Source organism: Candidatus Limnocylindrales bacterium (assembly GCA_035559535.1).
GTDB lineage: Bacteria > Moduliflexota > Moduliflexia > Moduliflexales > JAUQPW01 > JAUQPW01.
The window spans coordinates 230686-288356 of the sequence record DATMBG010000012.1 but is presented as its reverse complement, the minus strand read 5'-3'; the positions used below and the strand labels follow the sequence as shown (position 1 = coordinate 288356).

Annotated in this window: 46 protein-coding genes (2 of these 46 only partly in view); 22 read left to right on the top strand and 24 right to left on the bottom strand. The window is 45.5% G+C overall.

Annotation, left to right across the window (positions count from 1 at the left end):
- On the bottom strand, window positions 1-285 hold the 5' end (the start) of the coding sequence (locus VNM22_04155; GenBank protein HWP46336.1) for a type 1 glutamine amidotransferase. Its footprint begins 408 nt before the window's first position; the window shows 285 of its 693 coding nt (coding positions 1-285); its start codon is at window positions 283-285; the stop codon falls past the left edge of the window.
- 277 nt (window positions 286-562) lie between these two features.
- Here VNM22_04155 and VNM22_04150 point away from each other — a divergent pair, with 277 nt between their 5' ends.
- Complete coding sequence (locus VNM22_04150; protein HWP46335.1) at window positions 563-2722, top strand: radical SAM protein; 2160 nt, start codon at window positions 563-565, stop codon at window positions 2720-2722.
- A 290-nt stretch (window positions 2723-3012) separates the two neighbouring features.
- Here VNM22_04150 and VNM22_04145 read toward each other — a convergent pair whose 3' ends face one another.
- The 5 genes from VNM22_04145 to VNM22_04125 all read right to left on the bottom strand — a co-directional run bounded on the left by VNM22_04145 (window position 3013) and on the right by VNM22_04125 (window position 12563).
- On the bottom strand, window positions 3013-3597 hold the full coding sequence (locus VNM22_04145) for a hypothetical protein (GenBank protein ID HWP46334.1): 585 nt from the start codon (window positions 3595-3597) through the stop codon (window positions 3013-3015).
- Window positions 3598-3985: 388 nt separating this feature from the next.
- Window positions 3986-5509 (bottom strand): hypothetical protein, encoded by a 1524-nt coding sequence (locus VNM22_04140; GenBank protein ID HWP46333.1) that lies wholly within the window; start codon window positions 5507-5509, stop codon window positions 3986-3988.
- Window positions 5499-9194 carry a PA14 domain-containing protein gene (locus VNM22_04135; GenBank protein ID HWP46332.1) on the bottom strand — a complete coding sequence of 1232 codons (3696 nt, stop codon included), beginning with the start codon at window positions 9192-9194 and terminating at the stop codon, window positions 5499-5501. The genes VNM22_04140 and VNM22_04135 overlap by 11 nt, the downstream gene beginning before the upstream one ends.
- A 55-nt stretch (window positions 9195-9249) precedes the next feature.
- Entirely contained in the window at window positions 9250-11847 is a 2598-nt protein-coding gene (locus tag VNM22_04130; GenBank protein HWP46331.1) for a methyltransferase domain-containing protein, read from the bottom strand.
- 311 nt (window positions 11848-12158) lie between these two features.
- On the bottom strand, window positions 12159-12563 hold the full coding sequence (locus VNM22_04125; protein HWP46330.1) for a hypothetical protein: 405 nt from the start codon (window positions 12561-12563) through the stop codon (window positions 12159-12161).
- Between the two features lie 142 nt (window positions 12564-12705).
- Between VNM22_04125 and VNM22_04120 the strand changes: the two genes are divergently transcribed.
- The 3 genes from VNM22_04120 to VNM22_04110 all read left to right on the top strand — a co-directional run bounded on the left by VNM22_04120 (window position 12706) and on the right by VNM22_04110 (window position 15899).
- Window positions 12706-14163 (top strand): RtcB family protein, encoded by a 1458-nt coding sequence (locus VNM22_04120; GenBank protein ID HWP46329.1) that lies wholly within the window; start codon window positions 12706-12708, stop codon window positions 14161-14163.
- Window positions 14164-14276: 113 nt separating this feature from the next.
- Entirely contained in the window at window positions 14277-14708 is a 432-nt protein-coding gene (locus tag VNM22_04115) for an archease (protein HWP46328.1), read from the top strand.
- A gap of 93 nt (window positions 14709-14801) precedes the next feature.
- The gene (locus VNM22_04110; protein HWP46327.1) at window positions 14802-15899 is read left to right on the top strand and encodes a succinylglutamate desuccinylase/aspartoacylase family protein; all 1098 of its coding nucleotides are present in this window, start codon (window positions 14802-14804) and stop codon (window positions 15897-15899) included.
- Between the two features lie 208 nt (window positions 15900-16107).
- Here the strand turns inward: VNM22_04110 and VNM22_04105 are convergent, their stop codons facing one another.
- Entirely contained in the window at window positions 16108-18192 is a 2085-nt protein-coding gene (locus VNM22_04105) for an EAL domain-containing protein (GenBank protein ID HWP46326.1), read from the bottom strand.
- A 222-nt stretch (window positions 18193-18414) separates the two neighbouring features.
- Window positions 18415-20421, bottom strand: a complete 2007-nt coding sequence (locus VNM22_04100; protein ID HWP46325.1) for a YjhG/YagF family D-xylonate dehydratase — start codon at window positions 20419-20421, stop codon at window positions 18415-18417.
- 332 nt (window positions 20422-20753) lie between these two features.
- Here VNM22_04100 and VNM22_04095 point away from each other — a divergent pair, with 332 nt between their 5' ends.
- Both VNM22_04095 and VNM22_04090 read left to right on the top strand, forming a co-directional pair.
- Entirely contained in the window at window positions 20754-21335 is a 582-nt protein-coding gene (locus VNM22_04095) for a NifU family protein (GenBank protein ID HWP46324.1), read from the top strand.
- A 99-nt stretch (window positions 21336-21434) separates the two neighbouring features.
- Window positions 21435-22841, top strand: a complete 1407-nt coding sequence (locus tag VNM22_04090) for a CUAEP/CCAEP-tail radical SAM protein (GenBank protein ID HWP46323.1) — start codon at window positions 21435-21437, stop codon at window positions 22839-22841.
- A gap of 87 nt (window positions 22842-22928) precedes the next feature.
- Here the strand turns inward: VNM22_04090 and VNM22_04085 are convergent, their stop codons facing one another.
- From VNM22_04085 to VNM22_04075, 3 genes are all read right to left on the bottom strand, one after another.
- Window positions 22929-25154: an adenylate/guanylate cyclase domain-containing protein gene (locus tag VNM22_04085; GenBank protein HWP46322.1), complete on the bottom strand. Its 2226-nt coding sequence runs from the start codon at window positions 25152-25154 to the stop codon at window positions 22929-22931.
- A gap of 283 nt (window positions 25155-25437) precedes the next feature.
- The gene (locus VNM22_04080; protein HWP46321.1) at window positions 25438-26700 is read right to left on the bottom strand and encodes an ATP-grasp domain-containing protein; all 1263 of its coding nucleotides are present in this window, start codon (window positions 26698-26700) and stop codon (window positions 25438-25440) included.
- 264 nt (window positions 26701-26964) lie between these two features.
- Complete coding sequence (locus VNM22_04075; protein ID HWP46320.1) at window positions 26965-27270, bottom strand: hypothetical protein; 306 nt, start codon at window positions 27268-27270, stop codon at window positions 26965-26967.
- Between the two features lie 292 nt (window positions 27271-27562).
- Here VNM22_04075 and VNM22_04070 point away from each other — a divergent pair, with 292 nt between their 5' ends.
- From VNM22_04070 to VNM22_04060, 3 genes are read left to right on the top strand one after another with little or no spacing between them, the layout of a single operon-like run.
- Window positions 27563-28855: an AAA family ATPase gene (locus tag VNM22_04070; protein ID HWP46319.1), complete on the top strand. Its 1293-nt coding sequence runs from the start codon at window positions 27563-27565 to the stop codon at window positions 28853-28855.
- 30 nt (window positions 28856-28885) lie between these two features.
- Window positions 28886-29359, top strand: a complete 474-nt coding sequence (locus tag VNM22_04065) for a GNAT family N-acetyltransferase (protein HWP46318.1) — start codon at window positions 28886-28888, stop codon at window positions 29357-29359.
- Window positions 29360-29371: 12 nt separating this feature from the next.
- Complete coding sequence (locus tag VNM22_04060; GenBank protein ID HWP46317.1) at window positions 29372-31819, top strand: tetratricopeptide repeat protein; 2448 nt, start codon at window positions 29372-29374, stop codon at window positions 31817-31819.
- A 31-nt stretch (window positions 31820-31850) separates the two neighbouring features.
- Here VNM22_04060 and VNM22_04055 read toward each other — a convergent pair whose 3' ends face one another.
- The 9 genes from VNM22_04055 to VNM22_04015 all read right to left on the bottom strand — a co-directional run bounded on the left by VNM22_04055 (window position 31851) and on the right by VNM22_04015 (window position 41172).
- Window positions 31851-32357 (bottom strand): cupin domain-containing protein, encoded by a 507-nt coding sequence (locus VNM22_04055; GenBank protein HWP46316.1) that lies wholly within the window; start codon window positions 32355-32357, stop codon window positions 31851-31853.
- 27 nt (window positions 32358-32384) lie between these two features.
- A complete protein-coding gene (locus VNM22_04050) occupies window positions 32385-33200 on the bottom strand; it encodes a hypothetical protein (GenBank protein HWP46315.1) in 816 nt (271 codons plus the stop codon).
- A gap of 353 nt (window positions 33201-33553) precedes the next feature.
- The gene (locus VNM22_04045) at window positions 33554-33973 is read right to left on the bottom strand and encodes a secondary thiamine-phosphate synthase enzyme YjbQ (protein ID HWP46314.1); all 420 of its coding nucleotides are present in this window, start codon (window positions 33971-33973) and stop codon (window positions 33554-33556) included.
- Between the two features lie 194 nt (window positions 33974-34167).
- Window positions 34168-34893 carry a redox-sensing transcriptional repressor Rex gene (locus VNM22_04040; protein ID HWP46313.1) on the bottom strand — a complete coding sequence of 242 codons (726 nt, stop codon included), beginning with the start codon at window positions 34891-34893 and terminating at the stop codon, window positions 34168-34170.
- Between the two features lie 107 nt (window positions 34894-35000).
- A complete protein-coding gene (locus VNM22_04035) occupies window positions 35001-36587 on the bottom strand; it encodes an NADH-quinone oxidoreductase subunit N (GenBank protein HWP46312.1) in 1587 nt (528 codons plus the stop codon).
- A 49-nt stretch (window positions 36588-36636) separates the two neighbouring features.
- Window positions 36637-38190: an NADH-quinone oxidoreductase subunit M gene (locus VNM22_04030; GenBank protein ID HWP46311.1), complete on the bottom strand. Its 1554-nt coding sequence runs from the start codon at window positions 38188-38190 to the stop codon at window positions 36637-36639.
- A gap of 76 nt (window positions 38191-38266) precedes the next feature.
- The gene (nuoL, locus tag VNM22_04025; GenBank protein HWP46310.1) at window positions 38267-40186 is read right to left on the bottom strand and encodes an NADH-quinone oxidoreductase subunit L; all 1920 of its coding nucleotides are present in this window, start codon (window positions 40184-40186) and stop codon (window positions 38267-38269) included.
- A 91-nt stretch (window positions 40187-40277) separates the two neighbouring features.
- Window positions 40278-40586: an NADH-quinone oxidoreductase subunit NuoK gene (gene nuoK / locus VNM22_04020; protein HWP46309.1), complete on the bottom strand. Its 309-nt coding sequence runs from the start codon at window positions 40584-40586 to the stop codon at window positions 40278-40280.
- Window positions 40587-40674: 88 nt separating this feature from the next.
- Window positions 40675-41172, bottom strand: a complete 498-nt coding sequence (locus tag VNM22_04015; protein HWP46308.1) for an NADH-quinone oxidoreductase subunit J — start codon at window positions 41170-41172, stop codon at window positions 40675-40677.
- A gap of 674 nt (window positions 41173-41846) precedes the next feature.
- Here VNM22_04015 and VNM22_04010 point away from each other — a divergent pair.
- From VNM22_04010 to VNM22_03965, 10 genes are all read left to right on the top strand, one after another.
- On the top strand, window positions 41847-43337 hold the full coding sequence (locus tag VNM22_04010; GenBank protein ID HWP46307.1) for a hypothetical protein: 1491 nt from the start codon (window positions 41847-41849) through the stop codon (window positions 43335-43337).
- On the top strand, window positions 43334-43594 hold the full coding sequence (locus VNM22_04005; protein HWP46306.1) for a KTSC domain-containing protein: 261 nt from the start codon (window positions 43334-43336) through the stop codon (window positions 43592-43594). Before VNM22_04010 ends, VNM22_04005 begins: the two co-directional genes overlap by 4 nt.
- 96 nt (window positions 43595-43690) lie before the next feature.
- A complete protein-coding gene (locus VNM22_04000) occupies window positions 43691-44254 on the top strand; it encodes an outer membrane beta-barrel protein (protein ID HWP46305.1) in 564 nt (187 codons plus the stop codon).
- A gap of 147 nt (window positions 44255-44401) precedes the next feature.
- The gene (locus VNM22_03995) at window positions 44402-45199 is read left to right on the top strand and encodes a DUF169 domain-containing protein (GenBank protein HWP46304.1); all 798 of its coding nucleotides are present in this window, start codon (window positions 44402-44404) and stop codon (window positions 45197-45199) included.
- 68 nt (window positions 45200-45267) lie between these two features.
- On the top strand, window positions 45268-45858 hold the full coding sequence (locus VNM22_03990; GenBank protein ID HWP46303.1) for a hypothetical protein: 591 nt from the start codon (window positions 45268-45270) through the stop codon (window positions 45856-45858).
- 96 nt (window positions 45859-45954) lie between these two features.
- Entirely contained in the window at window positions 45955-46926 is a 972-nt protein-coding gene (locus tag VNM22_03985) for a Gfo/Idh/MocA family oxidoreductase (protein HWP46302.1), read from the top strand.
- Window positions 46919-47143, top strand: coding sequence for a DUF2905 domain-containing protein (locus VNM22_03980; protein HWP46301.1), 225 nt, complete (start codon window positions 46919-46921; stop codon window positions 47141-47143). Before VNM22_03985 ends, VNM22_03980 begins: the two co-directional genes overlap by 8 nt.
- A gap of 12 nt (window positions 47144-47155) precedes the next feature.
- Window positions 47156-48025: an ATP phosphoribosyltransferase gene (gene hisG / locus VNM22_03975; protein ID HWP46300.1), complete on the top strand. Its 870-nt coding sequence runs from the start codon at window positions 47156-47158 to the stop codon at window positions 48023-48025.
- Between the two features lie 10 nt (window positions 48026-48035).
- The gene (locus tag VNM22_03970; protein HWP46299.1) at window positions 48036-49418 is read left to right on the top strand and encodes an MATE family efflux transporter; all 1383 of its coding nucleotides are present in this window, start codon (window positions 48036-48038) and stop codon (window positions 49416-49418) included.
- A gap of 113 nt (window positions 49419-49531) precedes the next feature.
- Window positions 49532-50323, top strand: coding sequence for an enoyl-CoA hydratase (locus VNM22_03965; GenBank protein HWP46298.1), 792 nt, complete (start codon window positions 49532-49534; stop codon window positions 50321-50323).
- Window positions 50324-50384: 61 nt separating this feature from the next.
- Here the strand turns inward: VNM22_03965 and VNM22_03960 are convergent, their stop codons facing one another.
- Both VNM22_03960 and VNM22_03955 read right to left on the bottom strand, forming a co-directional pair.
- A complete protein-coding gene (locus VNM22_03960; protein HWP46297.1) occupies window positions 50385-51335 on the bottom strand; it encodes a hypothetical protein in 951 nt (316 codons plus the stop codon).
- A gap of 217 nt (window positions 51336-51552) precedes the next feature.
- A complete protein-coding gene (locus VNM22_03955) occupies window positions 51553-51885 on the bottom strand; it encodes a 4Fe-4S dicluster domain-containing protein (GenBank protein ID HWP46296.1) in 333 nt (110 codons plus the stop codon).
- A 349-nt stretch (window positions 51886-52234) separates the two neighbouring features.
- On the opposite strand from VNM22_03955, the gene VNM22_03950 reads away from it, so the two are divergent.
- The 3 genes from VNM22_03950 (at window position 52235) to VNM22_03940 (ending at window position 55881) form a co-directional block, all read left to right on the top strand.
- Entirely contained in the window at window positions 52235-52693 is a 459-nt protein-coding gene (locus VNM22_03950; protein ID HWP46295.1) for an SRPBCC family protein, read from the top strand.
- A gap of 677 nt (window positions 52694-53370) precedes the next feature.
- A complete protein-coding gene (gene kdsB / locus VNM22_03945) occupies window positions 53371-54099 on the top strand; it encodes a 3-deoxy-manno-octulosonate cytidylyltransferase (protein ID HWP46294.1) in 729 nt (242 codons plus the stop codon).
- 6 nt (window positions 54100-54105) lie between these two features.
- A complete protein-coding gene (locus VNM22_03940; GenBank protein HWP46293.1) occupies window positions 54106-55881 on the top strand; it encodes a CTP synthase in 1776 nt (591 codons plus the stop codon).
- Window positions 55882-55895: 14 nt separating this feature from the next.
- On the opposite strand, the gene VNM22_03935 is transcribed toward VNM22_03940, so the two are convergent.
- Entirely contained in the window at window positions 55896-57437 is a 1542-nt protein-coding gene (locus VNM22_03935; protein ID HWP46292.1) for an AMP-binding protein, read from the bottom strand.
- Window positions 57438-57556: 119 nt separating this feature from the next.
- Window positions 57557-57671, bottom strand: the 3' portion of a protein-coding gene (locus tag VNM22_03930; protein ID HWP46291.1) for an SDR family oxidoreductase. The gene runs 689 nt beyond the window's last position; only the last 115 of its 804 coding nucleotides appear in the window; its start codon lies beyond the right edge, outside the window — the gene reads right to left on this strand; its stop codon occupies window positions 57557-57559.

Here is a 57671-nt window from a genome sequence, read left to right as displayed (position 1 = left end):
AGCAATTAACTGCGAACCCAAACAGATGCCTAAAACAACTTTCTCTTTTGAAATTACCTGCTCAATGAACCGTTTCTCCCTGGACAACCAGGGATACCTGTCCTCTTCGTAAATGTTCATGGGCCCACCTAAAACCACCAGCCAGTCAATTTCATCAACCGGGGGTAACGGTTCGTTTTGATAAAACCTGGTGACAGACAGCAAGTGACCTCTGGTCTTCGCCCATTGTTCGATGCTGGCGAGACCTTCGAACGGAACATGTTGTAAATAATGAATTTTTATCATAACCATTCTTCTATCGAAATTTCAGAAATCTCACAGATGCTTCTTTAATCCATGGGCCTAAAATAGATCCGGTTACCATGACCTATAGTATGAAGCAGGAATTGAGATTCCGGCAAGGAAAAAGTTAAAGTGTTTTTTAATCCTTGTAGAAGAAACATCAAAAATAACACAAATCTTCTCTCTTTAAACTTGACAGGAGCAGGGATAATTAATAACTTTGATTCAAGGTAAAATCTCTTTATCAAGGTTCATCATCTTTTTATATAAAGGATCTCCCATGCTGAGACAGCAAAATTTACTTCTTAACAAGCAAGAAGTTGCTCAAAGGAAGATCGTATTGGAATCTAAACCTTTGACGTTGGATGTAGCCATTACCAACGATTGTGATATTGACTGCATCATGTGCTTTACCAAGTACATGAACCATCACGATATGAGCCCGGAAGTTTTTGAAAGTGTCCGGCAAATATTCCCTTATCCCATGGAGATCCGATGGAACGATGCGGGGGAGATCCTGGCAACCAAAAATCCGGAGTACTATCTGGACATTATCAATGAAGTCCGACCCCCCAAGAGTTATGTTTCTACGAACCTTCTGACAGCGGATAAATATATCGATAAAATTGTGGCTGGTGGTTTGACCCATATTAGTGTGTCTATGGATGCGGCCACGCCGCAGACGTATCGATCCATCCGGGTTGGGAGTAACTTCGAACGGGTCGTCAACAACCTGAAGCTGATTAAAGCCTATAAAGAACAGAAGAAAACCGAAATACCCTATATAACTCTGGTCTTTGTGGCCATGAAAAAAAATATCCAGGAGCTGCCGCTTTTTGTGGAACTGGCCCACGAGGTTGGAGCCAGGGAGATCCACGTTTTGAGGCTTTTAACGGCTCCTACAGGGGTCCAACTCTACCAAACCCTCGATCCGGTTGTCGAAAAGCATTATTATCGAATCGCCAAGAAGAAAGCCGATGAGTTGGGAATTAAGCTCTGCCATATTGCCTGGACCGATGAGGAATTACTGCGAGATTCTCAGAACGCCGAAACCGAACAGGTTTCCTCGTTACTGGCATCAAGCCGTGTACCTTATCCCTATCGAACCATTCATCGACCTTTTATAGAATCTCGAATTCGAGACATACCCTTCTGCCGTTCTCCCTGGCAGGAGATGCTGGTGGATGTAGACGGCAATGTACGCCCCTGCTGTTTTATGCCCAATATTATGGGTAATGTCAAAGAGGCTTCCCCTCTGGAAATTTGGAATAACGAAAATTATCAAAGGATCCGGCGTAAGCTCTTAAATCATGATCTCTCGGATTGTAAACAATGTGGCATTGTAGCTAAAGTTTTTACCTCCTACGAACCGTTGTATCCAGATGCCGAGACGACTCCCATTGAGATCCGTTTAAATTCCCTCAAGCGGATGTACCGACTGGATACCGATTATACCGAGCCGGGCCCCTGGAGTCATCCCCCTCCCTTAAACCTTAAATTGGGGAATCAGACTCTAGCTTTAAATACCAAATGGCAGCTTCTCTCAGAGGATCGAAAAGGAAGCCCTGGGTTGGAGAAATCCCATACTTTGCCGGATGAGCTGGGGGATGCCGTAACTACCATGAAACAAACCCAGGCTCCTGATTTTAATTATGAGATCAAGTCCCATCGGCGTTTTCTCGGTCGGTTGATTGTATTTGCGAAGAAGCTTCTCTTTCGACCTCTTCGGGCGTACCTGGAGCATATCCTCCGAAATCAACAACTCTTCAATCTCCAGGTCATACAGTTCTGTGAGCTTATGTTGAAGCGCCAAAGGGACTTTAATGCGACTGTGGTCAAATATCTCAACCATCTCACCGAATACACCGGAAAGAGCTTCGAAAGGCAGATAGATTTCAATGGGGATACTCTCCGGGCTTTGAACTTACTGGCCCGACAAGGGAATGAACTCGAGCGGAGCCTCCAGATTCTTCTAGAATCCTCCACAGACTACTGGCACTGCTTATGGAATAGCTTGGGAGATCAAATGGCCCAATCTTATGACCAATCAGTTCCTTTAAGAAAAGCCGAAGAGATCTTTTATCGGGTCGAATATATTAATCATGGTACTCCAAAAGAAATGGAAAGCGGACAAACTTATACGATTCCTTTGACTTTTAAAAATACCAGTTTCAGTCCCTGGTTCCGAAGTGGGCCCCACGCTGTTCAATGTTCCTATCAATGGTTCCGTGCAGAAGATGAATCCCTGGTATGTGAAGGGACCAGAACCTTACTTCCTCACGATTTACTTCCTTTACAAGAAATAACCATCCAGGCCCGGCTTACAGCTCCTGAAACAAGCGGTCGCTACCTACTTAAATGGGACCTCCTCTCAGGCAACCAAATCTGGTTCCATCAATATACCCGACAGACTCTGGAAGTACCTGTTACGGTAAAATAACGGGTCGTAACGATCCGGGTTGTTCCGGCTATAAAAACAACCTCACCCTTTTCTCCCATGCTTCTTTCCCCTCCTTACAGGGGTATTTTTTTGAGTCAGTCGTTTGCGAATCCCCTGCCTTGTTTGCATTGAGCTGGTCGGAGGACGACCCTCAGCCTCTGGCCGGGAATTCACCCCTTCAACTGGGCTCGGGACGAGGGGAACGGTCTAAAATTAAAAAAATACTCCTAAAAGCCTTTCCCCTCTTCCGAAGCTTCGAAAGAGGGGAAAGGGGGATAAGGTAGAAGGTTTTATCGAACCTGAAGACGGGTCGTCTCTGTATCTACAACCCCATTGGCACTGACTCTGGCCTGCAGGGTATAGGTACCCGGTCTGGCGTTTGAGGGAAGCGTGATAGGAACAGTGGTTACATAGGTCCCATCCGGGCGTTGGACCTGGATACTGGTATTTCCAATATTTTCGTTACCCTGACTGATCCGCCACTCTTCGGTGACCACTGTTGGAGGAGTGCTTCCTAATACCGCGTACCTCATTTGGAGATTTACCCGATCTCCCGGGCGAGCGGTGGAAGGAATAACCTGTACCTCTTCTAACTTGACAAGGGTCCCCGAAGGACTGCCGTATTTATTAACCGTCGCTTCCCGAGTGGCCTCCTGTTTCTGAATGTAGTCCCCCAACAGAGCCCCTGCCAAACCTCCCAGCAGAGCACCCACCAATTCGTTTCCCCCGGCCACTCCCGCAATAACTGCACCTGCCCCTGCACCGGCGGCACCACCGATAATGGCACCTTTATGTCTCTCGGTAGTTCCTCCACACCCTGCCGTCACTACTATAAGTAAAAGACAAAGACTTCCGATGAAAACTTTGTTTTTCATGATCTGTTTCACCTTTCCTGTAATGCCTTTTCAAGTTGAAAAGGATACCCCAAACTTACCCCGACGAGTGACAACAGGAGCAAAACAATTCCACAAAGCAAAGAGATGGCTTTGTCCCTTTCACTCCAGTAGATGCCAACTCCTGTCGCTCCGTGCAAGGACAGGCTCCCCATCAGCTTGAAAAGGTATAATTCCCTAGCTACAGAATTACACAGCTAAATAACCCCTTAGCCTCCGAAATAGGAAAGGGACTATCTCTATAACTAAAGGATCCTGTTTTATGATTTTTCGGTTTTTACTTCTTTACTGTTATAAAAGTTCTCTCATTAGAATAAATAGTCAAGGTTTAACATACCTTTAGAAAAAAATTTTGAAGAGCTGGATTAAATTAGAAATATTTATGAATTTCTATATCCTTTGGGGCTTTTGTAATCAATAATTTTCCAAATTCAGGGAATACTTTTTGCCAGTAAGTGACCACATGGGGATCCGGCTCAATAAAGCGGATATTATACCGGGAGGTATAAGGGGATTGCATAACCCAAAATTTTGCTGCAAGCCCCGGATAAATATTCTTTCCCACAAAACCGTTGATAGGCTCCTCACTGTTATAAAAATAGATGGGTTGAGTTGTTCCGTTTGAGCGGATGCGGGAGATGAAGTTTTGATCGAAACTATCGGCGATGGCGCATTCCATAACAATACGACTGGCCCTTAGATTAAGGGTATTACCCCAAAAAACAACGGCCGAAAGCAGGAAGATACTCCCTAACCAGAGAGTAGAAACAGAGGAAGATCGCGCTTTCTGTAAAATCTTACGGAACTGCTCGAAGAGGAGAGCCAGAGACATGGCGATGAGTAAAGATGGAAAATATTGATAGCGACTATATTCGGTCAGGGCCTTTAAGGCAGTTTCTGAGTTAAAATTATATAAAATCAGATAAGGGGTCGTTCGTCCTATATGGACAACTGTGTAAAAACAAAGGATCACCGCAAATAGTAAGACGAATCGAAATAAAGCTGTTTTGCCGGGACGACTTAGCCCGACCCCTACAAAGAATGTACCTATCGCGAGGACACCGGCCAGGGTACTATGCTCGGGAAATCCGAGGAACCCTGCCCATCCGTTTGAAGTAAAATAAAGAAGTACCCTTGGAAAATAATTCAGGATGATCTGTCTGTCCAGGAGAGTGGAAGTTCGAGCCAGGGAAAGATGGATAATGGTCAGGATAGCCAAAGGAAGTAAGGGAAATAACATTCCCAGGACCTTTTTCGATCTGAATTTTAAACCCTGGGTATAACCCATACTCCAGGCCAGGGGAAATACCAGGATGGTATACACATAACCCGAAATAAAGAAAATCGGTCCAAGGGCCAGTATAAGCGCCGAAAAATAATATTTTATCGAGATAGAATCAGATCTAAAAGCCCTTCTGGCAAGGAGTATGGCCAGGAGGAAAAAAAGTGTTGAGAACGAAAGGGCTCCCAGGGCCGCATGCCATTCCATTCCTCTGTAAAATACCGCACTGGTACCCCATAGTCCTGAAAAAAGAAAAGCAAGAAAAGGATGAACATCCATTTTTTGGAGAATGGAATAGAAAAGAAGAGAATTAAGGATATGAACCGTGAGGAGAATGACAAAAAAAGAATGACTGTCGTACCCAAACAACTTATAAAGGATTAAAACTTCTAACTTAAAAAGTGGATAAAAATGACCGCCCAATGAGGCCGACAGATAGTCGGTTAGCTTCATCCAATGTAAATCAAAAAGATAGACAAAATCGTCATATTGGAAGCAGCTCTGGACGATATAGCCGTATCTGAAAAGCACCAGGATGGGTAATACAAGAACCGGTAAGACTTTTACAGCATATTGGAAAAACGCTATTTCTTTGAATCCTCTAACCCTCATCTTCTTCCTTACATCCATTCGAGCCCCTTACCTTAAGAATCCACGTACCGGAAAGAGTAGCCATGAAAGAGCCCAATCCCATAAGGGTTAACCAGGCCCCGACTTTATAGGAAGCAGGTTCATATTTAAACAGGACCTCGTGCTCTCCAGAAGGTAGGAAAACAGACCGTATAAAATAATCCGTCAAAAGGATCTCCGATTCTTTTCCATCTATATAAGCCCGCCAGCCGGGATAGAAAGAATCACTCAGAACCAGGAAGCCTGGGCGTTCTGCCTTAGTTTTAATGGAGATTCTGGTCGGTTCATAGCGGACGATTCGGGCCTGGGAATTATCTTCCAGGGTAGTAGAACCCGGGAGGGTTGAGGTGGTGTTATAGTCTTCCAACCTGAAGAGATCGTCATGCCGCACCGAAGGTTCCTTCTCAAGAATGATCTGACGACCCAGGTCGAAGTGATCATCTTTCAATCGCTCCAACACCTTCGCTTCTCGTACCGAAGGTTCCGGATCCCAGATGACTTCGGCCTGATGAACGATAAATGCTCTGGGTAATACCCGATGATTCCGATATACTTTTACTTCTCCATCATAAACTTCTTCAAAGGAAGCCTGGGAGGCGAAGCTATAGACTTTAAAGCCGGCATCTCCTGGGGCAGGTTGTCCGTTCAGGTAAAGTTGTCCCTCCGGGTAAAGGTCTAATTGATTTGTCCAGAGAGTTACCGTATTGGATACGGTGGCTTCAGGGGCCGTTAATTCAAAATAGAAGGTCTTACCTTTGGATCCCGGAATAGGTGGAAATGAAACGGTATAATAAGTATTATCCTGGATGTCGGTCATGGGGATCCAGGTAGTATATAAAATGGTCTCGCTGGTGGGAGATTCTTTCAGTTTAAATAAAACTCTTCCGGTATTAAACCGCTGATAGGTTCCAAAAAAAAGACCGATGGCACAAAGATCTCCATGGGAGATGAACGTCTGACCTACCGAGACTCCGGGGACCAGAGATTCCGCTGGAACCGCTCCACCTCCCATGGGATAGACACTACTCTCTAAATGAAAATAAGGGGGAGCTCCTTGCTTATCGGTCACTACATATTTCAGGTTCAAGAGATTGAAAAACCGATTGTCCACATTCCGAATCTCCCCTACCGGAAGGCCTCCTGTAAAAAACCAGTTGGTATAGAGCTCTTTGTCGATTAAGTTGGCTGCAAACATCCAGAACCGCCGATTGATCAATCCGTTCACAAACCCAATACTGTTTAACTCATAGGCACTGGGGGTATTAGGATACAAATACCCATCCAGAGCATATACCCGGAATGTCTCCGGATCCGACTTTAAGAACTTAACAAAGGGGGGTTCTACGAAAGGAGGATATCGATCCATATGATCGTGGGGCATCAAGATAAATAACTCTCCTATCAGCCCCAGCCCTATCCAGGTCGCAAAACCTGTCTGGGTCAGAACTCTGAGAGACTTTAACCACAACCCGAGTAGAATGAGTCCTCCTAAAACTAAGGCGGGTAAGGTTTGCCAAAAGGCATCCTTCAATAAAATGGCCCCATTGGGTTTTTCCACCATCCTGGGATAGGTCACTTTCCATAACAGACCAATCAGAAGCCAGCCGAGTAAAACCAATCCTCCCAACAACCAGCCCCGATATTTTCCCTGTCTGATACGGTTTAACTGAGTACTCATTAAGACAACGGCGGAAAACGTCAGCTCCGGAGGGAAATATCGGGTGAAATGACTTACCTTAAAGAAGGGAAGATGACCCACAAAGTCATGGAAGCTCTGGATGAGATTGTAACCCTGGATGAGAAAAAAAGTAATCATAAGGGTAAAGAACAAATGTTTTTTTCGGAAGCTGATTCCCTCCAGGGTAGCCAGAGCGACCAAAAGAACAACTCCAAACCCCAGATAACCGGGTTGGAAGTCCCAAACGACTCCATCCCAGGATTGATGAAGAGGTCCAAAGAAATAGGGAAGTACCAATAAAATGAGATCCCGGGGAGGTAAAGACCATAAACCTACCAGAAGATTGGGATCATGCCGACCGAGATAAGACAGTTGAACAAACTCCAAAAAAGGAAGAACCATGATCGCACAGAGTAGCAACCCTATGGCATAGGACCCTGCCAGACAGAACAATCGCTGCAAAAAAAGAAGTAAGGGAGTGGAAGAGTCAAGGAACCGGGAGGTGAAGGGTCTTCCATACTTCTCCTTTTCCGCAAATAAGCAGCGCATGAGAAAGTAGCCGGTGGCAAAGAACATAGCAAAAAAACTGGGCTCCGGATGACCTCCTAAAATCATCAATCCCACCATACCTCCCTGGAGTACAACCCGTTTGACTCCAGGCTCTTGATAGAGTTTCTCGGTTGTGTACATCAAGCCCGGCAGTAGCATGGCAGCATGGATAAAGACGATGTTGATATGGAGAACCATGTGTCCACAAAACATGTAGGCCATTCCTCCCACTAAGGCACTGAGTGGGTCGAGTTGAGAAACTTTTCTGAGGAACAGGTACATAAGAACTCCGGCTAAGAAGATCCGAAGTATAAGGTAAAAATCCCACATGGCCGGATGCGGGGTCAGGTAGAGCAAAAAACTTAAAGGAAAAAACACCGTGGAAATCATGTCTGCATTGAGGGGTGTACCAAGTCCGGTATGAGGGTCCCATAGGGGGAGGATACCTCGATGATAGAGCAAGGAAGTTAAATGGGTAGCCGGCTCATGGATCCATGCCGAAGCAAAGGGATCCATCACAGGGGAAGTGGTAATACGACGGCCCGAGTAACCATAAGCTCCCGAAGGGGTTGTGCTGGGAACCAAATTGGTGGTCAACAGAGTCCTTCTCAAAAAGATCACGTCATAGAAAAAAACACATACCACCAGCACCAGGGCGATTATAGCCATCCAACTTCTTGTTGGTTGCCCTCTACCTGGGGGCAGCAGGTTCGATGAGCTCCCTGCGGGGTTGTAAATCTTTTGGATGATGAGGATCGGACGTCGGACAAGGGACAAAATCCAACGGATTACAAAAAATAACCCCAGTAAACCCCACACCCTGGGAAGCAAAAAAAGGATTATCTCTACTGCTCTCTGAACCTGATAATGTCGGAAACTGAGGGGAGAAGGAAAAAGTACATGGGAAGGAATTTTTTGCAGGGCCGGAGTGACTTTGAAATTTGTCCCTGAAGGTTGGATCCAGGCTATTTCCATACGGTAATAACCCCCAGCCTGAAAATACCTTACCCGAATTTCATGGATCCCTCTCTCCAGTTGGATCTGCCCCCGTACTTCTTCCAACCCGTGGGTTCCGCCGTTGTCCACTACAAGCTGATCATCTATATACAACCAGGATCCGTCATCAGAGCGGGTGGCAAAAGTATAAAGCCCGGAATGGGAAAGAGCAATAAAACCTCGCCATTCTACACTGAATCGATTACTGGAGAAAGCAGGACGGTGTTTTCGGAGAATCTCATCTGAAATTTCAGGATCAATCTGAGTAAATTGAGGGGTTCCCTTCCATTGAGGATTTGCGTAATAAACTCCTACCAGGCCGTGGTTTAAAAGGAGCTTTGAAGCAAATACATAAAAGCCCACAAAGAGAAAGGCCAGACCAATCAGTACAACCAGCAGCAGTTTCCGCAAGGGAGGAACAACACCTAATCCATTACCAGTCATAGGTCATTCCCTATCGATTAACTAGTCATTACGCATAGGACGGGCTGTATAGGATTCAAATATAATAAGCTCTGAAGATGACATGACCCCTGGATTTCCATCCCCGTTCATAGCCAGCAATGGGTTGGCAGCCAAACTGGATGGGGGAATAGGACTCTGTACACCAAACGGAAATAGCCTCTTCCTTAGGAGAATCCTGGGATTCCAGGTAGAAATAATAGAGTTTTCCCTGGGAATCAGGTTGCTGTGGAAAAACAAAGGAATAAAATCTGTTGTCCCGAATCTCAGAAGCCTTAAGGGAAAGGGAGATAATTTCTTCCCCTTTTTTCCCATCCTTCCTGAGACAAAAAGTCAGGTTTCGAGTATTTCGTCTGAAATAGGTTGCAAATTTAATATCAATTCGATAAAGATTGGGATAGGAAGCAATAAAAGATTGACCAACCTGATTTTTACCCCATATTCCACAGGAAGGATATTCTGTCAATTTTAACTGTTTTCGCCGTCGAAAGGTTCTCAGGTTGGCGAAGAACCCGAGGATATTAGGAGTAGGGAAGCGGGAAAGTGGGGAAGTGTGGGAGTGGGAGAGTGGGGAAGTGTAGGTATTTATACCCTCATACCCCCTTACTCCCCTACTCCCATACTCCTCCATTCCTATACTTTCTTTCTTAGATTTTCTCGGATTTCTACAAAACTTGATCAAGGGCTTTAGGGTATTGTCCCAGGTGAACTCTTTCGAAATAGCCTGAATATTATGGGTACAGCGCTGTCTGAAATCTTCATCGTCCATCAGTTTCAAAATAGCGGTAGCCAACCCTTCTGCATCACCGGGTGCCACACTGAGTCCCAGGGGCTGCGAATCAACCCGATAACTGAAGGAGTCTCCCCTTGTGGTCAGGATGGGGAGGCCTGCCCAAATATAGTCCAGTATTTGATTCCTGGAAGAAAATTGGGCCGCCAGACTGGCCGAGTGAATACTGACACCGACATCTGCTTCCAGAAGGTAATTTGACTTCTCTTCAGAGGACACTCGAGGGCTAAAAAACACCATCGTATTGTATAAAGCAAAGGTTTTAGCCATATCGATGGCATCAAACAGCCTTTCCTGACCCATGAAAAGAAGTTTAATATCGCTTCGTTCTCTCCGGATTAACACAAAAGCTTTTAGGAGGGTTATAGGATCTAATCCTTCTATCGAACCCCCGGTACCGGAAGCTTCAGCCGTCCAGATCAGAAGTTTATCGGTGAGTTTGATACCCGGATAGACGCCTTTAAGTACCTGTCGAGAATGAACGGGCTTCTCCTCTGGAATCCCGGAGGGTACCAAATCGATAAGATTTTTGAGGTATGGATCTTCTTCATAAACTCTGGAGGTAATCCGGTTTTGGGAGTAGAGCATTCCCAGCCAGAAGTCCCGTTGAGCTTCATGGGCATACAGGAAATAGTCTCCCATCCGTAATAGGTGGTTGAGTTGCGAGATGGCTTCAGGATGGATCTGGATTTTAACCATCGGGTCTTTCGCTTTATCCAGGTTTTCCAGGAAGGGAGGAAGGGACAGATCCACCACAGAAATTTTTTCCAAAAACCCCGTGGAAGGAAACAAATCTAGAATCTGCCTTTGAAGGACGACCACCTCACAGGCATCCACATACTTTTTGAGGGTGTTTTCGTCTCCTGGATTACATCGGGCTAAATAAAGGTTTCCCGATTCTTTGAAGGTATTTTCTTCTTGGGAACAGATCCCGATGGTTACATGGGTTACCGGAAATAACTTGCTCAGCCTTCTGGCCATTTCATAAAATCGGGTTCCGACTTCAGGTACGCGATTTAAACCTTCTTCAACAGATAAGAAGAGTATTCGAGTTTTGACAGTCGGTACTTTGGATTTATGAACCCGTACAACCGTTAAAATTCCATTTCCTTCACCCACAGGTCTTCCAATAGCATAATGACCTATTGTTTCAATAACTTCCCATCCCAGATAATCCATCAATGCTAGCATGTCCTCTGGCCATTCCCAGGTATGAAAATGGATATCGATCTTGGTCCCCTCTTTGACCTGCTGTTTCAGAATAGTTCGAAAGCCCTCGATTTTTTCCCAGAAAGAATTGGCCTTTGAAGTAGGATCTGATCCATTTAAGGGATCGACCAGAATGGTTTTATCCCTCTGCTCAGCCTCAATAACGGGAACAGAATAATTACACCACTCATCAATATGGGTAGGATCGGGATTACTCACATTCTTCTCGTAATCCTCGATGAAATGAGATAGTGGAGTAACACCGCGGTATTTATCAAAGGTACGGCCTTTTTGGGGGACAACAATGAAAAGGACCCCGCCATCTCGAACGACCCGATACCATTCCTTGAGGGCCTTAATGGGATTGGGAAAGTGTTCCAGCATATGGGAGGCGATCAAAAAATCAAATTGATTATCCTGAAATTGATACAGGTTATCGGCCTCCATAACATAATCGACGCGATAGTGTTTACCTGCAAAATCGGTCTTGTTATCCACCAATACCGTATCAACACCTTTAACCGGATTATCCGACGGACCTATCTCGACGCCTTTTCCTACACAGTATTTTTTTACTATGTCATCGGTATAAACCCAACCCTCTGGGGATGGAGAGGTCTGATGATCTTCGTTCATGGGATGTTGGTATCAACTTGATAGGTGGAGTACTTTGTTTACCTAGTTTTGCTTAACTTTTAAGCGGCCCTCACCCCAGGTCCCTCTCCCGAAGCGGGAGAGGAGGGCAGTTAGGAAATTGGCCCGGAAATCCGTTGACTTCCCTCTCAGGAGCGCGGGAGAGAGGCTGGAGTGAGGGCAGAGAATTCCACAAATTTAACTTAACAAAGTAATAACCTGTTCCACCCATTAAGTTGATATAGATTCATTTTCCTGTTTCTCCCTGGTGATCTAAGGAGTCTTGATACTGAGATACCTGTCAAGCTAAATAATCACTTTTGGATTTCTGGAGTGGCCCAGAAGACTTCCCCATCCTTATCCATCAAAGCCAGGCTAGGGTCTCCTTCATCGGAGAGGGAAATCCTCATCCGGGTTTTACCGGTTGCATCTATAAAAGCTAAACTCGGACTTCCGGCTTCTGATAAGATGATTATGACCCTGACTTTATCGTTGAAGTCTTTTAAGAACAAGCCCGGTTGGTCGTTTTCTAATGTCCCCCATCTACCATGAACCTTACCGGCCTCATCCAAAAGAAGGAAATCTTCCGAAGCAATAATTTTTTGAATCTGCTGGATAGGATTGGCCACATGCCTGCGCTCCTGAGAGGCTATAGCTCCACCTGCGAAGCTGGAGAGGATTACCAGGATTACCAGGAAACCATATTGTCTACGATTCATTTTAAACTCCTTTTCCAAACTTTTAAGATAACGGTCTAGGATCTTTTTATGTATCAGGGATTATGTTATATTATAATAATATAGGACTCTCAGCATAGGAGAGCAAAAAGATTAAAATTTTGAAAAAAGGAGATGTCAGAGTATGGCGATTCCCGAATTTATCAAAAAAATTTCGGACACCATCTGGGAAATACCACCTTCCTATAAAGAAGGAATGCGGGTTCCTGCCCGGATTTATGCCACCGAAGAACTCTTAACTTCTATGGATGAAGGGGTTTTTGACCAGATTACCAACGTTGCTACGCTACCGGGTATCCTTAACTATGCTTACTGTATGCCCGATGCCCACTGGGGTTATGGTTTTCCCATTGGGGGGGTGGCGGCGATGGATGCAGAGACCGGCGTGATTTCACCGGGAGGAATAGGTTTTGATGTAAATTGTGGAATGCGGCTGGTCCTTACCAATCTAACCTACGAGGAAGTCAAGCCCCATCTCCAGGCTTTAGTGGATAACTTATTTAAACGCGTTCCGGCCGGGGTGGGGTGTACCGGGTTTATCAAACTTTCCCAGGATGAATTTTGCCATGTGATAGAGACCGGAGCCCGGTGGTGTATAAAAAATAACCTAGGATGGGCAGAAGATTTAACCAGAACCGAGGAAAATGGGTGCATCCAGGGAGCTGATGCCTCAAAAATCAGTAAGAAAGCCATCGAGCGGGGGAAAGATCAGGTAGGAACTTTGGGTTCCGGAAACCACTACCTGGAAATTCAGGTGGCCAAGCCCGAATATATCTTTGACCCGGAGCTGGCTAAAGCCTTTGGAATTACCATCCCCAATCAGGTGGTCATCATGTTTCATTGTGGTTCCCGGGGCTTCGGGCATCAGGTAGCTACCGATTACCTTCAGGCCTTTTTGAAGGTCATGGAAAGCAAATATAAGATCAAAATTCTGGATCGTGAACTGGCCTGTGCACCTTTCCATTCCCCGGAAGGGCAGGATTACTTTGCCGCCATGAAATGTGCCATCAACCTTTCCTTTGCGAATCGTCAGGTGATTCTCCATCGAATTCGAGAAGTATTTTCAGACGTTCTTCATCGAAGCCCTGAAGATTTAGGTATGCATATGGTCTATGATGTAGCTCACAACACGGCTAAATTAGAGAAATATGAAATTAATGGGGAGGTGCGAAACGTATTGGTTCACCGAAAGGGAGCCACTCGAGCCTTTGGTCCTGATATGGAAGGGATTCCAGATATTTATAAAAAGTTTGGGCAACCCGTCATTATTGGAGGAAGTATGGAAACCGGCTCCTATTTGTTAGCCGGTGTGGAAAGTGGCATTCAGACTTTTTTCAGCACGGCGCATGGAAGCGGGCGTACCATGAGCCGTACGAAAGCTAAAAAGCAATTTCAGGGTAAAAAACTTCAAGAAGAGATGGCCCAACGGGGAATCTATGTTCGGAGTGTTTCGTTTGCCGGATTGGCCGAAGAAGCCGGAGGAGCTTATAAAAATGTGGATCAGGTGGTTGAAGCTACCGAACGAGCCGGAATCAGTCGACGCGTGGCTCGATTCATCCCCATCGGAAATGTAAAAGGTTAACTTTATACCCTTCAGATAAAAAGTCTTTCCTCCTTTCTCCTGCAGTTGCAGGAAAGAACAGGAAAGAAGAGGTAAGGTTCTTTTAAGGGAAGTTCCCTCACAAAAGATTCAAAATGCCTTATAAGTACCTTGAAGAAATAGCTATTGCCGATATAGCCTTTGAGGCGTGGGGATCCACACCGGAAGAACTCTTTAAAGCCGCAGCCGATGCGACGATGAATGTCATGGTAGCCGATTTGAGCACCATTGCAGATGGAGAAAAGCGACGTATCGAGCTGGAAGAGGAGAATCTGGACTTGCTGTTGTTTAATTTTTTACAGGAATTGATTTATTATAAAGACGCCCAAAGGCTCCTCCTCCGGATCGATAACATCCATATCGAAAAAACTCAGAAAGGTTTTAAGCTTCGAGCAGAAGCATATGGGGAAGAGTTAAATCCTGAAAAGCATGATCTCCGGGTGGATGTAAAAGCCGTTACCCTTCATCAATTTCAGGTTAAAAAAACCTCTGAAGGATGGTGGGCCCAGGTTATCCTGGATATTTAACTTCGGTTTATGGTTTGTGATTCGTTGTTTCTCGTTATTGACTTTCCATACGTGGAGGTTCATAGAAGTGTGGGGGTATGGGAGTATGGGGGTATGGAAGAATTTACTCCCACACTCCCACATGCCCATACCCCCACAACCATGAGCCATGGACAAATGATAAAGACCCAGGTTTACACAGATATTGATTACGACAAGGAAGGTAAACAACAGGGATATTTAAGAATTCCTCATTCCAGGGATAGCTCAGGATGGGGAAATCTCTTTATACCCATAACTGTTATTAAAAACGGTCGAGGACCCACCGCACTTATTGTTGCCGGTAACCATGGCGATGAGTTTGAAGGGCAAGTTTGTATCATGAAATTGGCCCGATCTTTGAGACCGGAGGAGGTCAACGGTCGGATTATCCTGATTCCGGCTCTGAATTTTCCTGCAGCTAAAGCTGGGAAACGATTATCGCCTGTAGACGGCAAAAATATGAACAGATCCTTTCCGGGAGAAAGACAGGGTACCATGACCTCCCTTATTGCCCATTATGTAACGCACTTTCTCCTTCCCATCTCAGATATTATCTTAGACCTCCACTCCGGGGGTTATTCCATGCAGTTTATCCCCTGTGCTTTGATGCATAAAGTAGAAAACCCCGATCAGTATAAAAAGATGTTGGAAGCACTTCTTGTCTTTAATGCCCCTATTGGTTTTCTCATGCGGGAGGTTGCTGGAGAAGGACTTCTGAATGAGGAAGCAGAAAAAATGGGTAAGATTGTTATCGGGACCGAGCTGGCCGGAAGTGGACAGGTTTCCCCGACTGCTTTGAAAATTGCCGAAGTAGGCACCCGTAATGTCCTCATCCATTTCGGTTTGTTAAACGGTGAGATAGCTACCCGGGAATCCCAGGGTCTCCCGCCTACCCGCCTGGTCGAATCACCCAACCGGGAAGACTATGTCATGTCTCCTGCCGATGGGATCTACGAATCCTTCTATGAGCTGGGTACAGAAGTCAAAAAGGGTCAACCCATCGGTCAGGTTCATTTTTTAGACCGCGTGGACTGGGAACCGGAAGAGGTAAGAGCCGAAAGCGACGGACTCATGATTTGCAGACGAGGTCCCGGTCTGGTGGAGAGGGGAGATTGCGTGGCCGTAATGGCCCGGGATGTTAAAAACTCTGGGTCATGGATAAAGGAATAGGAGATAAGGGAGTAGAAAGTCCAGAAGCTGCCTTTGCCGATTCAATATTAAAGTTCATCCCTATGGGTAAGAGCAGGTTTGAAACCTGCCTTTATAGCCATGGAAATTTCTGACGCTAAATCCTCATCTCTCAGAAATTGATACGATGGTCTATTACCTGTGGCCTGTTAGTACAGGCAACTGACCGGTTGTCCTTACTGCTTTCTGCTTACCGGGGGTTGTCTGTCATTTTTTCTCGAAAGAATTGGATAAACTCTTCAGCCGGCATAGGTTTACTAAAAAGAAAACCCTGCATTTCATCACAGCGATAGGGACGTAAAAAGGTCAGTTGCTCTTCGGTTTCAACACCCTCGGCAATGACCTTCAGGTTTAGACTATGAGCCATGGCAATAATAGCCGTTGTAATAGCTGCATCATTGGGATTTGTAGGAATATGCTGAACAAAGGATTGATCAATTTTTAAAGTATCAATAGGAAAGCGTTTGAGATAACTCAGGGAGGAGTAGCCGGTTCCAAAATCATCGATGGAAAGTTTAACCCCTAAGGCTTTCAATTCCTGCAACTTCGTAATAGCTCTTTCCACATTTTCCATGCCAATACTTTCGGTCAATTCCAGCTCCAGATAACTGGGGTGAAGACCGGTCTTTTCTAATACCTGGGCCAGCATTTTGGTTAAATCTTCTCGTTTAAAGTGACTTATCGAAAGATTTACGGCCATGCGCAAAGGAGGAAGACCGGCATCTTGCCAGGCTTTATTTTGAGCACAGGCTGTCAGTAAAACCCATTCCCCAAGAGGTATAATAAAACCGGTCTCTTCTGCCAGCGGGATAAATTTACCTGGAAGGATCAAACCTAATTTGGGATGACGCCAGCGGACCAGAGCTTCTACACCGACAACCTTTCCGGTATGGATATTTATCTGAGGTTGGTAATAAATCACAAATTCTTCCCGCTCTAATGCCCGGTATAACCGACTTTCCAGAGCTAATCGTTCCAAGGCGGTAGCATTCATGGCAGGGGTATAGAGCTGATAAGTGTTCCGGCCCTGTTCTTTGGCCCGATGTAAGGCTGTATTTGCGTTCTTGAGTAAGGTCTGAGCATCTTCTCCATCATTAGGATAAAGGGCAATCCCGATGCTGGGCGTAACATGAAGCTCATGACCTTCGAAATAAAAGGCAGATTTAAGAATTTCAATGATTTTCTGAGCGGTTTTTGCCACATCCTCTACCTGGTCCATACCCGGCAACAGAAACGCAAATTCGTCATCTCCCAGACGGGCTACGGTATCTCCCTCGCGTAAAGAGTTTATCAATCGCCGGGCAACTCCTCGCAATAACTGATCACCTACCGCATGTCCTAAAGTGTCATTGATAATTTTAAATCGATCCAAATCCATGAGCATAACCGCCAACCTTCCTTGGTTACGATGGGCTTGAGCTAAAGCCAGGGTAAGGCGGTCATTAAAGAGCGTTCGATTCGGTAGACCGGTCAGAGCATCGTCATAAGCCAGGTGACGAATCGTTTCCTCATCCCGCTTACGTTGGGTGATATCCGTCTGTACCCCAATAAAATGGGTCAGGCGCCCTTTCTCATCCCGTACAGGCGCAATGGTCAATTCATTCCAGAACGGAGACCCATCCTTACGGTAATTTTTTAAAACCACCCAGCATTCCCGTTCCTCCCGTAGGGCGTTTCGAATCTCTGAGATAGTCGCCGGGTCCGTGTCGGGTCCTTGCAGAAATCGCAGGTTACGCCCCAAGATCTCTGCCTGGGTATAGCCGGTTATCCTTTCAAGAGCCGGATTACAATAAATCACGGGATTATCGGGTTGGTTTGGATCCGTAATGGCAATTCCACTGCTGGCGGCTGCAATTGCACGATCTCGCAGTCGCATCGCCTCTTCGGCTCGCTTGCGTTCCAGGAGATCACGTATTCGTCGCTCAGCAATAGCCAGTCGCACCTTTAGAAGCCTGACATCTACTGGTTTAGATAAATAATCGTCCGCACCGGCTTCAAGTACTTCTCGGAGATCTTCCACCTGATCCCGCACCGTGATGATCAAAATCACACTCCAATTTCCTTGGGGAAGCAGTCGCATTCGACGACAGAGCTGTAAACCATCCATTCCTGGTAGCACCCAATCCAGGACAATCAAGGGATGAGCCTCCTGTTGATAAATCTCCCAGGCTGTTTCAGCATCAGCACAAGCCGTAACTTCATATCCACACGACCGGATAACCGTCTCCAGCAACCGTCGTGTCAAGGGATCATCTTCTACAAGGAGTACTTTCATAGGCTAAAGTCTTCTCCCTACAGCCAAACCCAGATTCACGGAGTTTGGCCTATTTACGTTATATTGCCCTTTACCTACCTTCACAAAAATTATGCTACTTCTAACAGGGGAAATGTCAAGATATTGTCTGGCTTATTTAACATTTGTTAGATAAAATGTCAAGTATTCGATCATATATTTTACATTTGTTAGGTCTATAGGGTGGTATAGGACCTCAGGGGGCTACTTTTTCTGTTTGGCTTCTCGACCTGCCCTTCCTGCCCTTAAGGTTTGAATGATGGCTTCTTCGTCATAAACACAGCCGCCCCAGGTACCGCCACCGGACAATTGGAGTTCGGCAAAAAGTTTGACCGCAAGAGGCAAATGCGGATCGGGCCGCAAGTCTTTGCGGGGAGCACGTTCGGCGAGGATGCGATGACCCCTTTCGACACTCCAGGATTCCTTTGGAGAGCCGGCTTCTCCGATCAGGTTAATCGTGCCGTTCAGTTGGTTGCGATCAATTCGAATGTGGAGAATATCTCCATCTAGAACCTTTCCTATAGGTCCTCCTGCCAGGGCTTCTGGACCAACGTGTCCGATACAGGGGCCACTTGAGAAACCGGAGAATCGCCCGTCTGTGATCAATGCGACCCCTTTGAGGGCTTTGGTATATTTCAGGGCAAAGGTAATCTGAGCCGTCTCAGGCATACCTGCCCCTAAGGGACCGCGACAGATAAGAACGATAATATCTCCGGGTTGAATACGATCGGGCCCGGTGGATTTAACGGCTGCTATGGCATCATCTTCCGAGACAAAGACTCGAGCCGGACCTATATGGTCATAGACTCCATCTTTACAAAGACTGGGGTCGATGGCAGTACTCTTAACTACGCATCCCTCGGGGGCTAAATTACCCTGGGGAAAAACTACCGTGCTGGTAAGTCCCCGTTGTTTGGCACGGGCCGGGCTCATAATGACCTCATCGGGATTGACCCCATCTTGTTCACGCAGTATTTCACGGAATCGCGCCCGACGGGGGGATTCTTCCCACCACAGCAGATTATCTCGAACTGTCATACCGGAAACGGTCAGGCAATCCAAATCCAAAACTCCCAGATCTCGCAAATGGAGCATGACTTCGGGAACGGCCCCTGCCAAGAATACTTGAACCGTCTTATAGTTGGTCGGACCATTAGGGAGTACATCAACAATCCGGGGAACGATTCGATTGATCCGGGCCCAATCCGCCACAGTCGGTCTTTTAACACCTGCCGAGTGAGCGATAGCAGGAAGATGCAATAAGAGATTGGTAGAACCTCCAAAGGCAGCGTGAACCGCCATAGCATTTTCAAAAGCAGCAGGTGTCAGAATGTGACGAAGTGTCAGGCCTTTCTGCTCCAATTGTTGAAGTGCCATGGCAGAGCTGCGAGCCAGGTTTAACCAGACAGGTTCACCTGAGGGAGCAAGGGCAGAGTGGGGTAAAGCTATGCCTAAAGCTTCAGCTATAACCTGGGAAGTGGCGGCAGTCCCTAAGAACTGACATCCTCCTCCCGGACTGGCACAGGCAGAGCAAGCCAGTTGAGCAGCTTCCTGGATCGTTAATTCACCGTGAGAGAACCGAACCCCTATCGATTGGACTTTACCGGCATCTTCACCTGCTATAGGAGGCAGCGTCGTTCCGCCCGGAATCAGGATACCCGGTAAATCGCGAGCTGCTGCCAGAGCCATCATCATGGCCGGAAGGCCTTTATCACAGGTTGCGATGCCTATAAGGCCTTTACGATTGGGTAGTGAACGAATCAATCTCCCCAAAACCTCAGCCGCACTATTACGATAAGCCAGGCTATCCATCATCCCCACAGTCCCCTGGGTTCGCCCATCACAGACATCTGTACAATGGGTGGCAAATGGGATGTAGCCCAGATCCTTGAGGGTATTCGCCGCTTCCCTCACAAGCAAATCAAGTTCCCAATGACCCGTATGATAACCCAAGGCAACCGGGGTACCGTCCCTCTCCCGAAGGCCCCCCATTGTACTCAAGATCAGCATATCCTTCCCAAATACCCGGGCAGGGTTCCAGCCCATCCCCGCATTCTGTGATCCTGCAAACAAATTACCGCTGGGTTCTCCCCGAAGCATCTCCTCTGTAAAGGGTAACATACCCTGAGGCCCTGGAGCTTTTGTTCTAACCTCAAAAATATCCTCGGAGGATTGTAAATAATCAGGCCATACTTTTGAGTTCAAAACCATGGATAAATCTCCTTCCCGGTCAACAAAGAACCGCAAAGATACCAGAACACAAAGAATGATCCCTTATGAAACCTTTTCGGGAATCTTTCAGATTCCGGTATCCTTATGGACAAAAAGTTGTTTCCTTTTTACCCAAACTTAGGGGATTCTTTCTGCATTATTACGCACAGTATACTTCTCATTTTCCACAAATCAAGAAATTGCTTTACCGAAGTAAAGAAATAAGTTGCTAACCGGTAATAGGGTCTTATACTAAGATAAGAACGTTTCTTAATTATTTTAAATTTTCTATAAACCTTATTCCCTATTTTGTAAAAAGAAAAGAGGTGTCTATGATAACAGTTACCGAAGTTGCCAGAGAAAAGGTGCTTGAGCTGATGCAAAAGACCGGAAAGCCTATCAAAGGGCTACGGGTCATTGCTGAGGCCAAATCACCCTTAAAAGTTGAGCACCGTCTGCTTTTTATCGTCGAGGGACAGGAACAACCGGAAGATATCGTTGTACCCGTTGAGGGATTTGATATTTATATTGATCCTCAAAGTGCCCAGTATTTAGAAAACGCAACCCTGGATTACGTCGATAATATCATGAGTAGCGGGTTCAAAATAGATGCACCTAAAAAGCTGCCGGCCCATCTTACAGGACCTGTAGCTCAGAGGATCCAGCAGTTGATCGATACCCGAATTAACCCTGCCATAGCAGCGCATGGAGGCTATGTATCCCTTATAGATATCAAAGATAACGTGGTATATGTGCAACTGGGTGGAGGATGCCAGGGATGCGGAATGGTGGACGTTACCTTGAAACAGGGCATCGAGGTTATGATTAAAGAAGAGGTACCTGAGATTACACAGGTTCTTGATGTAACGGACCATGCAGGTGGAAAGAATCCCTATTACCAACCCTCCAAGTAGTTGAAATCTTCAAGGATTGTAAGGGCTTGTACGAACACCTTCGATTGTTTTTAATTATTAAAACGATTCCAGGTGTTACGACAATCAGCAGGGTAGCAGGTGCAAATTGTTTTGATCTCAACTTATGAGTTGGGTCGTCAACCCTTTGGTCTTGCCTCACCGGCTGCATGGTTACGACGTGAGGGATTTGAGGTGGTCTGCCTGGATCTGGCCGTTGAAGAATTGTCCGAAGAGACCCTTAAGACGGCAGATGTGGTAGCACTTTACGTTCCAATGCATACTGCCACACGCCTGGCCATTCCACTCATTGCTAAGATCAAAGCACTTAACCCGACAGTATCCATCTGTTTTTATGGGTTATATGCTCCCTTGAACGAAAGGTATTTACGTGAATTGGGTGTAGAGGTGATTCTTGGAGGGGAATTTGAAGAGGGTCTGGTACAGTTCTGTAAACGGTTTTATAGGGAGATCGAAAAGGCGTATTCAGAAGCCGGAGGTCTCCCAACTCAGGTCCCTCGACCTTCAAAGCAGGTCGAGCCTGTTATCTCAAGAAATCGTCAGCAATTTCTGGTTCCAGATCGGCGGGATCTTCCAGATCTATCCAATTATGCACGGTTCTATACTGGGAAAGGAACCTTCCGAAAAGTAGGTTATGTAGAAGCCAGTCGAGGTTGCAAACATTTCTGCCGCCATTGCCCTATTGTACCTGTTTATCAAGGGAAATTTCGGATTGTACAACAAGAGGTCGTCTTACAGGACATTCGTCAGCAAGTAGAAGCCGGTGCTCAGCATATCACCTTTGGCGACCCGGATTTTTTCAACGGTATCGGTCATACCATTCCCCTGGTTCAGGCGCTTCATCGGGAATATCCCCATCTTTCCTACGACGTAACCATCAAAGTGGAGCATCTGCTGAAATATGCTTCTTATCTGCCTGTCCTGCGTGAAACCGGCTGTGCTATTGTAACAACAGCTGTAGAATCCATCGATAATCATGTGCTGGCGATCCTGAACAAAGGCCATACTCGAGAAGATTTCATAAAGGTCGTGCAGTTGTTTCAGGAGCACGATTTAACCCTTAATCCAACCTTTGTGACCTTCACCCCGTGGACGACCCTGGAAGGTTATCTGGAGTTACTTACCTTACTAGATGACTTGAATTTGATAGACCACGTAGCTCCTATCCAGTTAGCCATTCGCTTATTGATTCCTGAAGGCTCAAAGCTTCTGGAACTCCCTGAGGTCAGGGCCTTGATAGGTCCCTTTGAGGTAGAGCGGTTAAGCTATCGCTGGACCCATCGTGATCCCCGGGTTGAACAGTTGTACCAGGAAGTAACTAAACTCGTCCGTAAGGGTATTATGAAGAAATCAACCCGACGGGAGATTTTTGATGCTATTCGGTCTTGTGTCCGTAGGGCTTTAAATCAACCCGAATCGGCAAGAGAACCTTTGGATCTACACCCTTCCACCAGCGTTCCTTACTTAAGCGAACCCTGGTATTGCTGAGCCGAGCCTACGGAAGAGCAGTTTGCTCTGGTTTAGTTATCTACTTCTTCATCAATGTGGATCAGGTAGCCGTTTTTGCAACAAATACTATTTGCTCTGCATCCGCCAGATACCATCCCAATCCTCTAGAGGGGGATTCTGCTGGTAGTTCTTGCAACGCTTAATCATTAACTGAGTTGGAAGATCTTTGGGATATAACTCCATAACCCTTTGAAAAAATTCGATAGCCTGGCTCCAGTGATGAGTTTGGTATACGGTAAGCGCTGCAGAGTAAAGCTCAACCAACCGTTCTTCTTTCTGGCTTACTTCTCCCTTGAGTCCCAGCAATTCATAGATCAAAATCCCTTCTGTCTTCCCCTTGACGGATACCCAATCCAGAGGCCTGGCCACAACCTCCTGGTTTACAAGGAGATAGGTACTTTCACTAATTAGAATCGCTGTGTTATAATATTTATTCAGATTTTCCAGGCGGCTGGCCAAATTCACCGGGTCCCCAATGACCGTATAATTTAATCTCGATTCCCCCCCGATGTTGCCAACTATCAACTCTCCCGTGTTCAGGCCAATCCTGGAAAAGAGGAGTGGCTTGGCTTCGGCTTTCCACTTCTCACGCAGTGCTTTAAGTTTTTCTTGACTGCGGAGGGCGGTTATACAGGCCGTGAGGGCATGTTGAGGATTTGGGTAGGGTGCACCCCAAAAGGCTAAAATTCCATCCCCCATGTATTTATCCACCGTGCCACCACTCTCGAGGATTTGTTCACTCATTGCACTGAGATATTCTCCGAGGAGTTCTACCAATACGTTGGGGGGAAGTTTCTCTGAAATAGATGTGAAATTGGCGATATCCGAGAAGTAAATGGTAAGGGTTTTGAGTTCCCCTCCCAATCGGGCTTCCTGTCCTGAAGCCACCAAAGAACGTACCAAATCTGCAGGGACATACTTCTGAAAAGATCTCAGGCTGGTCTTCATTTCTTCTACTGCCAGGGTAAGACGGTCCACCTCTTTCACAATGGTACGTACTATGGGCTTGGGCTGAAGGTAGAACTGACCGATCGCCTCTGTTTCTCTGGCCAATTGTTTCAGTGGCCGGGAGATCCTCATAGACAGCAAGATACTGAGAAGAGTTGCAATCACCAGGCTGACCAGGCCGATACTCGCAGTAATCAGGTTGTTTCTATCAGCATGTCCCATAAAGTCTATCTTGGGAACTACGATACAGATCAGCCACTTTAAGCCGTGTTTGCCTCCTAAGGGACGATAACCCCCCATATATTCCACCCCACCCTGGATAAACCTCAGGGGTACAGGATATTTTATTTTGTCGAAATCGATTGTCGGTGGAAGGTTTTGCATAAACGAACGCAGGAGTGGATCGGAGAGTTCTTTGCCTGGAACCAACTCATGCACCTGCTGGCTCCCTCGTTGAACAATCCTTATAAAGTTCTTTGGATCACGATAGGCAATCACCTGCCTTTGTTCTTCCTCCAGATTGCCTTTAGGACGAACTTCAACAACAAAAGCAAAACCGGTCTGGCCGATTTTGAGAGTTTGGAGGAATTCACTCAGGTTGTAAATATCCAGATCAGCGGTCAATACCCCTATCAATGAACCATCCGATCCCCGGACCGGCGTAGCGTAAGTAATGCCGGGAATACCCGGTTCCGGGGGGGCATTAAAAATATAGACCTGAGTCCAGATCGGAGTCCCTGCAGTCTGGGCTGTCCGGTAGTAGGGTCGCGTCCTTGGATCGTAGGAAAAATCAGGATCCACCAAATAAAGTTCTCGCGAGCCGTCTTCGGTAAGATAAAACTCACTCCTTACGATCTTTCCTGACGGATCTCGAATAGCATATTGAATGGTCAACCTGGGCTGGAACTTCACCATCTCCTCTTCTTTGCTGCCAGTGAGTGCCCGAGAAGGCATCCAATCTTTAGGCATACGCCTCACATGGCAGTACTCTCCGGTAGCTTCTAAACCCAGGGAGAGGAAGGTCAGATGTTTGTGGATTTTCATCATCTCATGGAAGTAGTCGGTGATCCACCCAAAATCGCTTGCCGTAAGCCTCTTATTGTTGGTAGTCAGCAATTTCTTGCTGAGGATGACCAGATCCATCTGACTCTGTCTGGATGCGGCATCCAGTAAGGTCTCAATTTGATGGTCGATTAACTTAAAGGTTTGATCGAGGATTTGCGAAGAGAGGTCATCTGCGGTGAATCGCGTATTAAAGTAGGAGAAAAAGCCTACTACCGATACCGTAGGGATCAGTAAGACCAGTAGAAGGGCCGTCAGCGTAGTTTGAAAAGTCAATTGCACGGTTAAATCATCATTGAGTTGATCATATCATTTTATCCAGAAAAATGGACCTATCAATATGCCAGTTTAACAAAAGACTTAAATTTAGAGGGGATAGAAGGATAGAAACCACTCCATGGGTAATCTACAACCTATTCAACCGAAATGGGTATAACCCCTACAGATAATAGGATATCACCTTTTACCGAAAAAGTCCATCTGTTAAGAATTTAAAATTCTATAAACATGAGGAGCTTAAAGCAGGTAAACCGGCTGGGAGAGGTTTTATCCAACTTCTCCCGGCTCAATATTTTTGCGGTATGATTACAATCTCAAGTCGTCGGTAAGCTTCTCGTAGGGCTTCTTCCACAAAGGCGGGGGATTCACCCCGGGCAAAGATAAAACCCAGGTACTTAGAGCCTTCGGGTAGCGGCTGAACTTCCTGTTCCAAAGGAATGCTGATAACGATTTCCTCAATACCTTCCACTTGAGCGGCGCGTTCTTTTCCGTGTACAGCCTGTAGAATTCCCGCATGGGGAATGGGTAACATCATTACCCCGGCTGCAGGTTTTTCACGGTCGAAGGATTCAATTTCGAGTCCTACAGCATGGCGGAGGATGAGTTCTTCCAGAGAGAGGCCGGTTCCAAAACGGAGTGTTCGGGAACAGAGTCCTCCAATGGATCGGGCCGCAATTTCGATTATCCAGGGTCCTCGATGGTTATACCGAAGCTCCGCATGCACAGGTCCTTCCTTCAATCCAAGTGCTTCTGCAGCCTGAGCTGTGCAGGCAGCGATGGCTTCTTGAATGGAGGTAGGGAATCGAGAAGGAGTGATATAGAGGGTTTCCTCGAAGAACGGGCCTTCCAGGGGATCCGGTTTGTCGAAAAGGGCCAATACTTTAAGCTTTCCTTGAATGAGGAGCCCTTCTAAAGCAAATTCCGGTCCGGAAATAAAACCTTCGACCAGGACTTGCCGTGCTGCGGTACCCAGGCGATCTCGAACTTCCGGGTTTTCCAGGATAGAAGCCAGCCGGTAGAATGCCTGGACGAATTGCTTTTCATCATCTGCCCGGATAACCCCTTGACTGGCCGACAGAGACACGGGTTTGACCACACAGGGGAAGGTGACTTTTTTAGCCAGATCGGTAGGAGGATCCTCCAGGGAGAAAAGCCAAAAATCCGGTGAAGGAACTCCGGCCCTGGTCAGAATTTCCCGCATTCGATACTTGTTTCGGGTCGCTATAACGGATTCAATGGAATTATGGGGTAAGGATAACGCTGCAGAGGCCATGGCTGCCAGCAGAACTGAATCATCGTCGACTCCTACGACGGCATCGAAGGGATATTTCCTGGCAAACTCAACGATTTTCTGGGTTGCCTGCTCAGGTTTATGAAAATTAAGGGTTAGTGACCTCGCAGGCAGATACCTGGACAATGTCTGCGCCTGATTAGAACCAACCACAACCTCGATGCCCAATTGTCGGGCCGCTTTAAGGAAAGCCCCTGCCCGGTAAGTTCGGGTAGGTAAGAGAAGAAGAATCCGATGGTTACTGTTTATGGAATTCAATTAAACCTCCTGGATAGATAGCTAAACATATTCTCCTTTCTTTAAGCATAGAGGAAATTCAAACAGATTTCAACTGAAAAGTGAAAGAAAAGAGGTCTTTTCGTCCGCTTTGGAAGGAAATCCTTTACAAAAACAAAAAGGGAAAGGATATACCTTTCCCTTTCCAGGGATATTTGAAGCGATCTCAACCGACAATCCCTTGAGATTCGGAAAACTTCGGGGGTTTAGCCCTCCAGGTAGAAATAATCCTTCGGTTAAGGGGATTTAGTTATGTCTCATTCTGTAAATATCCCGGCTGTTTACCCTCTGCATATAAGCCAGGTGCGCACGCTCGGACATTGTTACTCGACCATCGGATTTTGCTATGATCTCATAGGATCGAGTTGCTCGTTGTTCCCCTCTCAGCCAGTTGGTTTCCACAGGGGATAATTGACCACTCATGAGTCCTCTATGAATCCGCCAATGCTGCCCCAACAAGCGTGCGTTAACATAGGGGGTACCAGCCATGGAAGGGGTACTGAGGCTTAGAATCATCATCATAGAGGCTAAAAAAACCGCTAATTTTTTCATAATGTTTAATCCCTCCTTTTAAGCTTTATATTCTCTGCATAAAAAGACGTAAAGAGTGATAAAAGGTTCCCTTCTCGTCCGTAGAAGGAAAGTAATTCCGGATCAGGAAACCTTATCCCAAGCTTGACAAAAGTTAAGCAGGTAAATATTCTTATCGTTATAAAACGTATAAAATAAAAGGAAATAGGCATTAATACGTGAAAAAGGATCCGGAAGGATGCTCTCCAAGATGGAGAAAGTGCCTGAGTTACGGGGAAATTAATGCTTGTTTAATTTAAAGTCGTAGCGGACCGTGAAATTAATAATCCCAGAATTATCTTTGGTCGTTCTCATAGGGCCTTCAAGCTCCGGCAAATCTACTTTTGCCCGAAAGCATTTTAAAGCCACAGAAGTCCTATCATCCGATTTTTGCCGGGCATTGGTTTCCGATGATGAAAATAACCAGGCTGCCACCCGAGATGCTTTTGAAGTCCTTCACCTTATTGCAGAAAAGAGGCTTATCAGAGGGAGATTGACGGTTATCGATGCAACCAATGTTCAAGAAAGGTCTCGCAGGCCGCTTCTAAATCTGGCTTATAGATATCATTACATACCGGTTGCCATTGTTTTCAACCTTCCAGAAGAACTATGCCAGGAAAGAGCTCGACAGCGCCCTGACCGCAACCTCACTCCTCAAGTTATCAGTCAACATTACCGTCAGCTCCAACTCTCCCTAGAAGGTTTACATCGGGAAGGTTTCCGGTATATTTATATTTTTTCTACACCGGAAGAAGTAGAGGCGACCGTTGTGGAACGCCGACCCCTCCGGTGTAATCTCAAACATGAACGTGGACCGTTTGACATTATCGGGGATGTACATGGATGTTTCGATGAATTGGTTATTCTCCTTGAGAAACTGGGTTATAAGATAACGATCCGATCAGACGATTCCCGAAATTCTGACTATTATCTAGTTAGCCATCCGGAGGGCCGAAAAGCGATCTTCCTGGGGGATCTGGTTGACCGGGGACCCAACACACCGGGTGTTCTTCGTCTGGTTATGAGCATGGTCCAGTTTGGTACGGCCCTCTGTGTACTTGGAAACCATGATATGAAACTCCTACGTAAACTTAAGGGAAGAAATGTACAAATCACCCATGGGTTGGCGGAATCGTTGGCCCAGTTAGAATTAGAACCGCCGGAGTTCAAGGAGCAAATTATCTTATTCCTTGATAACCTGGTCAGCCATTACGTCCTGGATGGAGGTAGATTGGTAGTGGCCCATGCCGGAATGAAGAGATTAATGCAGGGACGTTGTTCACCCCGGGTACGCGATTTTGCCTTATATGGAGAAACAACTGGGGAAATCGATGAGTTTGGTTTACCTGTCCGCTATAATTGGGCCGCCCATTATCGTGGCAAAGCCTTCGTTGTATACGGCCACACACCTGTTCGAGAACCTCAATGGATAAACCGCACTATTAATATCGATACGGGATGCGTTTTTGGAGGTAAGCTCACGGCGCTTCGTTATCCGGAAATGGAATTGGTTTCTGTACCCGCTGCCCGTGTTTATTATGTGCCACCCAGGCCTTTTCTTACTTGAAGGCTGATATTTAGGATCGGTGGTAATAAGATGAGTCAATCCCTTCAACCTTTTCAAATCGAATATCTTGTAAACCGTCCGGAATACATTCCGATACTTGCCCGCTGGCATTATAGGGAGTGGAGCTATCTCAATCCCGGAGACTCTGTAGAACGGCGTATTGCCTGGCTTCAGAGTCATGGGGGTCCTGGGCAAATTCCAACGACCTTTATCGCTTTGCGGGGAGAAACTTTACTGGGATCTGCCAGTTTAATTCCCCATGATATGGATACCCGGATGAACCTGTCTCCCTGGCTGGCCAGTGTTTATGTTGCTCCTGAATTCCGGAGATGTGGAATCGGCTCGGCTCTTGTTCACCGGGTTGTTGAAGAAGTCAGAATCCTGGGGATTCAACCTCTGTATCTTTTTACTACAGATAAGGAAAGTTTTTATACTCGCCTCGGATGGTCCGTGGTTGAGCGTACTACCTATCGGGGCCAACAGGTTACGATCATGGCGATTTAAGGAAATCTGATCATGAATTTAAAAGAAAAATTTGTTGCTGAATTTTTTCTTTTCCTTTTCATCCCTCTTCTGTTCCTCCAATTTCCCCTCTTGAATGTATTGGGTTATGAACCTAGCGCTCTGATTGCCATCCTTTTCTTTTTCATGATGGGACGTCGAGGAATACAAGTTGGGCAGACACTGGCCCAGACCGGTGGAGAAGATCCTTTTTTTCTTGTTCGGCAGAAAAACGGGAAACTTTTATTTCTGGCAAGTCCTACCGTAGCTTCCTATTATTATTTACGGCGATATCTCGGTGTGGGCCTTTTAGCCTGGATTTTTCCGCTCCTGATTTATGGAACCCATAACTCCTGGACTGGTCACTGCAATTTTCTTCCAGCTGTAGGAATTTACAGTTTTGTTACACTCCCGGCACTCCTTCACGGGCTTTTTGTAGGGTTCTTTTTAGGTGTCCTCTGTCCTAATCGAAGAAGAGCCAGCGGATACTTTAAAGCCTATTTCCTTCTGACCGCCATGATATCCCTCTTAGAAGGGATACTGGGACCTCGGGTTGTCCCTCATAACCTCATTCTTGGAGTTGCAGACGTCTCCTGGGCCCAAGGTCGAAATTTCTTAACCCAACTGGCGCCATCTTATTACTGGCATCGAATGATCAGCCTTCTGCTTGGTTTCTGGTATGTTCTACTGGCTATTCTTCTTCTGCTCCGGCACAGTCCGAAAGCAAAAACAAATTTTAAATCTCACCCTCAGATTGCGTCAACTCTAAAACCGAACTTTATACAAGAAAAATTACTTCTCACAGAAAAAACAGAACAGTCCTTCCTGACCACCGGGGTCGTTGGGGTAGGAATTTTGCTGGTTGTGGTCGGGTTCTTTCCAGAAAAGGTGGGATTTGCAATAGGTTCTGGCTCCATTCGGCGCCATCTTTCAGAGATAAAAGAAACAAAGCACTTTATCCTCCATGTAGAACCGAGATCTGCGGCATCGGAAAAATTGGAGCAACTCGCCGAAGAACATGAATGGTATTATTACCAGATCCAGCAACTTTTAAGTCAAGAGGTTAAGGGAAAAATTAGTTCTTATATTTACAGTTCTGAAGATCAAAAGTATCGGTTAACTTCCATAGCGGGAGGAACATGGTTTGCGAATCCTTTTACCAATAGTATCCATGTGGTTTATGAACCGGACGGATTAGGAATTAAACTGAAGCATGAAATTGCCCATATTTTTGAAGGGCAGATCGAGAAGTCCTGGCGGTTTTGGGTATTTCCACCTCTTGTGGAAGGGTTGGCAGAAATGATTGAGGAGGATTATTGGCGGGGAGAGGATTTCCATGAGGAACTGGCTGCTGCTCGACATGCCGGAGTTCTAACCCCTGCTCCTGAAGTCCTGACCGTTCAAGGGTTTGGATTAGGACAAACATCGGTTTATAAGTCCTATGATATTGCAGGATCCTTCTATGGATTTCTGGTTTATCAATATGGGATGGACCGGTTGCTTCTATTTTGTCGCACATTGGATTACGAAGGTTCCTTTGGCAGATCTCTTCAAGAACTGGGACAGGATTGGTTCCGGTTTTTGGAAAGAATTCCGGTAAGACCAGAAGTTGAACAGCGAATTCGATATGGGTTTGATGATTCTCGATTTCCTCCTTTCTATCATCAGTCTTGCCCCCGACTGGGTAGAAAAGACCCCCTCCTGAAGAAGAAGGCTTTAGCCGAACAGCTTTTAAAAACCGGGCAATTTACTCAGGCTCGAATTCTGTTTGCCGAATTAGCCCAACAGGGAGATTCTTCGGGATATTTCCGATTACGGGAAATAGAAACGCTTCGTCGCCAGGGTTTATATGATGAAGCCATCGGTTTAATTGAAGTTCTCTACGCTTCCTCTCCTTCTTCTGGAGATCTCCTCAACGAGGTACTTGAAGTGCGAGCGCGATTATATTTACAAGCTGGCCGATTTGAGGAAGCTGTAAAAGCCCTGGATGATTGGAATACTCTGGAATACGACATTCGTGGGGCGAAGCAGCAGATAGCCTTCTATCGGGCTGTCCTCTCTCATAAACGGACACGAACCCTGCTAATCCAGGGAATTGAAGCCTCTGATCCCTGTAGTCAGAATTCCCAAAATCTCTATCGCCAGGCGCTGGAGGAAGATCCTTTGGCAACTCCGGCCCATTATCTCCTGGCATGGTGCTTCCTCGAAAATCCGGGGACTTCTGTCGATAAAGCCACCCAAGAGCATGCCGAGAAATTTCTGAAAGAAGAACCTGAACTAGATTTTGCAAAGGTAAAACTGCTACGACTCCTGGGTAAACGGGCCTTCCAAACAGGTCATCTGGAACAAGCCCTTGAGTACTTTGAGCAACTTCCCAAGTATGAAAATCATCCTAAGATCTTGCAGGAAGTTAAGGAATGGCGAGAACGTATTGCCTGGAATCGGGAAAGAGGCCAAAGGTAATTATCGTCCTTTCTTTAACACTCTATTAACTTCAATTATGTGTGAGTTTTTCGATGATAGAACGATGTTGGGGATACAGTTCAATAAGTTTTTTCCTTTCTGCCAGCTCAAAATCCCTGAAATCAAAACCTGGGGCCACAGTACCTCCTACCAAAGAATAAGAATTAGGATCATTCACCCGGGCTCCATACCAACAACCTGCTTTAATCACGGCCTGGAACATCTCTCCCTCTTCAAAATTACTCCCCAGTTTGATCTCTGATAATTCTCCATTGGGATGGATAATATAAAGAGTCAGGGGGCTACCCGTATAGAAGTGCCATACCTCATCGGACTTTATCCGGTGAAAGGCTGAAAATTGAGGCCCTTCAAGTAGAAAATAAATTGCCGTTGAGAAGCAACGGGACCCGCCAAATCTCTTAGGAAGACAGTCTCCTTCTATGAGTTCAGGAGATCGATAGGTCTCTTTATAGTATCCCCCTTCCGGATGCTCCGAAAGTTGAAGTTTTTTTATCCAATAGGCAGCATCTTTAAGCATAATTTATTATTTTCCAAGGACCTTTTTCTACTGAGTTGCCCAAGCCTGCAAGGCTTCCTCCCATAGGAAGACCCGCCCATCTTGCAGTACCGCCACCTTATGAAGGCGTGCTTCATCTTCCGCTCCAAGGGTTGCTCGCTCTCCGGCCACTACCGGGATAGCCCGATAGCCAGCTTGACGCAGCAGATTGGCTCGACGGCGAGCGCGGTTTAAATCTTCCTGATCCACTACTGCAGATATCTCCACTGCCAGCCATACCTCCGGCATCTCAGGATGATAGCGAGGTTGACCGCTAACCAACAAGTCCAGAGACAGGAGATCCTTAAACTCTTCGGATGATAGTCGGGCTTCCAGGGTTTCTTCTAAAGTCTGAAGTGGGACCACACGGAGTCGCCGTAATAACGGACCAAAGTAGGCCATAGCCTTGTCACGGTAAGTCATTTCTAAAATGCGACCTTTGAGGCCACCAACAGTTACATCGGTACGTTGTTGGGCTTCAACCAAAGCGCGTACCTGCTCGGCCAGGATCGCAACAGTAGTCTGTAAACGCTCCAGGCGTTCCTCGGTACGTCGCTGGGCTTCGGCTAAAGCAACCAGGTGTTCTTCAACCCGATCGAGACGCTCCTCCACTCGACCTAGACGCTCTTCAGCACGTCGCTGGGCCTCGGCTAAAGCAGCCACTTGCTCTTCGGTACGCCGCTGGGCTTCGGCCAGTTCTCGGACAATCTCCGGCAAAGTCAGAAGATCCTCCGACAAAAGTAAGCGTCGTAATTCAGAACGCCACTCCGGATGTTCCGCCAGTAACCGTACCAGATCTAGATACTCTTGAATAGTGAAAGCCATTCACCGATCTCCTTACACCTTAGTTATAAATCCATCATTTCCTAAATAATATAGCATCATCTGTCAAGGAAGAATATTTTCTTACCTCTTTATTATAAAAGAGGTAGGGTCGACTTTACAAGATTACTTTTCCAGGACTAACCCCTGTCTCTCATCGGCTGGAATACTTTTTTGAGGGTCCTTCTTATACCCATTCAATATAGAAGCCTCGTAGGGTCTCCCCTATACCTCAGGCAACCTCTTTAAGGCGAATAGGGATTAGCTAATTTCTCCTTCATCCATTACAGAGGCTGCATCTTCTGCTCAAAAATTAGAGTTTTCCCGGGAAGAGTACGTCCATACCGTATCCTCTTTTATTCTCCTATAATCTTGACCAGTACTCGCTTTTGTCTTTGCCCATCGAATTCCCCATAGAAAATCTGCTCCCAACGTCCCAAATCCAGTCTACCTCCGGTAATCGCTACTACAACTTCCCGTCCCATAATCTGACGCTTGATATGGGCATCGGCATTATCCTCCCCGGTATCGTTATGGCGATACTGCTGAATAGGTTCATGGGGTGCAAGTTTCTCTAACCAGTTTACAAAATCCTGGTGTAATCCCGGCTCGTCATCGTTGATGAACACAGAGGAGGTAATGTGCATAGGATTAACTAAGACCAGTCCTTCTTGAATGCCACTTTCCCGGACACACTCCTCTACTTGAGAAGTGATGTTGATAAAGGCAACTCGGGTTGATGTATTAAACCAAAGCTCTTTGCGATAACTTTTCATTTTCCTTCTCCTCACCAAATTAAAAATTTTTAGGATAATCCTGGATAATCTACAGATTTTTATAAAGGAAGCGGACAGGTTACATGGCCTATAGCCGTCGGGATTATCTATATCGAAAGCAGCCTATCATTCGAGAATTGACCATCCGGATTCCGGTCACATGGTGGAAATAGGGAAGCATGGGACCCCAATGATTATTTTCTCTCCGTGTCTTCTTGTCTCTGGGTCTTCACGTCATAATCTTCCATTTGGTGTTCCGGAGAGGATAGAAAGTAAGTGAGACACTGGAGTTCTGCGGTCATATCTATATGCCGGACTTTGACAGATCGAGGAAGGAAGAGTTGGACCGGGACAAAGTTGAGGATGGCTCGGATTCCGGCACCGGCCATATTTTTAGCTATTTCCTGAGCCCTTTCTTCAGGAACAGTTAAAATACCGATCTGGATACCTTGAGTTTTAATAACTTCTTCCATTTCACTGATATGGTAGAGTGGGACGACCGGTTCTTGAGCTTTTAAAGTACGCTGGTACTCGGATTCCCTGGTATCTATATCGATGGCGGCTACAATTTCAAAACCATGACTTTTGAATCCTTCATATCGAAGGATCGCAGATCCTAATTTTCCGGCTCCAACTACGATAGTTTTCCAGGGATTTTTTCCAGAAGAGCTCTCTAAAATCCCTAAGATACGCATGATTTCAGTTTTTAGTAAGGTTACTTCGTAGCCGATACCGCGTACTCCAAACTCTCCAAAATAAGCAAGATCTTTTCGAACCTGCGCTGAGTTAAGTCCGAATCGTTCGGCAAATTCTTTTGAGGAAATTGTCGTAATTTTCTCTTTTTCTAAAAGCTCCAGGCACCTTTCATAGACGGATAACCGATAAACGGTTAATTCTGAAATCTTTTTTGGGGTTTTCATGGTTTTTGTCCGTTACCCATTGTCCATTGTCCATTGCTGGAAGAGTAACTTACCTGTCACTCTTCTATAAAACAACGGGCAACGGACTAAGGACCCTGGACAAAGAACTAAAAAAGAGAAACCACCGATGCACGGGCCGCATTAAACAAAAGGTTTGGCAAAATACCTATTAACAAAGTTGCTAAGGCCATAACGTAAAGTGCCACCCAAAGAGGGCTCGAATTATCTACAGATTGAACTACCTTAGGTTCTTTCATATAAATGTAAACCAGGATACGGAGATAATAATAAGCCGAGATGGCACTGTTTATAACTCCGATTACGGCCAGCCAAACCAGGTTTGCATCAACCGCTGACATGAAGAGATAGAATTTACCCACAAAACCGGCTGTAGGGGGAATTCCCGTCAATGAGAACATAAATATCAGCATGAGAAAGGCTGTCAAAGGGTCTCGCTTAGATAAGCCGGAAAAGTCTTCTAAATCTATAGCCGGTACCATCAATCCAGTTTGTTTATCTTCTTTTCTTACAGCTAACAGGACCGTAAAAGCTCCCAGATTCATGAAAGCATAACTCAAAATATAGAACACTACACTGGCTGAGCCTGCTGCCGGAACCCTGGCACTGGCAACGATTCCCAAAAGGATATAGCCGGCATGGGCAATACTGGAATAAGCTAACATTCGCTTAACGTTCTGTTGGGCGATGGCCACAATATTCCCCAGGGTCATGGTCAGAATAGAAATGACGGTCAAAATAACCATCCACTGTTTCTCCAAGGCACCCAGTGCCACCAAAAGAACCCTTAGCATAACGACAAATCCGGCTGCTTTAGGACCTACAGACATAAACGCGGTTACAGAGGTAGGAGCCCCTTCATAAACATCTGGAGTCCACATATGAAAAGGAACCGCTGCTACTTTAAAACAAAGTCCTGCCAGTAGCATAATCAGTGAAAGGGATAAGAGAGGATGACTCAAAACGACCAAAGCGACTCCGGCTCTAGAATCAACTCCGGTTCTGGTCTGCTCGGTAAGATAACCGGCAATATAGGAAATTTCAGTTGAACCGGTTACCCCATATAACAGAGAGATACCATAAAGAAAGAGAGCCGATGCAAATCCACCCAGAATCAGGTATTTGAGAGCAGCTTCATTGGATCTCAAATCGGTTTTGAAAAACCCGGATAAAACATAGAAAGATACGGTCATGAGCTCCAAACCAAGATAAATAAGGATAAAATCATTGGCACTGGCCATGACCATCATACCCAAAATACTAAACAAGAGAACCGCGTAGTATTCCCCTAGGTCGAATCCTTCCATCTTTAAATAATTCATGGAGATCAAGACGGTCATACTTGCCGCAATGAGGAAAACCATTTTGAAGAAAATAGCCAGGGGGTCCGATACAAAAAGCGAGGTAAAAATTTGGGTTTTGGCACTTAGAAAGGGCAGAAGAAGAAACGCAATACCCATTCCTGAAAGAGCTACAATGGCATTAAGAGTTTTATCCTTTTGATATCGGGTATAAAACAAATCCATGCCTAACACGCCCAAGGCTGTTAAGGTGATAAAAATCTCAGGTAATATAGCGGTCCAATTCAAATTCAATGTAAGTTTGTCCGTTGCACGTTGTACGTTGTTTTTTAGTCCGTAGCCGATGGGTTTCTTCCGCCCTGTAGGGCAGGCCATTAAAGTTATGACTACGAACTAATTCCAGAAACGAACAACAGACAACGGATTATTTAAAAGCTGTCTGGATCATTTGATGGGCTTCCGAACTTACTCCTAATTGATGGATAAGATGTCCGACCGAAGCGTGTAAAAATTGCAAAAAGGTATTGGGATAGATACCCACCCAAAAGACCAAAATGAGTAGAGGAACCAGCGTAGCTATTTCCCGAAGATTCAAATCTATAAGTTCTCTATTTCGAGGATGGGTAATCTCTCCGAGCATAACCCTTTGGAACATCCAAAGCAGATAGGCCGCACTCAAGATAACCCCTATAGTTGCCAGAACTGCTACGGTTGGTTTAACTCTAAAAGTTCCGACTAAGATCAAGAATTCCCCTATAAACCCCCCCAAACCGGGTAATCCCAGAGAAGCAAAGGTAAAGATTCCAAAGAAGGCAGCATAGACAGGAAGTGATTTGGAAAGACCTCCAAAGTCGGCGATCAGGCGAGTATGGGTCCGCTCATAAATGAGACCAACTATCAAGAATAAAGCTCCTGTAATGGTACCATGATTAAACATTTGTAAAATAGCCCCTTCTATACCTTGTTGGGTGAAAGCAAAAAGTCCCAGCATCACAAAGCCCATGTGGCTGACGCTGGAATAGGCAATGAGCTTTTTCAGGTCCGGTTGAACCATCGCAACCAGCGCACCGTAGATAATAGCAATAACCGCCAGGGTTATGATGAGCGGCGCAAATTGCTTAGTTGCCTGGGGAAGCAGGGGGAGACAAATTCTCAGAAATCCATAGGTTCCCATTTTGAGTAAGACTCCGGCCAGAATAACACTTCCGGCTGTTGGGGCTTCCACATGGGCATCGGGCAGCCAGGTATGGAAGGGAAACAAGGGAACCTTGATGGCAAAGGCAAGGAAAAAGGCTAAAAAGACCCAAAATTGAAAATCAGGGCTATACTGGGGGGCCGATTGAATCAGCCTAAGCATATCAAACGTCAATTCTCCACCGGTTATTTTCTGGTGGGTAAAATATAAGCTGATAATAGCCACCAACATCAGAAGGCTTCCAGCCAGTGTGTAGAGAAAGAACTTCAAAGCCGCATAGATTCGACTCTCCATCTCCCACCTCCCCAGGATGGTTCGCTTCCCTTCACTTCCCCAAATTCCGATCAACAAGACCATGGGAATCAGCATAACCTCCCAGAACACATAAAACAGGAAAAAATCCAGGGCGGCAAATACCCCCAAAATACCGGTCTGCAAAACAAGAAGTGCCAGGGTATACTCTTTAACCCGATCGGTAATAGCCGTCCAGGAAGAGAGGATCGCGATGGCAGATAGAAGTGCCGTCAAGAAGATCATTAAAATACTAATGCCATCTACCCCTATATAGTATTGAATGCCAAAACTGGGAATCCAAGGAGTCTGCTTTACAAACTGCATCTGGGAGGTAGAAGTATCAAATGTGGCGAGCAAAAGAAGGGTCAATAAAAGGTCTACTATGGAGACTCCAAAGGCAGTCTTTCTGGCACTTTCATCGGTTTCAACGAATAATAAAATACCCAAAGCGCCCAATAAAGGAACGAAGATAATAAGAGATAAAAGCATGTTGAGGGAGTGAACTCTGGGCCGTAGACATTAGAAGTGAGCCATTGACTGGCCTTACGACCCACAATTCACTGCTTTAAACTATCAACAAGTAAACACCCAAGATCACTATCACTCCAATAACCATGCTTAAGGCATATTGTTGGAGATAACCGGACTGGAGACGTCGTAGCTTAGCACTCATAAGGTCTATACCACGGGCAATACCGTTTATAACACCATCTATAAGGGAATTATCAAAACCTTGCCAGAGGAAGTTAGCAAACTGCTTCGTCGGATTCACAAATAAGGCATCGTACATTTCATCGAACCAATATTTATGAAGCAGCCAGTCATAGGTGGAGGGGTAAGTCTCTGCGAGCTTTAGGGGCATTTCCGGTCTTTTTACGTAAAATATCCAGGCGGTCAAGATCCCCAGGGCTGCCACAAGAATCGAGAAAAACATGAGTCCGGTACCTCCTTGAGTTACCTCGTGCGGGAAAGCAGTACTTTGCGTTTCGGCCAGAGTTGGAGCCAGGAAAGTATGGATAAATCCATGTTCTGGAGGAAATCCCAGCATCCATCCGGCAAAGATCGATAAAATAGCCAGAATGATTAACGGATAAAGCATGACCGGAGGGGACTCATGAACAGGATGCTCAACCCCGTGCCTACCTCGAAAGTCTCCAAAAAAGGTCATAAAAATTAACCTGAAAATGTAAAATGCCGTCATAAAAGCCGTTGCGGACCCTAAGATCCAGAAAACATAGTATTCTGCCTGAAAGGTTCCCATCAAAATTTCATCTTTACTCCAGAAGCCTGCCAGAGGAGGTATACCGGCAAGGGCCAGGGCACCTATTAAAAAGGTCCAATAGGTTCCCGGTATTTTATCTTTAAGTCCTCCCATATTCCGCATATCTTGCTCGCCCCCCAGGGCGTGAATCACGCTTCCTGAAGCCAGGAATAAAAGGGCTTTAAAAAAAGCATGGGTAACCAGATGGAAGATGGCAGCTACATAGGCACCAGCCCCTAAGGCCATGAACATATAACCCAACTGACTGATGGTAGAATAGGCTAAAACCCGCTTAATATCGTTTTGTACTAAACCGATGGTGGCTGCAAAGAAGGCCGTGAAGCCACCTATGAGGGCGACGGTGAATAAAGCCTTGGGGGCCAGATTATAAAGGGGGTAACAGCGGGCAACCAGATACACCCCGGCTGTAACCATGGTTGCAGCATGGATAAGAGCACTGACCGGGGTAGGACCTTCCATGGCATCCGGTAACCATACGTGAAGGGGAAACTGGGCCGATTTTCCTATAGCCCCCATAAAAAGCAACAGACAGGTGAGGGTTAGTAAATCAAATTCTATCCCAAAAAGGGTGAAAGTCTTACCGACGAATTCCCCGGATCGAGAAAATATGGTCCGATAATCCAGGGTTCCAAAAGTCGTAAACAATAACATAACCCCCAACCCAAATCCAAAGTCTCCGACCCGGTTAACAATAAAAGCTTTCTTTCCGGCATCGGCCGCCGATTTTTTATAATACCAGTGGCCGATCAATAAATAGGAGCATAGCCCTACGGCTTCCCAAAATACATAAAGCAGGAGAAAATTGGCAGACATGACGAGCATCAGCATGGAAAACGTAAACAGGGAAATAAAGCTGAAAAAGCGATGATAGCCCTCATCCCCATGCATATATCCGATGGAGTAAATATGGATCAGAAAGCTAACTCCAGAAACCACTACCACCATCATCGCTGTTAAAGGATCTACCTGTAAAGTCAGATTCACCTGAAAATCTCCAGAGGAGATCCAGGAGTAGAGAACCTGCTGAAGGGTCCCTCGATTCCATACCTGGAAAAACGTAATCAGAGAAAGAAGAAATGAAATCCCCACTCCTATACACGGAAGCCAGTGGCTTTTTTCTCGAATCCAGCGCTTACCCCATAAGATGGTTACAATACTCGCTAGAAGAGGTAACGCCGGGATCACCCATAACATGGTTTCCATAAAGAAAGTAATGAACACCGGGTGATGGGTACTGGGTGATAAAGAAGAAATAGGGTAAACTTGTCATCCAATACCCATCATCTAACAGGTTTTACCAGCGCATTAAGCTAAACTCATCGTCGTTGACCGTATTTTTGTTTCGAAAAAGATAAACAATAACCGCCAATCCGACCGCTGCCTCGGCTGCGGCTACGGTCATAACAAAAAAAACAAAAATCTGACCCCGAAGGGAGTTTAAATAATAGGAAAAAGTTATAAAGTTAATATTCGCCGCGTTGAGCATAAGCTCAATAGACATCAGGATGATGATTACATTTCTGCGGGTTAAAACACCCAACATTCCAATGAAAAAAATAACGGTACTGACCACCAGATAGTAGGACAAAGGTACAGGTGACATGAATCGGTTTACCGTAAAACATAAAACGTAAAGCGTAAAAAGTCACCTCGACAGTTTTACACCTTACCTTTTAGGTTTTACTTTAAAATTAACGTTTTGCCAGGACAACGGCTCCAACAATGGCCATAAGCAGAAGAAGAGAGGCAATCTCAAAAGGAAGTAGATACTGACTAAATAAGGCGCTTCCGATATTCTCGGCAGTACCATAAATTTGACCAACTGCGGCTACCGTCTCGGAAAGTCCTCCTTCACGGGAAGGCTTATGGAAAATGAAAACCAGGAACTCCCCTAGAAGGGCTAACGCTAGAATTAAACAAACAGGGGCAATAGGATGGAAATTTTTCTCCGTCGCGATTTCCTTTACATCTAAAAACATAACCACAAAGAGAAAAAGCACCATAATTGCCCCGGCATATACAGCTATCTGGACAATGGCAATAAATTCAGCCTGGAGGAGAGCATAGAGACCACTAATTTGAAGAAAAGTCATAGCCAGGAATAAAACACTGTAAATCGGATTACGGGCCGTTACAGTTAAAAGAGCTCCCAGAATTGCCAGGGTTGAAAATATAAGAAAAGCCGTCAAATCTTTTTTCAGATGTTTGAATATACGGGGGGATACTTCTTTACAGAAGTATCCCTCCTATTCAAACACAAAGTGATTGGTTGTTTTCCAGGGTATTTAATGGACCTGAACCACTTTAAAGATAACTTAAAATTCTTTCATTTCTTTGACTCACTAAGTCGAAAAAATACTCAGTTATCTCGTCATTGTCAAGATGAAGAAGAAGCCTTTTTTAGAAGTTGGAAAAAGGTGGTTGTTGATAACTTTTTTAGAAGCTCTCTATAAAACTCTAAGGAAATTCAGAAGAAACCTCCGGGTCATCGTGAAATGTATAACAAACTTTACGTAAAAGAGGGGTTGATGTCAAGTTTTATTTTTTTAATGATCTTTTCAGAGGCCCATATAAATTTTTCAACCTATTTCAGGTTCCGGTTTGGGAGATAATCTCCGATTTTGCGTCTGGGATACCTGAAGGTAACTCCTCAAATAAGGCAAGTGGGGTGGTTGGGTTGTTAGTCATCTTCCGGTTCATTCTGGCCCTAGGGATCTTTTGTCAAGGATTTAAGGTTGACAGGGCCTGGAATTCTTACCATTATACATAATAAAGATAAAAGTGATAGAAGCGTATTCAGTCCGTCGTCTGTTGTTCTTTGTTTTATACAACGGACAACGAACTATGGATAACGGGCCAATCCATGAAAACTACCCTGGACATTCGTAATAAAACCGAAAGTTTTATCAAAGAATCCAACCAGGAATTATACCAGAACCGGGCCGGCTTAAAAGAAGAGAGTCGGCTTTCTGATGTTTACCTCAAATATACAAATCTTTTTACAGAAGAAACCTTAGAGACCCTCAAAACCGATCTTGTCAAATCAGAGGGAGAGGAACGAAAGCGACTAAACTTCTTGTACGAGTATTTAACCGTGGCCCATCAGAGAAGGGAGATTAACCATCTCACCGACAAAATTCTTACTTTGGAAGCTAAAGCGACCGTTAAGCTTCCTCGGGAAGAAGAAATCCCTTTTCGAAGGGCCGAAGTAGCCTTAGCCAATGAACAAAACCGGGAGCGACGAGCCTTGATTTACCAGGGGCAGAGGAAGGTTATCCGAGAATTGAATCCACTGCTGGAAGAATCCTGGGAACGAACCTACGATCAGGTCGGCAAACTGGGATTTTCTAATTATACAGATCAGTTTCAAAAGTTAAGCGGAATTGATTTAAAAAGTTTAAATAATCAGATGCAAAAATTTCTCTCTGAAACGGAAGAGTTGTATGTGGATGTTTTAAGTTGGGCCCTTAATAAAAAAATGGGATTAAAGCTCCGGGAAGCACAAAAATCCGATTTGGCCTATTTCTTTCGTTTCCACGAATATGACAACTTTTTCCCTAAAGGCTGGATGATCCCTTTGATGCGACGATGGAGTGAGGCTTTAAAACTGGATATTACGGCAGAAGGTCGGATTACCTTTGATACAGAACCACGTCCAAGTAAATCTCCTCGGGCCTTTTGTGCCACTCTCGATGTACCGGATCAGGTTATTTTGGTTATCTTACCCCGAGGCGGTGTGGAAGATTATCGGGCTTTCCTTCATGAATTGGGTCATTCCTTACATTTCGGATATACCTCCCACGAGGAGCCTTTTGAGTTTCGCTGGTTAGGAGATAGTTCTGTTACGGAAGCCCACGCTTTTACACTAGAGCACATGATATTGAATCCGCTTTGGCTGAAGCGCTATCTGGATATGGGGAAAGAAACCCAGAATTTCCTCCAGCTTCTACACCTCAAATATCTTTATTTCCTTCGCCGATATGGGGCTAAACTGGCCTATGAACTTTTCCTCCATGATGGAGGCTCCTTAAGTGGCAAGAAAGAGGTTTATCGAGAGCTCTTAACCGACGCCTGTAAAGTGGTATATGATTCCGATCATTATCTTTATGATGTAGATTCGTACTTTTACGCCGCTCGATATCTCAGGGCCTGGATCTTTGAGGCCCAGTTAAGCTGGTTTCTCACCGAGAATTTTGATGAAGACTGGTTTCGAAATCCCCATGCCGGAGAATTTCTTCTCAATATCTGGAAGTACGGGCAGCGATATACTCTGGAGGAGCTGGCTCAGAGGATTGGGATAGGAGAAATTTCTTTGGATGGGATTAAGGAACGACTCAGCAGGTACTTAGGATGATAGAAAAGACAGACTCTAACGGGAAGGGCATTCGGCAATTAACCAAGGTTGATTCGACCATGCTCTATGCCGTTGGATATGATGATGCGGCCCAGATTCTAGAAGTAGTCTTCCGTACAGGGGGTATTTATCGTTACTTCCATATATCCAGGGAACTGTACGAAGGCTTGATAACGGCTGAATCTAAAGGACAATATATGCGTACCCACATTATCGGTCACTATCCCTATGAAAGGATAAGAAAAAAACCTCAATAAGCACAAAAAGCTCCGTTTCTAAGATATTCTTAGACACTACCCCATGATATCTGTGACAGGCACTACCAACTCTATTTTTAACTAAAGGAGGACTTCATGAAAAAGGTAATATTTTCCCTTGTGATGGTAGTTTGTTATGCATCTCCTGTAGCTGCCGTTGATCTTACCGGAAGATGGGGAATCAACGGAAATGTAGGTGTTTTATTTCCAGTTGGAGATCTCAGTGACGTAGCAGATACCAGTTTTGTTTTGGGTGAAAAACTTTTATACGGTTTTCGCAGTAACCTTATAGCGGAAGTGAATGTCAGTTATGCTCCCCTCTCAGAGGATGAGGATCTGGAGGTATTAGGTATAAATGCTGACCTCTCGGTTTTAGAATTAACCGGTGGCATTCGATACCTGCTGGCCCCCTACGGAAGGATGATCCCCTATGTAAGTGGAGGTTTAGGTATTTATATCACTTCTTCCAATGTAAACTTAAGCCCTCTGGGTTTTTCCTCTGGTGAAAACAGCACTGAAGCCGATGTGGGCCTCCATGTGGGGGGTGGTTTTATGTACTTCCTCAGTGATTCGCTGGCCTTCGATATGCAGGGTAGGCTTCATGTTTCCAATCCAGATTACTTTGCCCTTACGGGAGGTTTAAGTTTCTTTTTTAGATAAGGCTTTATTTAAAATTCTCTTGGTGGCTTCTACCACCCGTTAGACTTTAAATTCGTAATTCTAAAATCCTTATTTCTTGACAGTAAGGGAAAGACGTATTAGCCTGAAGAAAATCAAATTTTATTCCAACAAGGAGGCGAAACGGGCATGGTAGACTTAAAAAAAGCTGCAGAAGAAATAGACTTTTATCTTCGACCCAGTACCTATCCTCTGGCGATCAAAATGTTGAAATCAGCCGATGAGATTCCTGAGAAAGCCCGAAGGCCGGTTAAAGATTTAGGAATCAAAGTAGCAACCTGTCAGACTATTTCCATGGCCCGGCGTTATGGGTGGACATTGGCTATCGGGAAGGAAGACCACTGTTGTTCCTTGGGGATGATAGCCCTTGGATTTGGTGAGCCGAATGCCTTTTATACCGAAGGGAATCTTTGTGAAGGCATGTACACGGAAACGGCCGAAGCAGGAAGGGTAACGGAGGCAGAGTTGGATAAATTTGAGGTAGGACGATATAAATATTTTCTGGTTGCTCCCCTGGACAAAGCAACCTTCAAACCGGATGTTATTTTAATTTTCGGGAATTCGGCTCAAGTGATGCGGCTGGTACAGGCCGCCCTTTACAAAAAGGGGGGACGAATTCATTCCTCTTTTTCAGGACGTGCAGATTGTGCCGATATGACCGTTACGACCATGAAGACCGGGGAATGTCAGGTTATTTTACCCTGTACGGGAGACCGGTTTTTTGCACAGACCCAGGATCACGAGATGGCCTTTACAATTCCCTATAATAAATTGGAAACAGTTCTGGAAGGTTTAAGGGCCACCCACAAAGCAGGCATTCGCTACCCGGCAACCCCCTTCTTGAATTACCAGGGGAAGTTTCCCCCCAAATATGACAGGCTTTTACAGATGTGGGAAGAATCGCAAACAATGGGTAATGAGTCCTGAACAACCGAGGGTTTTTTCAGTGTTTAAGGTATTCACGACTTATTGTTCCTTGAAAAGGAGGAGTAGATATGAAAAAGTTAACCGCTATTTTTGGTCTTGGAATCAGTCTGGTGGTTGGGTTGGTTATTCTGGTCAGTTCAAGCATGGCCCAAGATGGTTTTATTAAACCCCTTCCTCCAGAACCTCCGGATAAGGATTTACCTCCTGAAGCGCGAAACCTTCCCCATGAGGTTCTTCATCAGGTCTCCGGCAAGGAAAATTTACATTTACTGGCCGGCTATTATTATGGAGATCCACGACAATGGAAAAAAATCTATCGAGCAAATCGACATCAGATAAGAAATCCCAACCGATTAGAGCCCGGGCAGCTTCTGAGAATTCCCGTTGCGAAGAACTGGTCCCCCAGGTACAACTACCAGGAGTGGATCCAATTGGCCCAACGAGGTGGGGAATGGGTACCCCGATCTAAGAGAAGTTTAAAGGTAGCCCCCTCTCCTTTAGAATCCGGCAGCAAAGAGGAACCTTCCCTTAAGCGGGAAATACCGACCCCTGAGTTACCACCCCTCGAGAAAGAGAAATCGGGAACAGAAACACCACAGCCTGTACCTCCGGCAGGAACGCAACCATCGGAAGAGAAAAAAGAAGGTTCCCAACTGTAAGCCATGTACGGTTTTGTCATAACGACTTAAGTCGTTACCCTATAAGGGATAGAAATTCCTGAACGATTCAAGTCGTTATGACAGACTTTTCCGGGTTTGTCAGGCGCTAAGCAACCACTACGGATTGGGGTTATCGGCGTTGGACACTTGGGACGTCATCATGCTCGAATTTATTCTGAGCTGGAAACCTGTCAATTGATAGGAGTCGTAGACATCGATGGGGTTCGGGCCAGAGAAATTGCCCAGATATATAAAGTTAAGGCTTATCAGAATTATCAGGATCTCTTTGGTCAGGTTGATGCAGTCAGTATTGTCGTTCCCACCCTGGAACACTATCATATTGCCAAGGATTGCCTGGAGGCAGGTATCCATGTTTTGATAGAAAAGCCGATGACCAAGACCCTTCAAGAAGCTAACGAGCTCATCGACCTGGCTGCAGCCAAAAAACTCATCCTTCAGGTTGGACATTTAGAGCGGTTTAACCCAGCCGTTCAAGCTTTACATCGGTTAGCTAAGGATCCAAAATTCATCGAATCCTATCGCATCAGCCATTTTCCAGACCGAAGTACCGACATTGATGTGATTATGGATTTGATGATCCATGATATAGACATTATATTAAGTTTGGTGCCTTCTCCTGTGAAATATATCCAGGCGGTTGGAATTCCCGTCTTGACTTCAAACATCGATATTGCCAATGTTCGAGTTCAATTTGAATCTGGGTGTGTGGCCAACATGACAGCAAGCCGGGTGAGTCTTAAGCAGGAGCGAAAACTGAGGATTTTTCAAAAGGAGCGTTATCTTTCTCTGGATTATCAGGCTCAAGAGTTGATCCTTGCAGAACTAAAGTATCCGGAAGCGCTTTCGACCTATGAAAAATCTGCCTTAGACCGCCCTGAAATTGCTGTTCGAAAAGTTGAAATAACCAAAGGAGAACCCCTTAGAATGGAATTGGAGTCCTTTGTAGAATGTATTACCCATAAGAAAAAGCCTCTGGTCTCCGGAGAAGCGGGACGCAGGGCCTTAGAGGTAGCAGTAGAAATTTTGGAGAGTATCAAAAATGCTTGAGTGGAGCAATTTAGGAAAAATGCTTATCCTCTTTGGAGGAATTGCTATCGTGATCGGGCTAATATTATTGTTCGTCGATAAAATTCCTTTTATTGGAAGACTACCTGGAGATATTTATATTGAAAAAAAGAATTTTACGTTCTATTTTCCTCTCATGACCTCGATTCTCATCAGTATTATTCTGACGATTATTTTAAATCTGTTAAGTAGAAGGTAGGAGAAAAATAAGATGAAACTTAAAGTGGGACTTCCTAAAGGAAGTTTGCAAGACTCAACCCTCGATTTATTTAGAAAGGCCGGTTATATTATTACCATCGGTCAAAGGGCTTACACTCCCAATTTTGATGATCCGGAGCTGGAAGGCTTGTTAATTCGTGCTCAAGAAATGGCCCATTACGTTGAAAATGGTGTACTGGACATAGGACTTACAGGACGCGATTGGATCCTTGAACAAGAAGCCGATGTGATTGAGGTAGCCGATCTGGTTTATGCCAAGCAGGGATTACGACCGGTAAAATGGGTTGTAGCCGTTCCGGAGAATTCACCTTTTGAGAAGGTGGAGGATTTAAGAGGAAAACGAATTGCCACGGAGCTGGTCAATGTAACTCGAAAATTTTTCAAATCCCGAAATATTGAAGTGCAAGTAGAATTTTCATGGGGCGCAACGGAGGTTAAACCCCCGAAATTGGCCGATGCTATTGTAGAAGTTACGGAAACCGGGAGTTCCCTGAGAGCCAATAACCTCCGAATTATCGACCTGGTTTTGGAGTCTACCACTAAATTAATTGCCAACCGATCGGCCTGGGAGGATCCCTGGAAACGGCAAAAAATAGAAAATATTGCCTGCCTTTTAAAAGGCGCCTTGATGGCAGAAGAAATGGTGGGACTCAAAATGAATATCAACCGGGCCAACCTGCCCCGGATCTCAAAAATTCTTCCTGCCTTACATACCCCTACCATATCGAATCTTCAAGATCCGGATTGGGTCGCCGTAGAGGTCGTTATTAATGAAAAAGTCGCCCGGGAAATTATTCCAGATCTCCGAAGGGCAGGAGCTCAAGGGATTGTGGAATATCCTTTGAATAAAGTTATTCCCTAGCCACATCACCATGATTGAACCTAAATCTAAATTAAACCTGACCGAATCCAGGCGAGACTTGACCGAAGGGAGTATAGGGAAAAATCTTCTGGCACTCTCCATTCCCATGACCCTGGGGATGTTCTTGCAGATGGTTTTTTACCTGGTGGACATGTATTTCGTAGGGAAGCTGGGTTCTTCCGCCATTGCAGCGGTATCCATGTCTGCCCTGATCATGATCCTCCTCATCACCCTGGGAACCGGTTTATCCAGTGCAACAGTAGCTTTGGTTTCCCGAGCTGTCGGAGCCAAGGACCTGACTCAAAGCAGCCATGCTACTGTTCAATCTCTGGCAATCGTAATGCTTCTCTCTATCGTAGTTGGTATTCCCGGATATATTTATTCAGAATCGATTTACAAATTGATGGGTGCGACCCCTGAGGTTATTCAAGTTGGCCTGGGTTACCTCAAAATATCCTTTGCAGGAACTCTGGCTTTTCTTTTTCTTTTTATCAGCAGCGCGGCCCTTCGAGGAGCTGGAGAAGCCGCTTTGTCGGCTAAGATTCTGGGATTCTCCATTCTCTTAAATATCATCCTGGATCCTCTATTGATCTTCGGTTGGGGGCCTTTTCCCAGACTGGGGGTAGATGGGGCCGCTTATGCTACGGTTATTTCTTTGGGAGTGGGCTCTCTGATCACCCTGTATCTTCTCCTTAAAGGCTCGACTCCCATCCAAATCTCCTTACAAAGGATCCGGTTAGACTTCCAGGTGATCTGGCAGCTTATTAAGATTGCAGTTCCAGGTTCCGCAGAAACCTTTCTTCGAAGTCTGGCCCGAGTAGCGCTCATGAAAATCGTAACTCCTTATGGGACAGCCGCCATTGCAGCCTTTGGAATCGGAGCCAGTCGGTTAGATATGGTGGTAACCCTTCCCACATTGGGTCTTTCTTTAGCCGCGGCTACACTGGTTGGCCAGAACCTGGGAGCTCAAAAACCGGATCGTGCCGAAAAAAGTGCCTGGGTCGCGGTTCGTTGGGGTATCATTCTAATGCTTATACTGGCTGTAACCTTTTTTGCCTTCGCCCCTGGATTGATTCGTGTTTTTGATAAAAACCCCGAGGTGATTACCATAGGATCTACCTATCTCCGATTTACAACCTTATCCTATGTATTCCTGGGAATAGCCCTGATTCTGGGTCGTTCCTTTAATGGAGCGGGAGATGCAGTTCCCCCTCTGATTACGGCGAGCATCGCCCTATGGGGAGTTCAAATCCCTCTGGCATACTTTCTTGCACATCATACCACCCTTCAGCTCAAGGGAGTCTGGCTGGCCATTGTCGTCTCCCATATGCTTAATGCCGTCCTTTTAATTATCTGGTTTAGAGCGGGTAAGTGGAAATTGAAAAAAGTATAACCCTTTATCTCAAAGATAAAAAGAATATGAAAGCACTCTAGAAGTAAAAAACATGAAGATACCTATGGATCTTTTAGTCTTCACCTTGTGAGATTGGGTTTTCGCAGTCAACTATGTCAACGCAAGATCTCCTCATCCAGAGAGAAGGGCAAAAAGCTCTTATCGTGTTTAATCGTCCGGAGCAACGGAACTCTATTACCTATGAAATGTGGCAGGATATTCCTGTTCTGGTGAAAGAGCTAGATGAGGATCCCACGGTTCGAGTTATCCTTCTTACCGGCAATGGTGACAAATCCTTTGCAGCCGGTGCAGATATTACGCAATTTAAAATCCGAAGGAATGATCCTGAAGGGGTTCGGGCCTATAATGAAGCAGTAGACAAAGCCCTTAAAGCCATCGAACAGGCCAGAAAGCCAGTTATTGCTATGATCAATGGTTATGCCGTAGGGGGAGGTCTAGAACTGGCTATTGCTTGTGATTTGAGGATCTGTAGTGATCGCGCCAAATTTGGTATCCCGGCAGCTAAATTGAGCATTGTCATTAGCTTTACCGATATCCAAAGATTGATTAACCTGGTAGGACCGGCCTACGCCAAGGAGATTTTATTTACTGCCCAGTTATTCACCGCTCAGGAAGCCAAAGAGATGGGATTGGTTAATCGGGTTATCCCTCATGACCAGCTTCGGTCCTTCACCCTAGAAATGGCCGATACCATTGCCCAAAACGCTCCTCTTTCCATCCAGGGAGCCAAGAGAATGATTAATCACTGCCTGAAAGATCCGGCTTTAACCCAGGTTGATTCCGAGGTAGAACACCTTCACCTGGCCTGTTTCCTGACAGAAGACTTCAAGGAGGGAGTTCAGGCTTTCTTAGAGAAGCGAAAACCTGTTTTCAAAGGAATTTAATTCCTTACGAAAATCACCCTACGATTTTCCTGATTTGTGGCAACCCAAGGGTCAGGACCGTTTAGAAGGCAATTCTCTTAACCAAACAGCGCTTTCGACCTTTTTTCTCGATAAGGAGATATTTGAGGTGATTAAACTCTAGAAAACGCTCCACGGTCATTTCCTGAAGTTGCTTCTGAAGTTGGTCAAAGGCCCGATCTAATTCTTCTACCTGTCTAAAAGTCCATACCCGGCTGTAACTTTTATCGGGAATGAACTGAAGAGCCAGGACCGGCAGTAAATCCTGGGGGAATTCTTGAACCATCCTCAGAGAAAAAAATTCCCGGGCAGGATCCCCAAGTCGGCTTTTAACGAGGAAGGGAGGCAGAAGCAAGCGGGTCGGTAGAGATAACTTAATGTGATGGGTTTCTGCAACTTGATCCAGATAGTGAATCAGGCGGGTTATAAGAACTCGATACTTTAAAGGGGTCCGGTCAGGAACCCAGCTTATCAGTTGGATGATTTTCTCTCCGAGTTCCAGAGTAGCCGGAAATCGCTCCCGATAGACCTTCTGAAGCTGCTCACGAACCAGGGGATATCTGAAATACGATTCTACGTAAGAAATAGCCTCCGAGAAGAGGTTTAAGATATACTCCGAAGTATAAGGACAGGGGGGTTCGGCGGGAATTTTTTGAAGGGTTTGAATTAAAGAGGTACTCCGGAGGTGCTCTTCTTGGTCCACATCAAATCCGGAGCGTCGAAGTTGCTGAAATAGAACCGGATGAATAACCACATCCTGTATTTTATGGGCTAAAATTGTAATTCTAGGTTCTTTCCTGTGATCCTCTTCCCGACCATAAATAGTTACATACCCCTCTTCATAGAGGATGGCATGCATCAGTTCATGGGCTACCGTGATATCCTTAGCTCCCCGGCGCAGATAGATAATATGACGATCCCGGGTTGGGACATAAATTCCCAAAACTCCCGGATGAGGTTTGCCGGGATGTTTCCGGATATCCTGATAGATCATCCGCTTATCAGTCCTGGCTCTAAATCGATTATGAAGTCCAATAATCCTGCTCGGATAAGCTCTTCCGAATATAGTGAGCCGAGGACCTTTGATTTTTTGTTTTAACCGATTGGACGGCAAACCTTTATGGTTAGTTAACCACGGAGAACACCATCAGGATGAAGAATAGAAAACTCTTCCTGCTTGTGGTGTTCTTCGCGGTTTATGAAACTCCTGCTTACTTTCTGAACCGGGAAGGGAAATTATCTCCAAAGTCGGTATCGGGATGAAGCCTTCTAGCCCTTTCAATAAGAACTTCTTCCGTTTCGGGTCTGTCTGGATCGGGAATACAGCAATCTACGGGACAAACGGCGGCGCACTGTTCTTCATCATAGAAACCTACACACTCGGTACACTTATCAGGAACGATATAGTAATAATCATTGGAAAGGGGTGGATACTTGACTCCATCTAACTCCCATTCTACCCCACCTTCATAAATAGCCGTATTCGGGCATTCCGGTTCACAAGCCCCACAATTGATGCATTCATCTGTGATCTTGGTTGCCATGGTTATCCTCCTCGTAAAACAGATGATCTCTAAAAACTAGAAACTAGGTTGGTTAAAATCCTCTTATTGTCTGATTCTCCTTTGATTAATTTAGGAGGCAAATATAGATAAGTCAACCGTAAATTACACCTCCATATAATATTTAGGCTCACAATCCTGTTTTCTCGTTCTCGGGTTAAAGTTCAGGAACGAAGTAAGGGTGAAAATCCTATACAGGGAAAGACTACGGCTTTTATTTTATTTGACAATGATCCTCATTCGACTTAATTTTTATATCTTGATGAGTTTTATACCTTGATTTTCAACTCATCGGACCTCTGCTAAAAGAAGGGTCTATACGAGTTTGGTTATGCCCAAATTCATCCAAGAAAGTTTTATTCCGGCTCCGGTAGAGAAAGTCTTTGCTCTTTATGAAAAGCCGGATTTTTTGCAACGTTTGATCCCTCCCTGGGAAAAAGTGGAAATCTTAAAACGAGCCTCTACCCTTGAAGTGGGCCAGCAAGTTGTTTTATTGGTTACGCTGGGTTTTGTTTCGTTTCGATGGGTTATTGAACATGTCGAATATGAGAAGAATAAACTATTTGCCGACAAGCAGCTCCAGGGGCCCTTCAAATCCTGGTACCATCGGCATCTTTTCCAACCCACGGAGGGGGGAACCCTCCTCCGAGATGAAATCGAATATACACTTCCCGGTGGGGTCATAAGCAACGTGGTTGCGTCGTTCCTGATCAGGCCCCGACTCCAGAAAATGTTCGCGTATCGCCACGAGGTTACGCGAAAAGCTTTTGAAGACTCCAGAGAGATCTGAGCGCCTTCTTGCTTCTTATTTCTCCAGGCCGCAGGGGTGTCCGTTAAATGGATACCGAAGATCCTTTTGTTTTCCCTGCTCTAAACAGATTGCCTCGCCGGGGCCATACAAGGGGAATGATCTACCATTGTACGGGTTAGCGGCCGCTAACCCGTACAATGGTAAATTAACACCCCTCTCTCCGATCGTATCCGTATCCATTTAGTAGGTGGAAAAAGAAACACCCTCTGCCCCTCCAAGGGGGATTCAGCAGCAGCAACTCTGTGTCAGTCCCCCCTGGAGGGGGGCTTTTAGGGGTAGGTTTTTTCTAACCTAACCCCCTTCCTGCGCCGGGAAGGGGGAACTTGGGGATAACCTGAGTCCCAACTCTCCCCTTCTCTACGAGGGAAGGGGAGTCGGAGGGGTTAGGCCCAAAAAACCTGCCCTTGTAAGGGAGGGGGGATGGGGGGTTCAGACAGAAAAAGTGACACCTACTAAATTGTTATAGTTACTCTCCGAGCTTTTATTCTTGACTTAGAGGATTATAAACCCTATAATTTTTAAAATAATTAAATACGGGCGACCGGCCGGTCGTCCCTACCTTCCGGGGTTTCAGGTATCTATCTTATCTTACTTATTCAGCATGGACGATCTTTGTTTAGATCGACGGCTGCATATTAAAAAAAGAGTTACGATTAATGAAAAAAATTACTGCCGTTATTCCAGCGAGATATCATTCATCCCGGTTTCCTGGAAAGGTTCTGGCCGATATTTGCGGTAAGCCGATGATTCAACACGTGTATGAAAGGGTCCAGAAGGCTTCCTTACCCCAGCGGGTTGTTGTTGCAACGGACGATGAACGCATCTTGAAAGTTGTTTTAAACTTTAAGGGGGAAGCCATTATGACATCTAAAACCCATCGGTCTGGGACCGATCGTCTCGCTGAAGTTGCCCGTGAAGATCCTTCGGATATCTTCATCAATGTTCAAGGAGATGAACCTTTAATCGAACCGAATATGATTGATCAGGTTGTACGACCTCTACTGGAAGATCCCGAAATCCCGATGGGGACCCTCAAGCATAAGATTAAGAGCTTCGAGGAGCTTAAAAACCCTCATGTGGTAAAAGTGGTAACGGACCTTAACGATATGGCTCTTTATTTTTCTCGCTCTCCCATTCCTTATTTTCGAAGAGAAGAATATAGGGTTCATTATCGACATATCGGCTTATATGCATATCGCAGGGAATTCATCTTAAAGTTCGCCTCACTTCAACCGACCTTTCTGGAGCAGGCTGAAGAACTTGAACAATTGCGAGCTTTGGAAAACGGTTTTAAAATTAAAGTCATTGAAACTGAGTATGAATCCATTGGAGTCGATACACCCGAGGACTTGAAGGAAGTTATAAAAAGACTTCGGGGTGGGTAGTGGGGTATGGGAGTGTGGGAGTATGGGGGTATGGGAGTGTGGGAGTGTGGGAGTATGGGGGTATGGAAGTATGGAAGTAGCTATCCACCCTTTTATCCTTCCCTACTCTCACACTCCCATACTCCCATACTCCCACACTCCCACACTTCCGTACTTCCCCGCCTACCAGAAAGTATGCCGACTAAATATATCTTTGTTACCGGAGGTGTGATATCCTCTCTGGGAAAAGGCTTGGCTGCTGCATCCATAGGAGCTCTTTTAGAGAGTCGAGGATTTAAAGTTACTTTGCAAAAGTTTGATCCCTATATCAATGTAGATGCCGGCACAATGAATCCCTTCCAACATGGGGAGGTTTATGTAACCGATGACGGAGCAGAAACAGACCTGGACCTGGGTTATTATGAGCGGTTTACCAATACTCGAACCAGCAAGGATCATAACATAACGACCGGAAAGATTTACCACTCCGTTATAATGAAGGAACGCAAGGGGTATTATCTTGGAAAAACCGTTCAGGTTATTCCTCACATTACCGATGAAATTAAGGAAGCTATCTTGAAAATCTCCCATGGCGTAGATGTGGTCATCGGAGAGATTGGAGGAACTGTCGGAGACATTGAAAGCCAACCCTTCCTGGAAGCAATCCGACAATTTAAAGCAGATGTCGGTCCGGAGAATGTGATCTATATCCACCTGACCCTGGTCCCCTATATTAAGGCGGCGGATGAGTTAAAAACAAAACCAACCCAACATAGTGTAAAGGCTCTACGTGAAATCGGAATTCAGCCGGATATCATCCTTTGTCGAACCGACCGCTTTTTACCGGATAGCATTAAAAAGAAAATTGCTCTTTATTGTAACGTGGATGAAAAGGCGGTGATAACTGCTAAGGATGTTGAATATATCTACGATGTTCCCCTCGTCTTTCATCGTGAAGGCTTGGAAGAGATTATTCTCAAGCTCCTTAAACTTTCCAGTCCACGAGAACCGGATCTCAGTGACTGGGAACGGATTATCCATACGCTGCATTCTCCCAAGTTTGAAGTAACCATTGGCATTGTAGGGAAGTACGTGAATCTTCAGGATTCTTATAAGAGCCTGAACGAGGCGCTGATCCATGGTGGGATTGCCAATCAAGCCAGGGTCCATTTAGAATGGATCGAAGCAGAAGAGATAGAAAGGAAGGGACCTGATCTTTATCTCTCCCACATCGATGGAATTCTCGTTCCCGGAGGATTTGGAGAACGGGGAATCGAAGGCAAGATTAAGGCCGTTCAGTATGCCCGGGAGCATAAAGTTCCCTATCTGGGACTTTGTCTGGGGTTACAATGTGCTGTGATCGAATTTGCCCGAAATGTCTGCGGTCTTACCCAGGCAAATAGTTCGGAGTTTGCCCAAAAGGATCTGGATCCGGTGATCGATCTAATCCCGGAACAGAAAAAAGTAACCGACAAGGGGGGTACCATGCGTTTAGGAGCCTATCCTTGTAAAATAGAATCAGACTCCCTGGCCCATAAAGCCTATGGGAAGTTAGAAGTTTCTGAAAGGCATCGCCACCGTTACGAAGTCAACAACCAGTTTCTGGATCTTTTAAAAAGCAAAGGTCTGGTCGTCAGCGGTGTTTGGCCAGACGGTAATCTGGTAGAAATTATCGAGCTGAGGGATCATCCCTGGTTTTTAGCTACCCAATTTCATCCAGAATTTAAATCTAAACCTCGAGATCCCCATCCCTTGTTCAGGGATTTTATTGCAGCGGCTATTAAGCATAAAACCTTGTTATGAGGTTCCTGGAAAATCTAAATTTCCCTTTCCAGGCCTTTCCAATAAGGAGCCCGAAGTTCTCTTTTAAGTACTTTACCGGCAGGGTTACGGGGTAGCTCTTTCATAAAGTCTACCCCACTGATCCTCTGATATCGGGCAAGTCGGGAATTCGTCCACTCTAAAATCTCCTCCTGGGTTGCTTCTTGACCTTCTTTTAAAACAACCGCAGCCCAGGGAGTCTCTCCCCACTTCTCATGGGGAACTCCAAACACACTGACTTCCAAGATCTTAGGATGGCGCATCATAACTTCTTCGATATCCTCAGGATAGATATTCACTCCACCCGATAGGATCATATCTTTCTTTCGACCTACCAGGTACAGATAACCTTCCTCATCTAACCTTCCCAGATCACCGGTTCGAAGCCAGCCTTCTACAATAGTCTGGGCTGTAAGCTCGGGTTTTTTGTAATACCCCAAGGGGGTTAAAGTTCCCCGCCCTACAATCTCCCCAACCTCCCCTACAGGCACATCTTTCATATGGTCATCTACCACCCGCAGCTCACTTCCTAATGTGGCCTTCCCCACAGAACCCGGTTTCCTCCGCTGATCCCCAGGCTTTAAGATCGTTGAAAAACCTTCGGTTACCCCGTACATTTCGAAGAAGCGACAGGAAAAGTTACTTAAAATATCTTCCTTGGTTTTTCTGGACAAGGGAGCAGCCAGGGAAAGAAGAACCTCCAGAGAACTCTTATCATAGGAATGAAATTCAGGATATTCCATCAAGGCAATATACTGGGTAGGAACCAGATACGCATGGGTCACCTTTTCTTTCTCCACTAGCTCCAGAAATCCTTTAGGATGAAACTTCTTCATGATGACAACCGTTGCACCCACAAACAGGGCCGGAAGAACAAAAACCCAGGAACCGTTGTGATAAAGAGGGGTCGAGTTACAGATCACACTTTCAAAGTGGATGATAAACTCCCTCATATACGTCCAAACGAAAAGGCAGCGATGATCGTGACTATGAACGATCCCCTTGGGAAGTCCCGTTGTGCCGGAGGAGTAAATAACATTAAACAAATCTTCTGGAAAGATGGGAATTTCAGGATTTTTTCCCGAACAGGTTTCCATAATATGCGAATAGGAAATATACCCTGGAACCTCAGCAGATCCGGTACAAATGTAGTGATCCGGCTGAATCTTGGGAAGTCCTGCCTTCAAAGAATCCACTTCCCGGGTGAAAGCTTCGCCACAAATCAGTGCAACGCTATCTGAGTCGTCTAACATGAGCCTGAGGGATTCTCCTTTCACCATGGAATTTAAAAGAACCAGCACACCACCCGTTTTCAGCACCGCATAGATACTTTCAATCATTTCCACACCATTGGAATTCAGCACGGCTACCTTATCCCCTTTTTGAATTCCCTTATCTAAAAGGGCATGGGCCAGTCGGTTAATCCGATCATTAAGCTCTCCATAGGTCAACCTTCGATCTTCACAAACCAGAGCCAACTTGTCAGGATAATCCCGGGCCAGGCACTCCATCATTCTTGTCAAGCTTATAAAAGGCATGAGGTTTTCTCCTTATAGGGTCTTCCGGTTCAAAGGTAGCAGGTAACCCTGGATAAGTCTGCCCGGATCCTGTAAACAAATCGTCCATCGGCAACCGGGCATAACCGGATCAGTTTTGGCTAACTCGCCTCCTCTCCCCCCTCTGAGGTTTCCTTGCGGATCTTCGTTTTAAGTTGGCGCATCCCTCGGATCCAACGATCATAGTCATTGGCTTTACGACGGAAGTATTCGGCA

Excerpts from the sequence above, each read along its gene's own strand:
- VNM22_04145 (HWP46334.1), bottom strand. The coding sequence starts at position 3,597 with ATGAAAAACAAAGTTTTCATCGGAAGTCTTTGTCTTTTACTTATAGTA.
- VNM22_04110 (HWP46327.1), top strand. The coding sequence starts at position 14,802 with ATGGAAGAATTTACTCCCACACTCCCACATGCCCATACCCCCACAACC.
- VNM22_04120 (HWP46329.1), top strand. The coding sequence starts at position 12,706 with ATGGCGATTCCCGAATTTATCAAAAAAATTTCGGACACCATCTGGGAA.
- hisG (HWP46300.1), top strand. The coding sequence starts at position 47,156 with ATGAAACTTAAAGTGGGACTTCCTAAAGGAAGTTTGCAAGACTCAACC.
- VNM22_03940 (HWP46293.1), top strand. The coding sequence starts at position 54,106 with ATGGGAGTGTGGGAGTATGGGGGTATGGGAGTGTGGGAGTGTGGGAGT.
- VNM22_03950 (HWP46295.1), top strand. The coding sequence starts at position 52,235 with ATGCCCAAATTCATCCAAGAAAGTTTTATTCCGGCTCCGGTAGAGAAA.
- nuoL (HWP46310.1), bottom strand. The coding sequence starts at position 40,186 with ATGGAAACCATGTTATGGGTGATCCCGGCGTTACCTCTTCTAGCGAGT.
- VNM22_04040 (HWP46313.1), bottom strand. The coding sequence starts at position 34,893 with ATGAAAACCCCAAAAAAGATTTCAGAATTAACCGTTTATCGGTTATCC.
- VNM22_04005 (HWP46306.1), top strand. The coding sequence starts at position 43,334 with ATGATAGAAAAGACAGACTCTAACGGGAAGGGCATTCGGCAATTAACC.
- VNM22_03960 (HWP46297.1), bottom strand. The coding sequence starts at position 51,335 with ATGATCTATCAGGATATCCGGAAACATCCCGGCAAACCTCATCCGGGA.
- kdsB (HWP46294.1), top strand. The coding sequence starts at position 53,371 with ATGAAAAAAATTACTGCCGTTATTCCAGCGAGATATCATTCATCCCGG.
- VNM22_04125 (HWP46330.1), bottom strand. The coding sequence starts at position 12,563 with ATGAATCGTAGACAATATGGTTTCCTGGTAATCCTGGTAATCCTCTCC.
- VNM22_04095 (HWP46324.1), top strand. The coding sequence starts at position 20,754 with ATGATAACAGTTACCGAAGTTGCCAGAGAAAAGGTGCTTGAGCTGATG.
- VNM22_04115 (HWP46328.1), top strand. The coding sequence starts at position 14,277 with ATGCCTTATAAGTACCTTGAAGAAATAGCTATTGCCGATATAGCCTTT.
- VNM22_04100 (HWP46325.1), bottom strand. The coding sequence starts at position 20,421 with ATGGTTTTGAACTCAAAAGTATGGCCTGATTATTTACAATCCTCCGAG.
- VNM22_04150 (HWP46335.1), top strand. The coding sequence starts at position 563 with ATGCTGAGACAGCAAAATTTACTTCTTAACAAGCAAGAAGTTGCTCAA.
- VNM22_03995 (HWP46304.1), top strand. The coding sequence starts at position 44,402 with ATGGTAGACTTAAAAAAAGCTGCAGAAGAAATAGACTTTTATCTTCGA.
- VNM22_04030 (HWP46311.1), bottom strand. The coding sequence starts at position 38,190 with ATGCTTTTATCTCTTATTATCTTCGTTCCTTTATTGGGCGCTTTGGGT.
- VNM22_04075 (HWP46320.1), bottom strand. The coding sequence starts at position 27,270 with ATGAAAAAATTAGCGGTTTTTTTAGCCTCTATGATGATGATTCTAAGC.
- nuoK (HWP46309.1), bottom strand. The coding sequence starts at position 40,586 with ATGTCACCTGTACCTTTGTCCTACTATCTGGTGGTCAGTACCGTTATT.
- VNM22_04055 (HWP46316.1), bottom strand. The coding sequence starts at position 32,357 with ATGCTTAAAGATGCTGCCTATTGGATAAAAAAACTTCAACTTTCGGAG.
- VNM22_04135 (HWP46332.1), bottom strand. The coding sequence starts at position 9,194 with ATGACTGGTAATGGATTAGGTGTTGTTCCTCCCTTGCGGAAACTGCTG.
- VNM22_03935 (HWP46292.1), bottom strand. The coding sequence starts at position 57,437 with ATGCCTTTTATAAGCTTGACAAGAATGATGGAGTGCCTGGCCCGGGAT.
- VNM22_04010 (HWP46307.1), top strand. The coding sequence starts at position 41,847 with ATGAAAACTACCCTGGACATTCGTAATAAAACCGAAAGTTTTATCAAA.
- VNM22_03970 (HWP46299.1), top strand. The coding sequence starts at position 48,036 with ATGATTGAACCTAAATCTAAATTAAACCTGACCGAATCCAGGCGAGAC.
- VNM22_03980 (HWP46301.1), top strand. The coding sequence starts at position 46,919 with ATGCTTGAGTGGAGCAATTTAGGAAAAATGCTTATCCTCTTTGGAGGA.
- VNM22_03955 (HWP46296.1), bottom strand. The coding sequence starts at position 51,885 with ATGGCAACCAAGATCACAGATGAATGCATCAATTGTGGGGCTTGTGAA.
- VNM22_04065 (HWP46318.1), top strand. The coding sequence starts at position 28,886 with ATGAGTCAATCCCTTCAACCTTTTCAAATCGAATATCTTGTAAACCGT.
- VNM22_04035 (HWP46312.1), bottom strand. The coding sequence starts at position 36,587 with ATGGCCTGCCCTACAGGGCGGAAGAAACCCATCGGCTACGGACTAAAA.
- VNM22_04140 (HWP46333.1), bottom strand. The coding sequence starts at position 5,509 with ATGAGGGTTAGAGGATTCAAAGAAATAGCGTTTTTCCAATATGCTGTA.
- VNM22_04045 (HWP46314.1), bottom strand. The coding sequence starts at position 33,973 with ATGAAAAGTTATCGCAAAGAGCTTTGGTTTAATACATCAACCCGAGTT.
- VNM22_03965 (HWP46298.1), top strand. The coding sequence starts at position 49,532 with ATGTCAACGCAAGATCTCCTCATCCAGAGAGAAGGGCAAAAAGCTCTT.
- VNM22_04130 (HWP46331.1), bottom strand. The coding sequence starts at position 11,847 with ATGAACGAAGATCATCAGACCTCTCCATCCCCAGAGGGTTGGGTTTAT.
- VNM22_04060 (HWP46317.1), top strand. The coding sequence starts at position 29,372 with ATGAATTTAAAAGAAAAATTTGTTGCTGAATTTTTTCTTTTCCTTTTC.
- VNM22_04050 (HWP46315.1), bottom strand. The coding sequence starts at position 33,200 with ATGGCTTTCACTATTCAAGAGTATCTAGATCTGGTACGGTTACTGGCG.
- VNM22_04000 (HWP46305.1), top strand. The coding sequence starts at position 43,691 with ATGAAAAAGGTAATATTTTCCCTTGTGATGGTAGTTTGTTATGCATCT.
- VNM22_04105 (HWP46326.1), bottom strand. The coding sequence starts at position 18,192 with ATGAAAGTACTCCTTGTAGAAGATGATCCCTTGACACGACGGTTGCTG.
- VNM22_03990 (HWP46303.1), top strand. The coding sequence starts at position 45,268 with ATGAAAAAGTTAACCGCTATTTTTGGTCTTGGAATCAGTCTGGTGGTT.